The following is a 57,671-nucleotide window of genomic DNA, read 5'->3' as shown; positions in this document are numbered from 1 at the left end:
CCGAAGCATTGTTGATGATTGGTGTTTTTCCATCCGCTCCATATCCGGTGATCGGTACTGTACCGTTGGCCATGTGGTAGGAGTCTACCATTTCCTGAGTTGGATTTAATATAGAAAATCCTCTTAGGCTGAGTATAGTGGCACAGTTATCGAAATGGTTATACCAGTTTACATTCCGCCAGAATATCCATTCGTCATTAAATCTGTCTAATAAGATGTCTCGATAGTTTTTTACATAATCGGGTAGCTTTGTTTCATATAACTTATGCATTGGAGAGGCACTCTCTAATGCCGTAAGGCATTCCATTGCAGCAGTAGCCGCCTTGCTCCATTTGGCAGGATCGTTTGTGGCGGGGAAGAGATTGACGCCATCATTGTCTTTGAAATCTTTGAAAGATTCGTGACCATTGTAGATTGGAGATGCGGCATAAAGCAACATGCGCGATTTCAAGGCTAAAGCGGCACCCGCAGTGGCACGTCCAAGTCTTCCATCAGTATAACGAATTGCTAAGAATGCTTTTGCCCGATCGCAATCATCAACAACAAATTGTATACATTCTTCCAGAGGGCTACGCTTGATACTACTATAATCAAGGTTGGTGGCAAGCGCATGATCTATGATAGGTACCGGACCATAAGTCCTTATTAGCTGGAAATAAGCAAAGGCACGCAAGAAGTATGCTTCACCTTTCCATTGATTGCGGCGTTCTTCTGTAAACAAGTCAGTGGATGCAGAACTTCCTGCTTCTACCAACGGAGTATTATCTATGTTCTCCAGAAAGATGTTAGCCTTACGGATACCCATGAAACATTCGTTCCATACAGGAGAAATATTGTGTGAGTTGTCCGCATTCAAGGCTCCACTATTCAGTAAATGTGAAGCTGCGCCTCCATAGGCGATTTCCATTTCGTCAGATCCTGCTGTAAAAGGATTTCTTGCCCAAGTATCACCTGTTCCGCACATAAAATTTATTTCGGCAGGCAAATGCATATAAGTATTCGCTAAAAATTTCTCAGCTTTCTTATAGTCTTTAAATACTTCTTCTACTGTTAAGTCTCCTTCGGGTAATTTGTCGAGATAGTCATTACATGAGGCCAAAGCTACAATAAGAAGAACTGCTGTATATTTTAATATTTTTGTTCTCATAATACGATAAAATTAGAAGTTAACCTGTGCTCCGAAATTAATAGTGCGTTGTAAAGGATAGGCATCACCCACATTCTGTTCCGGATCAATTATTTTGAGTTTGTCAAACGTTAAGAGATTGGAACCATTCAAGAATAGCCTGATTCCTTCAATTTTCATTTTCTTCAGCCATAGTTTAGGCAATGAATATCCGATCTCTGCATTCTGAAGCTTTACGTAACTGGCACTACGCATATAAAGCGTGGAATTCCTGTTGTTGTGTTCATTCTTTCCGGCAATAACTGTCGGGTATTTGGCATTTGAGTTGTCAGCACCCGGAACCCAACGATTGTCATAATATTCTCTCAATACATTATAGTTTGGATATTCCAGCATAAAAGGATACATTCCTTCTTGTGTGAGGAAGGTGGTGCGATTAGCAACTCCTGAAAATTGCACAGATGCATCAATATTTTTATAGACCACAGCACCTCCAAAACCGAACATGATTTCGGGTATTTGCGGATGTCCTATAAATACCCTGTCTTTGTCGTTGATTACTCCGTCGCCGTTAGTATCCTGATATTTTATATCTCCGGGTAATATTGTAGTCTGATATTCAGACTTTGCCCAATTATCGATTTCTTCCTGATCATTAAATAATCCGAGTGCAACCAATGCAAATGCCTGTTCGAGAGATGTACCTTTTGTCCGTTGATAAAGTTCTGCCGGCTCTGCCTTATCGTCTTCTATAATTTTGTTGCGTGCAAAAGTAAAGTTGCCTCTTAGGGAATATGTCAGACCATAGGCTGTTGTATTTTTAAATTCGATAGAAGCATCAAATCCTTTATTGTCAACAATCCCCACATTACCATAAGGAGTACCATGCGGAACCAAACCTAAAAATGCAGGTATTTTTTGCCTTTTCAATAAGATATCTTCGCGACGTTCTTTGAATGCATCGAACTGGAGATTAAACTTATCCAATATGCCTATATCGAATCCTGCGTTATATTTTGTTGCTGTTTCCCATGTGAGAGCCAATCCGAATTTCTTTTCTTCTATCCCGCCTAGATAGTTTTGTCCCGATCCATAATAGTATCCAGTGGCCGAAGAATTTACGGCTGTAATATACAAGAAACGGTCTCCGATCACTTTGTCGTTACCGACCTGCCCGACAGATCCTCTTATTTTCAGATGGTTTACTACCGACTGATTCCAGAAGCTTTCGCCCGATACAACCCAACCTACAGATAGTGACGGGAAAAACCCATACCTGTTTCCTTTGGGAAATTGTTCGGAACCGTTGTATCCGAAATTCACTTCTGCTAAATAACGGCTTGCATAGTTGTATGAGAATCTTCCTGCCAATCCCTGATGACGGTAGGGTAGGTTGTCTAATGATGTGCCTGCTGTCAGGTTTTTATATTCTCTTCTGTTTACAAGTAGCATAGCACCCACATCGTGCATTCCGAAACTGCGTCCATAGTTGATGGCAGCTTCTCCATACATGGAATAATTAGAGTCCTGTATGTCGACCTTATATCCCATCGTACCTTGTTCACGCCATGTTTCATAGGTATAATCGCCATCAGCATCTATACCTGTAACTTGTTTCACTCCGAAGTCGACCCTGCGAGCCACTTCGTTCTTGTAATAATGGTCGAATGAGAATTTAGCTCCTATCGACAAACCTTTTGTTATCAGCTTGGATAAGTCCCAGCGTGCAGATAAGTTACCTTGATTGTTACCAATATACATTTGTGTATATCCTGTTTGTGTAGCCAATCCGTATGGATTCCCCAGCAGGTAAGCCGTTGCACCTCCTCCGGCTATTGATCCGTCCGGATTTGTAACGGGATATATTAATGGTGATGTCTGGCGTATGGCTTGCCATATATCACCCGAACTGGTACCCTGATAGCTCCTGTCCTGAATAGTTGTAGCTAATCCCAACTCAAGGGTCAATTCTTTGGTTATATTCACATCTATATTAGACCGCAGGTTGTAACGGCGAAATTTTCCTCCGCGGGTTTTCCAATCATACGACTTATCTTCCCTATATAGACCATCTTTACCGACATATCCGAGATTCACATAATAACGCACAACTTCATCTCCTCCCGAAACATTGAGATTGTGTGTTGTTTGCCAAGTGTCTGTTTTGAATACTTCGTCTATCCAGTTTACGTTAGGGTGTAAGTATGGGTCTGATCCATCCTTAAATTTTTGAATATCATCGGCAGTCCAGGGTAATGACGACAGCTTGGAATTGTATGATGCTTCGTTCATTAGTGTTGCAAATTCATAAGCTTCTATATATTTTGGAAACCTCTGTCCTGTGAGGACTGCATATTCGCCTCGATAAGTTACTTTGGGTTTTCCTTTCACTCCTTTTTTTGTAGTGATCAGTATGACTCCATTAGCACCTCTTACACCGTAAACGGCTGTTGCCGAAGCGTCTTTGAGTATAGTGAAGCTTTCTATTTCCTGTGAATTTACCAGATTGATATCACGTTCTACACCATCCACTAAAACGAGTGGAGCAGTAAAGCCCTGATCGGTATTGAGGGTAGCCATACCACGTATATAAAGAGCTGCTCCGTCGAATCCGGGTTCACCACTGGATTGACGCGTAATGATTCCGGGTATTTGTCCGCCCAGCGCATTTGATAAGGATGCTGCCGGAACCGACTGTAGTTGTTTGACCTCGGCATTGGTAACGGCTCCTGTCACCGATATTTTCTTTTGAGTACCATACCCCACTACCACCACATCGTCGAGTTGCAAGGTTGCTTCACGCATTACCAGATTGATTGCGGTATTTTCTCCGACAGGGATTTCCTGTGATTGGAATCCCAAATAAGTAAAGACTATAATATCAGTGGCTTTAGCTTTGATAGTAAATTTTCCATTAACATCGGTCATAGATCCCGTGGTAGTACCTTTAACGGCTACTGTCACGCCAGTAAGAGGGTCGCTATTTACATCTAGCACAACCCCTGAAATGTTTTTTTCTGAAGGAGTTTGTTTTGTTTCGGCTAGCAAAGGGCTTATTTGCAAAAATAGCATTACAAAAAAGAGACTTGCGGCATAAAAAAATCCTTTTTGACATTTTTTCTTTTTCATAAAATTGGATTTAAGTCATTCTTAAGGAATAAAAATTAAACGATTAACTAATAATTCATACTCTTTTTAAGCATAAAAGATTTATCACAATCAAGAGGGTTATATTCTTTCTTGATGAGAAGAATATGAATGAAGGATCTAAGGTGTAGACAAGAGGGATTATTGGAGAGATATTCCCTCTTATTTACTTTTTACATATATTTTTGATTTCAACAGTTTTGGTAAATCAGTTTACTTCTAAATCCTGCCATGCCGGTATTTTGGGGAATCTGGCATGCGGCTCGCTCTGATACCAATATACAACTGACGAAATATCAGATTTTTGAGGTAAATAGCGGCCTCCAACTCTCCATCCGAGATCTTGTATTGTTACTCGCAGGTCTTTATCGAAGCGTACAGGATCGGTGATGTGCCATCTGTACATTCCGAAACGTTCTTGCGAACGATAAGTCCCGTCGGGACGTATCACCTGATGTAATCCGGCATAAGGAGTGCAGAATTCGACATATTTTCCTCCTCTGTCGAAATTGTAAGAGCCACAGAAATAATCTTCTGCTCCTGTTCCGCAGATTGTAGGGAATTTGGAATCTCCGTCCATGAAGAACTTGATTTCTCCTTCGCCCCACCATCCGTTGTTATGAACACCGCAAGCCATATACGTACCCACATAGTGACCTTTGCCCTTTATCCCATCAACCAAGGTATAGTCCGACGATTCATTATAATGTGTACGGCGAAACTGAGCATGGAAATAAGCAGCATCGGCAGGAACTTCTGTCAATGTATAATCTACCTGATAATACAGAATCATAGCATCCTGAGGATTTACATTTTCCATCGTAATGCGGCATTTCTTACGGAACGGCATAGTCCAGTAGCAATTGAATGCACTGCCGGGATTGACACACACGGCAAGCGACGACAGTGGAGCATATTCTCCCCAAGCCATTCCGAAGAAGTCGCCTACAGGACATTCTACTGATGGCTCTTTCTCATCATCCCAATAGAATCGAAGGATAGAAAAACGCCAGTTTCCGGTTGGGGTCATCCATATATGCTGGATGGCTCCCGGTCCTTCGATCTCAGCCAAAGTAAAGGTTTCTCCCGGAGCGATATGTACATAGGGATTCACTTTCCATGTTTGTCCCAGATCGCGGGCTGCATGATGTGCATTGGCTATATTGCGTTTTTCGCCTTGCATATTTGGATCGGCCATTCCCCCTTTACCTTTTTCTCCGGTAAAGTTCTCGGGGCTGATAGAGCGTGTTTTAGCGTCGGATAACCGATATAGATTACCCATATTAGCATCGAGTCCGTTGTATTTAGCCTGACTAAATACCGTTAATGAAAAAAGAAATGTAATAAGAATAAGAATGTTTTTTTTCATGATAAGATGTTATTTAGTTTTATTTAGTGTAGGACGAATTCGGTTATCGTACTTTGTAGCCTTTAAGTCCAAAGAATGATATATATACGAAGCATATCAGAGGAATGATAAATCCTATAGCCATATTTTCTTCTCCTACGGCACCCATTATTATCGCCGAAAAAGCACCTCCTGCTACAGCCATCGTGAGAAATGACGCAGCTTTTTTGGTATGGGTGCCCATTCCTGCAAGCCCTAAAGCATAAATAGTAGGAAACATGATGGACATAAAGAAGAAGCAAACACACAAAGCCACCAGTGATATAAGACCTATATTCATTACCACAAGTACCATGCAGATCACGCAGGCAATAGCATATACCGCTAATAATTTATTTGCTTCGAACCTAGCCATCAGAAAACTGCCACTGAGGCGTCCAACCATAAACAATGCCATTCCTCCAAAAGCCAGATACCTCGATGCATCCACCTTTGATATAGAACTGTCCAGCTCCATCACATAATTGATGAATAGGGCAAATATTCCTGTTTGTGCTATCATGTACATGATTTGTGCTATGAAAGCCAAAACAAAATGCTTATGTTTCCAGAGCGATTTTTGAGGAAATATTTCGGCTGTTGGAGCAGCATCTTGAATTTTCTCAGAACCCTCTTTTGTATCGGGGAGCTTAACGAAGAAAAAAAGGATAGTGATAATCAACACACATGATCCTATAAGAATATAAGGTTTAGTCAAGGCTGTAGTGTCTCCCGCCTCTGCTCCCAGTATCAGATGTCCCCCGATAAGCGGACCTAATACCCAACCCAGACCATTGAGAGACTGGGATAGATTTAATCTTCGTGATGAACTTTCCTTTGGACCTAAGACTGTCGAGTAAGGGTTTGCAGCCGTTTCCAGAACACATAAACCACATGCTACAATAAATAAAGCAACAAGAAAAGGTGCCGGAGATGTGCCGTATGCTGCGGGAATAAAACTGAATGCCCCTATTGCATATACAATGAGTCCTAATATAATACCTTTCTGATATCCGTATTTTCGCATGAATATTCCTGCGGGAAAGGCTATCAGACCGTAGGCTATGTAAGTAGAAAATTGTACCAGACCCGATTCTGCTTTACTCATTGTGAATGCTTCCTGAAAGTGCTTATTGAGAACATCCAGTAAGCCATGAGCAAATCCCCACATCAGAAATAATGAACTGATGAGGATAAATGGAAATAAATAGCTTCCGCCTTCCGGACTTGAAAAAATACCACGTTTCTTTTCTTTGTTTTTCATGGGTTAAATATTAATGTTGCAATACCTGCTAATTCGATTAACTTCTTTGTGGGTAAGATTCTATCGGTTACTTGTGGAAACAAAATCATAAATTATTCAATTCGTTGATTCTAGCTTGTAATACTACAGACTCCACTTCATCAAAAGACGGATCTTCTATCTGTCTGAATAAGATTTCGAAAGCCCTGCGCCCCAAGCCTTCAATAGGCTGTTCTATGCATGTGATAGGCAATCTCGAAACTTTGTATTCATCAGGATTATCGATACTTCCATATTTCAGATCCAGATATTTCTCGTGCTTTTGCAAGGTGAGTAGTGACTGGATTCCCACTCTATTGGTAGAGAAAACCATTGAATCAGCTCCCTCTTTTATTAGTTTTTCTATGCCCTGTTCTACAGCCTGTTCAAAGTTTTCGAACGAAACAGAGCAAACAATTTCTTTATTCAGGGAGATCCCGCTATTCTCCAATGCTTTTTTATAGCCTTCATACCGCTTACTGATATTGGGCAAGCCGATGTTACATGCTATGAAACCAATATGCTTACAGCCTCGTTTTATTAATGAATCGGTAAGGGAATAAGCTGCTCCGAAATTGTCTATCTGAACCGAACTTATCGGCAGTCCCTCTATGCATCTGTCTATCAATACTGTCGGGATGTTTCTGTATATCAGCTGCATTATGGTATCTTCGGAGTCCTGAGGAGGGGCTAATATCATACCATCCACATTTTTTTCGATAAACAGATTGACCAGCTTTTGAAACTTTATACTCGATTCATCCGAGCTTCCAAACATCACCTGATAATCTTTCTTATCAGCTATGTTTTCTATATGTCGTGCCAGTTTGGCAAAAAAAGGATTCGAGATATCTGCAACAATCAGTCCTAATGTTTTCGTCTTACCTGTGCGTAGACTTCGTGCCGACATATTAGGGCGATAATTCATTTCTTTGGCGGCGTCTTTAACTTTTATTGCCACTTCTTTGCTTATCCGTCCCTTTTTATCCTTACTGTTAAGTACCAATGAAACTGTAGCAGTAGATACTCCTACATGCTCTGCAATATCTTTAATTGAGACATTCGCCTCTTTTGCCTTATTTTGAGTTCTATTTTTTTTTTGCATACACAATCTGAATAAATTCAATGTAAACACCTGTATGATAGATGTTAGTAGGGTTGAAATTTTTAATATCAATTTCTGTCATTTCCTAAGTGACAGAAAAGGAAAGTAAAGAGACATCACAAAAGTATACTTTATTTAATCCATTTAGCATATACATTTTTACCTTTTTTGTTCACTTTTTTACCTATTTGAGTGTTTTGTTCTTATTTTTCCTTGCTTCCTTAATTCTGTAGGGGTCAATCCATAGTGTTTTTTACAGAAGGTATAGAAATAAGATTGTGATGTAAATCCATATCTATCAGATATTTCACAAAAGTAATCCTGAGTAAAACATATGTCTTGCATAATCCTTTTAGCTTTAAATTTCGTTATCCACTGATAAGGAGCTTCATTGAAGCATTTTTGAAATTTTTTTATAAAGCCTGATGAGCTATAATTTGCAAGTTGAGCCAATTCAGAAATAGAATTTACCCTTAAACAGTTGTTTTTAACCAAGTCTGCGAACAATATATTCTCATCTAATAGAGGATGGAGAAACACACTTATCTCCTTCATCGAGTAATATTCTTTAATCAACATAAACAACTGATCCTCTATTAATTGATCTATACCATTCATGTCTATACCATCCTTAAGATATAGAAATATTAGCCTCCAGAACTCATGGAAGTGACCTCTCGCTTTCAGTATATTCCACTCCTCACCCTCCGAAATTTCTATAAGACTCTTTATTGAAGTCTGTGAAAAATGTCTGACAATATTTTCCAGTTTCAGAAATATCAAGACAGCCTTGTCTATTATCTCAAATTGTATAAACGTATCTTTTGTTATAAGGAGCGTCTCTCCTGTGGCTAGATTCCTTCGTCTATTTCTTTCGTAAGACACTGTTATGTTACCATTTAGTATATACACAAAGCTATCACTCGCTTCATATAATTTTCTACAAATGCCATTGTCTAATTCAATATACCTGAAGATACCGGAGTTGCTCATTTGCTAAATGTTTTTCTGTCACTTAGGAAATGACAGAAATTGATATTAGATTAAATTCAATTTTGAACTTATCGGGTCAGGCGTAAAAATATAAATGCTGTATCGATTAACCAAGAAATATTTGTTAAAAGTGAATTGGTTTATAATTCAAGAAAAAATATCCCTGCTTTAATTCAAATAGAAGAAATTACTTTCATATTTGCCTTATGGAGTGTTGCACTGTTGAATGAAGCTAAATATATCTGTGTTGTTTGCACAGAATTATGCCCAAACTTTCACTTATTACAGGTAAAGGAATATTTTTATTTTTGGCTATGGTAGCCCAACTATGGCGTGCAACGTAGCTAGTCAATATATTGTCCAATCCCAATAATATAGATATTTTGGCAAGTCTGTTATTATAAGTGCGCAAGGCGCTCTCATATTGAAGCCTGTCTTCTATCTTTTTACTTAATATAATGGGTAATAGATATTCCGAACCTTCTGTCTTGCTCTCATTCCGTTTTATAATGGAGATAATTTTGTCAGTAAGTCTGATTTTTAATAATTGTCCTGTTTTGTGGCGACGATACGCAATGTGCCCATCCTTGATGTTTTTCTTTTTCAGGTAGGCTATATCTACAAATGACATTCCTCTGGCATAGAAACTGAACATAAATAGTTGTTGAGCAAACTCCAACCCTGCGTCGTGCTTAAGATCCAGATTAGCAATCTTTTTTATAATATGTTCCTGCACTGCTCTTTTGGTAGTTCGTTCTATTCCGATAAAAGTATTATCGAACGGATTGGCTACAGGACGAGGAACAAGTAATTCTTTACAGGCTTTATTATATACAGCTCTCAGGTTTCTTATATAAAAAGATATTGTGTTTAAGGATTTACCCTCTTTCTTTAAGAACATTTCGAAACGCTTTACCATTGCATTATCAATTTTCGCAAGCAATATATCATCGCCTTTGTTGAACGCCACAAAGCAATTGAGCATACTACGATATGCCCTTGCTGTACGATATTGCCTATTAATTTGTAATTCCTGAGTTTGTATTTCAACATAATCGCTCAATAATAGCGATTCATTTTTCTTGTGAAAAAAGACATTCTTTAGTTTATCTAACATTTCAATTTAGGATAATTATCAATACTAGTTAACAAAGTGCTAAAATAACGATAAATATTAGCAAAAGATAGAAATGGCATCAGAAGCTTATAAGAATAGCGTCTTGTAGTTATATAAGGAAGGTGATACAAATTAAATGGCTTTATATGCTAGGGGAGTTAATCCGGTATGTTTCTTGAAAAATTTGGAAAAGAAAGAAGAATTAGAAAAATTTAGATCTTCCGATATTTGAACCACAGTGAGTTCTGTAGATTTCAGCATAACCTTTATTTTCATAATCACGATCTTATCTATCCATGTACTTGTCGATTGGCCGGTTGTTTTTTTCAATATTCTGCACAGATACCTCGATGTGATACATAGTTTATTGGCATAAAATAAGGCTGTTCTCTCCTTGATGTAGTGTTCAAATAACAGTCTGAAAAACTGTTCAGCTATAATTTCATTACGAGAAAAGGCTTTGGTATGTTCCTTTAATCTTTCATTTGAATATACTGAAACTGTTTCTTTAACTAAAGCCAAGAGTAAGTTTCTGGTTACTTCTTCCGTATATATATGCTTCTCCTTATTTATATTGTCTACAATAAACGAGTGTAATTGCAGTAGATAATCTACGTGATCAACCGACAGATCGATACATGGATGATAAATAATCTTATCTACAATATTAAAATTTTTGAGTAGAGGCTCACCAACAAAAAAGTCATTTGAAAAAATCAGAACGCCGATAAATAAGTCATCAGTTTTTTCAGTAGTTTCCATTATTTGGTTAGGAAGTACTGTAAATACTGTGTTTTCTTTGATTTTATATTCTCTGAAATTAATTTTTATTGTAGCATTACCTTTAAGGCATAGCCCCATAAGGATGCCTTCAATAGCGCAAGGGTAGTTGATTGATATCTTTGGCGGAACTTGTGTAGAGTTAACCGAAACAAAGTTAAGAACGGTAAAGTCTTCATTCTTTTTTGCGATTTCGGCAAAAGAAAATGTCGTAAGAGTGTTATTACTCATGGTATTAGCAATTCACTTTCTGCAATATTGCCAATTATTTTAAGAAAAGCAAACATTTACCATGAAAAATAAGCCGCCTCTTTGCTCTTTTCGTTAGATGATAACAAGTTTATTTTATAATATCTGTTCATATAATATATTAACTTATAACTGTATAGCTGCTATAACAATAGGAAATACAATTTTTCCTGTAACCCAATAGAACACATTTCTATACCTTAATATACATTAAATAAGCCAAAAAGTCCCTTTTGGAACATAACTGGGTAATATTGGAACTGCAAACCTCGCGATCTTCTATCGACATTTGTACTAGTATTAATTGGGATATTAAAGATGGTAAGGATTACAAGTTGCAGATTAAATCAGGCTAGAATAAAGTAAGTTTTTATTGTCATAAGTGTCCATATAATAAAAGAGGGAGATATGAAACACACAAGAGTATATCAAGAGTCACCAGATAAGCTTGAAATCTTGACGTGCAAGGTATCCAAGATGTTACATAAAAAAAGAAATCGGCTTTTGAGGGCTCTTTCCTAAAAGTTGTGGAGATATAATTTTTCCTAACTTTGTTTAATGGAAAGTGGCTATGAATTATTATTACCCGAAGGTTTGTTGGACTACTTTGAAGTAGTTGAAGTTGAGACATTCGAAAAAGTTATCATCCTTCATCTGGATGAAAATGTTTTGTCCTTGGAAGAAAACAAGGATAATCAATTTATTTCCAAAGGCTTTTATCCCCCTACCGATATTCACGATTTTCCTCTTCGCGGTAAGAGTTTAATTCTTCGAGTACGTCGTCGTCGCTGGCAGGATAAACACTCGGGGCATCCCTATATGCGAGAATGGTCTACAGTAGCCGGCGGCACCCATTTAACAGCGGAGTTCGCTGCTTTTTTAAAAGCATTATCTTGATAGCGAACCCGTCAACTGTTCTACCTTAGGTAAGTTCTTTAATATCAATGGTAAAAAGTTGGAAGAGTGGTATCGTTGCCATTTATCTGGTTTTCATGATTGGATAGAGCGAGAACATGCCGATAAATACTTGATTTTTCCTGATAATATTGGCACACATTTAAGTATTGATGAAACCTGTTTAAGCTATGATGAACTTTATACTATCGTCACCAACAAATCCGCCAAAGGACGTAAAGGAGCTATTGTGGCTATTATTAAAGGTACATCAGCAGAAACAGTCATTACTCATCTGCAAAAGATCTCCTTATCCAAACGACAGCAAGTCAAAGAAATCACCCTGGATATGGCTGCCAATATGGAACTTATAGCCAAGCGATGTTTCCCAAAAGCCAGCCTGGTTACAGATAGGTTCCATGTACAAAAGCTAGCTATCGAAGCCTTACAGGATATGCGTATCGCTTATCGTTGGCAAGCACTTGAGGGTGAAAATAAAGAAATGGAATTGGCTAAAGAAACGGGGAAATCTTATAAACCGGAAGTTCTTGAAAATGGTGATACCCATAAACAACTGCTTGTGCGTAGCCGATATCTGTTATTCAAGAATGAGAATAAGTGGACCCCCAATCAACATCTTAGAGCTGATACTTTGTTCAAATATTATCCTAATCTGGAAACTGCTTATAGGTTAACAATGCATCTGAAAGGCATTTACGAAAAAACAAAAGATAAAACTGCTGCTTTGACTCGATTAGCTAGATGGTATGAACAAGTAGAACAATCCGGATTTAAAACTTTTGCAACAGTAAAAAGAAGTATAGCCGCTCACTACAGAACAATACTGAATTACTTTGACAATCGTTCAACGAATGCTTCTGCGGAATCTTTCAATGCCAAGATTAAAGCATTTAGAGCTACGCTCAGAGGAGTAAAGCATATACCCTATTTTTTATTTAGATTAACGAATATTTATGCCTAGTCCACAACTTTTAGGGAAGAGCCCTTTTGAGTAGTTTTGAATTAACAGGTCCACAGTTCGATATTCTATCTGCAATTTATCAATTTTCAATTCAGAAGAGAGAAATCATTCAAATAGACCTTTCAAACACAACCGAAATAGATCCGATGACTACTTCGACAATATTACGCAATCTACAAAGAAAAGGCTTAATAACAAGAAGTCGCGGTGTTATTAACACTCGAACTGTAGAGATAGAATTTACTCCCAAAGGATTCGAGTTGTATAAAAAAGCTTCTGTCAAGATTAAATCAATGAATGAGTCTCTTTTTCAAAATATTGATAAAGAACATCTGGTATCCATCTTAGATATACTATTAGAGAGGCTGGTATAGAACAAATTAAATTATTAATTATATGAAGCTCACTAAAATTACAACAGGAATACTTATTCTAGTCCTATTTTCTTCATGCGGGAAGAGGCAAAACCCATTCGGAGAGGAAGCGGAAGTGCGGACATATTCAACTTTAGTTATGCAAAAGCAAGATGCAGAATTATTGTCTGTTTATCCGGCTACAATAAGAGGGCAGGAAGATATTGAGATCCGTCCCCGGATCGATGGTTTTATAGAAGCCATTTACGTTGATGAAGGTTCTGTAGTAAGAAAAGGGCAGTCTTTATTTAAAATTAACTCCCCGCAATCCGAACAGGCTTTAACTACAGCAAAAGCTCAGGTGAGTAGTGCAACTGCTCAGGTAAATACGGCTAAGATAAACGTAAACAGGGTAAGACCTTTAGCCGAAAAGGGGATTGTCGGAACGGTACAGTTAGAGACGGCAGAGAACTCTTATGAGACAGCTTTGGCGGCTTTGGAGCAGGCTAACGCGGCTTTAAAAAATGCACAGGCAACCATTAGCTGGACAAATGTAACAAGCCCTGTAAATGGTATTGTAGAATCTATTCCATTTCGTAATGGAAGTCTGGTAAATCCTGCAAATGTATTGACTACCGTTGCTAATACAGAAAATGTGTATGTCTATTTTTCGCTAAACGAAAAAGCATTGAGTGAGTTTTTGAATACATTGGAGGGAAAGACACAAGCCGAAAAAATCAAAAATGCGCCTAAAGTTATATTAACCTTAGCCAATGGCACTGAGTATGAAGAAAGAGGAAAACTCGAAACCATAACAGGAATTGTAAACATAACTACCGGATCAGCAACATTCAGAGCCGAGTTTCCGAACAAGGATGGGGTGTTAAGAAGTGGGACGAGTGGAAAAATAGGTATTCCCCGAACACTTCAGGATGTGTTTGTAATATCTCAAAAATGCACATTCACCCAACAAGACAAAACTTTGGTATATAAGGTGCTGGGAGACTCCGTTGTGCAAACCATTGTATCGGTTATATCTACACCGGATGGAAAAGATTATGCAGTAACTCAAGGTCTGAATGTAAATGACCGGATTATTGCAGACGGTGTTGCCACCTTAAGCAACAAACAGAAAATAAAGATACAATAATAGCTCATAATATTAAAAAGAAAATATAATGTTAAAAACATTTATAGAAAGGCCTGTATTGTCCACCGTTATTTCTATCATATTTGTAGTATTGGGAATAATAGGATTGGCAACATTGCCGGTAGAACAATATCCGGACATTGCCCCACCCACAGTTCAGGTAGTGACAATATATCCGGGCGCGAATGCAGAGGTTGTAATGAATAGTGTTATTATACCTCTCGAAGAACAGATAAACGGAGTAGAAGGGATGACTTACATGACATCTTCGGCATCGAATAATGGTATGGCAAATATCCGTATCTTTTTCAAGCAAGGTGTAAATCCCGATATTGCAGCTGTAAATGTACAAAACAAGGTAGCCAGAGCAACTCCTGTTTTGCCTCAAGAGGTGAATCAGAATGGGGTTATTGTAGCTAAACAGCAGAATAGTACGATTCTGGGGCTTACCATATCCACCAGCAATAAAGAATATGACGGGCAATTTCTGCAAAATTATGCCAACATCAATATACTGCCTCAAATCAAACGTGTGTATGGGGTGGGGGATGCCGGAGTATATGGTGCGCAAGACTACTCGATGCGTATCTGGCTAAAACCCGATGTTATGGCATCATATAAGCTATCTGTGCAGGAAGTTATCGGAGCGCTACAAGATCAGAATATAGAAGCTGCTCCCGGAGAACTGGGGCAAAACAGCGATCAGTCGTTTCAGTATACCTTGAAATATACAGGCAGGCTAAAGTCACCCGAACAGTTTGGTGATATTATTATCCGTTCCATCAAGGGACAGATATTAAGGGTAAAAGATGTTGCCGACGTCGAACTGGGATCAGAGAATTATACGGTTACTTCCATGGTAAATAAAACAGAAGAAGGTGTTTTTATATCCATTAGTCAAACCGCAGGATCTAATGCTCAGGAGGTTATTGAAAACGTAAAAGCGGTACTCAATGAAGCGGAAAAATCATTTCCGGAGGGAGTAAAGATCAATTATTTTATGGATTCGAGTGAATTCTTAAACGAGTCTATCAAAAAAGTAGTAACCACTTTGCTTGAGGCATTCGTATTGGTTTTCTTGGTTGTCTTTGTTTTCTTGCAGGATTTCCGTTCCACTGTCATTCCGGCTATTGCTGTGCCGGTGGCTATTATCGGCACATTTTTCTTCTTGCAGTTGTTCGGATTCTCCATCAACCTACTCACGTTATTTGCTTTAGTTTTAGCTATCGGTATAGTGGTAGACGATGCCATTGTGGTGGTTGAAGCCGTTCATGCTCAGATGGAAAATGGAGAGACAGATCCTAAGGTTGCAACACTAACCGCAATGAAAGAGATCGCTCCTGCTATTGTATCCATCACGTTGGCAATGGCCGCAGTGTTCATCCCGGTTAGTTTCATCGGTGGGTCGTCCGGTATTTTCTTCAAGCAATTTGGGCTCACCCTTTGTGTGGCTATTCTTATATCGGCGGTTAATGCCCTTACACTAAGCCCGGCTTTGTGTGCGATGTTTCTAAAAGTAAATAATCATGATGATGAGAGGGGAAAGAAAAGTCTTTTCCGCCGTTTCACTTATACATTTAATACCGCATTCAACTTCGGGACTCAAAAATATAAATCGGCATTGCATTTCTTAGGAAAGAGGGGACATCGCTGGATAACTGTTACCATTATCCTCGTGGCTTCAGCAATTTTATTCGGATTGATGAAAGTTATCCCAACAGGATTTGTGCCTCAGGAAGATAGCGGGGTAGTAATGGCTTTCGTAACCTTACCTCCGGGATCATCGCTCGAGAGAACCGATTCTTTAGTTAACGAACTTGTAGATATAGCTAACGAGATTGAAAGTATAGATAACATAACCAATATAACAGGGGTTAATTTTATTGGCGGCCTGGGTAGTTCTTATGGTACTGTTATATTAAAAATGGATCCGTGGAGCGAACGTAAAATATCTACCAATCAGGTGGTTAGTATCTTGGAGGAAAAAACAAAGAATATCAATAATGCAGAATTTTTCTTCATGGCAACTCCTACTCTTCAGGGATTTGGCTTAGGTGCCGGAGTTGAGATGCAGCTTCAGGACAGAATGGGTGGAGACATTCATGCCTTCTATGATGTAACAACTAATTTCATATCCAAATTAGAGGAGAGGGACGAAGTGATGATGGCCATGACCAATTTCAACCCCAACTTTCCTCAAAAAGAAATTGAAGCGGATGTTGCAAAAATAAAAGAAGCGGGACTTACTCTCAATCAGGTGATGGGGACATTGCAAGCCTATATCGGAAGTGCTTATATCTCAAATTTCAACCTGTACGGAAAACAATTTAAGGTGATGTTGCAGTCCAGCCCTGAATATAGGAGTAAGTTAGATGACCTCGATGGTTTGTTTGTCCAGACAGGGTCGGGAGAGATGGCTCCTATCACCGGGTTTATAAATATCAAAGACGTAACAGCACCTCAGATGCTCAATCGCTTCAATATGTTCCAATCGATGAATGTTATCATCGTTCCTAACATGATTGACGGATACAGTTCGGGCGATGTGATGAGGGTCATTGAAGAAATGAGTGAGGATAAAACTATATTCCCAAGCGGATATAGCTATGAATATTCGGGAATGACACGGCAGGAAGCCGAATCGGCTAGTCAGATAATACTCATATTCGGCATTTCGTTGATTTTCGTATACTTACTTTTAGCAGCTCTGTACGAAAGCTATATTCTGCCGTTTGCCGTATTGCTGTCATTGCCTGTCGGTTTGGCCGGAGTATTTATATTCCTCGTACTCTTTGGGGTATCTAACGGTATAGTAAACAATATATATGTACAGATATCGCTGGTTATGCTTATCGGTCTGTTAGCCAAAAATGCAATCTTGATTGTAGAATATGGTATACAACGGCGTCAGCAGGGAATGTCTATTGTGGAAGCTGCTATTAATGGGGCAGTAGCCCGTCTGCGTCCTATTCTGATGACATCTTTTGCATTCATCTTCGGGTTGCTTCCATTGGCTTTTGCCTCGGGAGCAGGAGCAATCGGAAACCAGTCTATCGGGATCAGTGCAATAGGCGGGATGCTTTTCGGAACATTGATAGGTATATTGGTGATACCGACATTATACATTGTATTCCAGAGCTTACAAGAACGATTTAGTGGAAAAATGCAGATGTCAGAAACAAATAAATCAGTAAAGCAATGAAAAGTAGATATGTAAAAATAGTATTACTGGGATTAATCATCCCGGTAATATTAACATCTTGCCAAGTGTTCAATAAATATAAAGCTCCGGAAGTAGATACCGAGAATTTATTTAGAGACAGAGCCGTTGAGGATTCTACTACAATTGCCAATATCCCTTGGCGGGAATATTTTAAAGATCCTATATTACAATCTCTTATAGATGAGGGTCTCGGTAATAATTTCGATTTGCAGATTGCAACTACAAGAATCCGTCAGGCAGAAGCTGCGCTGGGCATGGCAAAGGCGGCATATTTTCCCGATGTGGCATTGGTAGGACAGGTCGACCATAAGCGTCAGAGTGTAGATCAGACAGGCAAGAATAAAGATGTTCTTGGGTATCATCAGGAAGTTTATAGCTTGGGAGTTGCTGTGAGTTGGGAAGCAGACCTTTGGGGTAAGATGAATCGGCAGTCGAAGGCAAGGTATGCACAATTCCTCTCAAGTCAATCGTATCGGAATCTGGTACAAACTTCGCTGATTTCCAACATCGCCACTTCGTATTATTCGTTATTGGCTCTGGACGAACAGCTCAAGGTTACAAACGAAACTATCGCTTTGCTGGAAGAAAGTACCGCAACCATGGAAGCTCTGAAAGAAGCAGGGATGCTCAATGGTGCAGCGGTAGAACAAAGTAAAGCGATGCTATACAATACACAAATAAGTGTTCCTGATTTGGAAATTCAAATCCAGCAATTAGAGAATTCGCTTTGTTTGATGTTGGGAAGGAAGTCGGGTAGTATTCAAAGATCGAGTTTTGCAGAGCAAAGTACCTCAGATATGAGTTATGGTGTTCCTGTACAAATGCTGGCAAAACGTCCTGATGTGCAACAGGCCGAACTGGGATTTAGGAGTGCATTTGAACTGAAAAATGCTGCACAGGCAAGCTTTTATCCGTCTATTACATTAAGTTCGGGAATGATTGGGTATGGCGCGTCGTCTTTGTCTGGCTTTTTCAAGTCTGAGAATATCTTTGCCAATATCATAGGAGGTCTTACTCAACCATTATTTGCAAGAAAACAACTTATCTCAAATCTAAGAATAACGAAGGCGCAACAAGAAGAGGCATTGCTAAACTTCGAAAAAATAGTGCTTTCTGCAAGTAAAGAGGTCTCCGATATCCTTTTCGGCTACGAATCGTCTCTCAAGAAAAATGAAACACGTAAGATGCAGGTAAGATCTTTATTAACAGCTGTTGATTTTACACAGGAATTACTGAAATCCGGTGAAGCAAATTACATAGAAGTGCTTAATGCTGAACAAAACTTACTTCAAGCACAACTTGGACAGGTGGGAGACAAATTAGAACAATTACAATATTGTGTATCTCTTTACAGAGCACTAGGCGGAGGATCTGAGTAAGCCGCTTTTTCAAATTTGTACCTAAATGAGAAACTACAGGTTGTGAAACCTGTAGTTTTTTTGTCTCAACAATGTTATAGATCGGTTGATTATTTACTGATAGTATAGCCTTTCTTGTTTGCAAAAGCAAGGATAGATTCGTTGATAGCTTTGCCCAGATCGTCGCCTGTGGTATTGTCCTTTTTTGCTTGCTGGTCGATATATTCCTGACGTTTTTTTGCAAGGTCGGATATCTCTTTCTGTATCGTGGCGCGTTCGGCTTCTTTCTCTGTGATTGCCTTTTTAATTTCAGCTTTCGATTTGTTTTGTAATTCCTTAGGCAATTCCGATTGCTTGATTTCATTCAATGCATTCTGGTCTTCTTTTACTTTGTCTACCAAGTCCCACGAACTATTGTTATAGACCTGTTTGGATTTGCTAACAGCACGTTCGGCAAAGTTAGATTTAGATATACCCATTGCATTTCTATCCTGACGCATTTGATTCTCTGCATTTGCAGATCCTTGTAATCCATAGCTGATGTATGTTTTATTGAGGCGCTCGTTACATGCGCTGATACGGTCGTCGTAAGGAGTATCGTAGTAACGGACACGTGCATTGTGGTCTATGTTGAAGAATTTTCCCTGACCTTTTACAGCTCCGTCGCGCCACATGCCTCTAATGCCGCTTTCTGCATCTCCGCAGTGAATTGTATTTACGTAAATTCCTTTAGCCAAAGCCCTTTCTATAGCTGTTCTGTATGTCACACGTCCTTGAGTGAACGGTTCATTTCCGGCAATGTATATCAGTTTCATGTCAGATGAATTAGTTCCCCAATTGAGCATCTCCACAGCTTTGCTGATTACCGTACCGCAATATTCGTCTCCTCCGTAAGTGGTTAATGCAAACAGCCTTTCGGAGATATTATCAAGGTTGGTCGTTAATGGGGTAACCTGTCTGATATATCCATCCGACTTGCGCAGATTGTCGTTTCCGTATTCGAAGATGGCTATTTCGATTTTTGGCGAACGTCCGTTATACTTTAGTGTAGTCAGTGTGTTTACAATATTCCATAGGCGCGACTTGGCTTGTTCGATAAGCCCGTCCATACTGCTCGATGTATCCAGAAGGATAGCGACTTGGATTTTTGTCTCGCGGTTCATTTCATCATTGGTTGTGTTAGTGTTGCAAAGTGTAATTGCCGAAAAAGCTAACAACATTGTGGTTAATAGTATAAACTTTTTCATATCATTGTAATTTAGTTGGTTGTGATGTTCAAATGTATAATGTTCAGAAATAGTATTTTGGGCAGAATGGGTGAACTCAGACTTTGAGTTGGTAAAACATAGTCTATAAATGTTTTAAAAGTATTTACTTTACAATCAGAAGTTAAGCAATATAAAAAGGCTGATATGTTTCTAAAATACATCATCATACTACTTTTTGGGTTGTCTACAGTAATCTGTCAGGCACAGACTCCCGTAAGCAAAGAAGTCGAGCAGAAATCAAAAGGGAAGGCTTCGAAAGAACAGGTTTCGGGTAGTTCTGTTCTTATGGAAGTGTCGAAAGCTATAGAAGAAGGCAGATCCGACGAGGAAGTAGCTCAAAGCTATGAAAAGCTAGCAAAGGAATTGGCCGATAAGAAGGAATATGCCAAGGCCGAAGATTACTTGACCCGCGCTAAGAAACTTTATGAAAAAGCAAAGAATAAAGAAAAAATTGCCGCTGTAGATAGAGAGCTGGCAAAAGTACAGGAAGCCCAGAACAAAACAAGTGCGGCTATTTCGAGCTTGAATTTCGCGCGGAGGAACACATCCAGCAAAAAACAACAAAAAATAGATGATCATAATATAAGCAGGCTATCTAATCAGGGCAGCCCTCAGACGCAGGCATACTATATACAGCAAAATCTCGATTTGGTCACAGAGCCGGAAGAAAGAGCGCTTGGTTATCAGCAGTTGGCCGAAGTTAATATGAAAATGGATAATGCCCCCGAGGCTATAAAGAATCTGGAAAGAGCCTTGGTAACGGTCAAAGATCAGCCTGAGGAGGCTTTTAAGATAAAGAAGGGTATAGCCAGTGCCCTCGTTGCGGACAATCAGACTGAGAAGGCGATAGAGGTAAATAAACAACTGGTAGCCGAGGCACGTAATGTGAATACACGTGCAGAGGTACAACAACTGCAAACACTTTCTAATGCCTTGCTCGAAGCCAATAAGAAAGAAGAGGGTATAAAAACATTGAAGGAAGCTTATGAGTTAGCGATAGATAACGGACAAACTATAGATGCTAAAAATAGTCTCGAACTTCTGGTGCAACAGTATAAGAAAGATAAGCAGCCACAAAAAGCATTGGAGGTCTATGCCGACTTTATGAATAAGCTCGAACCGCTGGTAAGAGCAGACAGTACACTGATTGATGAAAAATTCTTTCAAGTGCAGGAAGATAAAATCCTGCAATTGGAAAAAGAGCGTGAACTCAAAGATGCACTTATTGTAAAACAGAATAAATTCAACTATGTCCTTTCGGGCGTCGTGGTGCTTATCTTCATATTCTTACTTTTTATAGCAAAAGCGCTATATTCGATAAAGAAAAAGAACAAGCGCATTGCATTACAGTCGTTGCGAAGGGAAATGAACCCGCATTTTATTTTCAATAGCCTGAATAGTGTGAATCAGTTTATTGCACAAAACAACGAGTTGGAAGCCAACAAATATCTTTCATCCTATTCCAAGCTGATGCGTAATATTATGGAGAACTCCAATAAAGATTTTATTTCCCTCACAACGGAAATAGAGCAAATGAAAGAATATCTCGATCTTGAATATATGCGTTTCCACGATAAATTTGAGTACAAAATAGAGGTGGATGAGGGGATAGACAGTGATGCTCTCTTCATACCAAATATGCTGATACAGCCACAACTCGAAAATGCTATTTGGCACGGTTTGCGTTACAAGGAAGGGATAGGCTTGCTGACCTTGAAGGTCGTACAAGGGAATAACTGCCTTTATGCCATTGTTGAGGATAATGGTATAGGTCTCACAAGGAGCAAAGAACTGAAAACGAAGCATCAGCGGGAACATAATTCGCGTGGATTGACTAATACATATGAGCGTATCAACCTGCTAAACAGCCTCTACAGTACAAATATATCGATAGACATAACCGAAAAAGAAGGGGAGGAGACAGGTGTAATTGTCTCCCTGCGTTTTCCTATAATGAATAAGAATAAGCAATGAATACCTTACAAAAAATAAGAAGTGTAATTGTTGAGGACGAGCCCGCCGCACGTGAAGCCCTGAAAAACTATTTAGGCAAATATTGCCCTCAGGTAGAAATAGTAGGGGAGGCGCATAACGGAAAAGATGCCATTCCTTTGCTGCATGAGTTGGAGCCCCAACTTGTATTTCTGGATGTGGAAATGCCATTCGGAAATGCTTTTGATGTATTGGAGGCTTGTAAGAATTTGTACTTTGAGACAATCTTTGTTACAGCATTTTCCGAATATTCGTTGCGTGCGCTCAATCAGAGTGCCGCGTACTATCTGCTCAAACCGGTGAGTATTGAGGAGCTCATTATTGCCGTAAATAAAGTGCAGCAGCATATTATAAACAAGGAAATATTTAACCGGAACAAAATCCTTGTTGAAAATTTCCGCGAGCCCAAACCCGAAAAACAACAAGTGATCCTGCCCACTCTCGAAGGCTTCGAAGTAGTGAAAATGGAAGATATAATCCGCTTGCAGGGTAATGGTAATTTTACGGATATCTACCTCAACAACAAGACTAAGAAGATGGTATGCCGTTTTCTCAAGCACTTTCATGAGATATTGCCCTACCCATTTATACGTGTGCATAAGTCACACATTATAAACTTCAACTATGTGAAATCTTATCATAAAAATTCAGGTGGATACGTAACTCTTTCGGACGAAACAGAAATAGAAATCTCAACCACTTACAAGGAAGAATTTCTTAGAATATTCAAAGCCTGATGGAGACTAGGGTTTGGGAATTATCTTACAGGTTATTGATTCTGATGTTTTTGTATACTTTTTTTGCTAAATATTACGTTATATTACAACGTAAAACTTAATTTATTGTTCCCATGAAAAAGTATTTATTTTCTATTCTGATTGGTATTTCGTTCCTCATAGCCTGTACTCCTGCTTCTCAACAAAAAGCTGTACTGGAAGCAACAATAGAAAATTCGCCAACCGATACCGTTACTATATACTACCGTACATTAGAAAACAATCAATGGATAAGTTTTTCGGATACATGCCGGATTGTAGACGGGCACTTTTCATTCGATCTGCATATAAATGATCTGACCAAAGCCTATATTAAGTTTGATAACTCTAATGTAATAGAAGTATATGTAGAACCTAAGCAAATGAAGATGGACTTTTTCGGTGTAAGTGTTTTTAATTACAATTTGGAAGGTACAGATTCGGAGAAAATATATAAACCACTGAGAAAACAATTGGCAAACTTCGAAGATAGCATTCAGATACAATTTACCGATATTATAGATCCTCTTATGAAAAAATTCAACCAAAATCAAAATGAGGAGACTTACCGGACTTTAAAAGAAAAATATTGACAGACTGAGACCTATTAGTGTACATTTTAGAAATAAGATAAGGAGGCTTAAGATAGATTATATTCAAGATAATCCTAACTCTTTGATAGCTGCGGGACAATTGTTAGATATAATAAGATGGGCTGAGCTTGAATCTTATCCGTTGGACAGTACTAAGATGCTATATACCCACCTTTCCGATGAAGTGAAAAGTTCGCAATTAGGACTACTCGCAAAAAAAATAATACAAGATGTTGATGACGAAAAGGCTCTGGCACAAAAAACAGAAGTTGGGCAAAAAGCGTCGGACTTTTCTACTTATAGCCTTGTTAGTGGCGATACTATAAGGTTGTCAGACTATAAAGGGAAATCTTATGTTCTGCTCGATTTCTGGTCTAGCACATGTGGAAATTGTATCAAAGGTTTTCCATCTCTAAAGGAACTGTATAAAAAGTATAGAGATAAAGGATTCATGATTATCGGTATATCTTCCGATTCGGACAAAAAAAGGTATATGTCTGCTATAGAAAAATATAACCTGAAAGAATGGCCTCAGGTATTGGATGTTCAGGATTTGGAAAAGGCACGGCAAGAAATAGCAAATCAGGAAGATATAAAAAAGAAGTATTATATTGAGGGTGAATCGAAAGATACTAGTTTCTTGGGAGGTGTAAAAAGATTTGGTAAGAATGTTATTACCGGAGGGAAGTCTTCTAAATTGGAGAAGAAGATGGATCGGTTACGATGTCTTTCTGCTTCTTGTTCTGATCTAAAGGAAAATCTAAAAATTTTAGCAGATTTTAACAAGAGATTAAGTGACTATCTGGAAACTGCCAGAATAACATCTTATAGAAACTTATTCCTTGCTAAAGAATTGATTTTTATAGGGAAGAAAAAAGTAGAGGGCAAAAAGCAAGTGGTTCTAGTAGACAAAAGTCACGAAATAGCTGAAGTGATGGATCTTAAAGTAGATAAGGTTGAAGATGTTAATTATCAGTCAGATTTGTTCTTTTCAAATATGGGATTAAGTTTAAGCAATTCTTTGGATAAACTTAATAAATCTATTGAAATTAAGGGCGGAGTCTCTAAAGGGGACTTAACCGATGTAGCGATAGATTTTGCCATAGATGCTCTTTTTCATTCGATAGAACAGATTATTGATGTAAATAAAGAAATGAAAGAGGCATTAATCAAAGCAGAATATGGTATTAATAGTGCTATAAAATATATAGATCAGAGTATTCATGCTATTCTGATATATAAAGCAAGTTTATTAAGGCAGTCAGAGATATTAGTAGCTCTGGTTGTTTGTAACAAAGCCTTTATTGCAGCTTATGAACCACTAAGAGAAAAAATATTTGGGGAACCTAGTCTAAGTAGATATATATTCAAAAATAAAGCAGAGGAAGATTTCATACAATCAATACAATTTAAGGAAGATATTAAACATTTAATGATATTGTGTTCGGAATATAATAAAATCAATCAATCAAAAGTAATAGAATAATATGAGTGACGATTCAAAAAAAAACACTTTAAAAAAGGCGAGCCTTGTAGTTGCTACAAGGTTAGAGAATCATTTAAAAGACAACCCTGATGCTCTAAATAAAATACAAGAAGCTTGGAGAGAACATAATCGAATGTCATTTCAGCTAAAAGCATTAGAAAAGCAGAATGATAAAGAGATTCGATTAATGACAATGAAATATGAACAAACAAGGGAAATACTACAAATGGTATTTGGGGAGCGTCAAACTGCTCTGAATGCACATTATGCTGCTCTTGACGATGCACTAAAGAGTGATGATAGGGAAATAATTTTAGCATCTCTTCGAGGAATAAGTTCCATTGTCTCACAAAATCCATTAGAAAGTTTCTCCGAGTTTTGCAAAGTTTGGGATAATAAAGATGAAACTTTATATCTCGATTTTTAAAAAAACAACACATTCTTCCTTCACTGACAGCTCTTGGCAACAAGGGCTGTTATTTTTGCCATATCATTCATTATAAATAAAAATCAAAAAGCAGAATGTTATGGAAAAAATTAAAGTATCCGAAATTAGAAAAGAATTGGTTTGGAAATTCGAAAAAAATCGGATATCTGTACTCGCAGACAAAGACAACCTTATTATCACAGTATCCCAAAAGACTTTCCTCGCAACTATACCTATTTGCAACATTGTAGAGAAAATAATAGGCGATACAGAACTGTCTGTTACCGAAGCTGGCTCTGCATTTATCCTGACATACAACAACGAGCAAAAGAGTCTGAGTATAAAGGACGACAAAGTCTATCTACTCAACACTACAGATGATTCTGGTATTCAAATAGAGATAGTATAATGGATAAGAAAAATATAGCAAGTTGGATATCCATAGTGATATGCCTTCTATCTTATTCAATCCCATCTATTTTTGCACTCTCAGGTTTAGCCGGATTACGAGAATCGATAGGTCTTATCGGGGCTATATTGGTTGTCGTTATTATCGGATTTACCTTGTTCTATCTTACATATTTAGTTTTAAAATATATTGTTTATTTTATCATAAAATAGAGTCTTATGAAAGGAATTATTACATTTATCATATTTTGCTTAGTATTGACTGGCGGTTCGGCAATTCTTTTTTTTATACCTATGCTTCTATTAATTCTATTAGAAGGGAGTGGTGCAACAACAGCTACAACGCCTCTTGAACTTGAATGGTATTGGATTGTGGGTATTATAATTTATTTTATACTAAGTTTAAAACTGATTTACAAAGCGAGCAAATTATTAACTAATAAGATTTTTGAATTTTTCAAAATAGATTGACTGTATGAACTTTAAATATAAATTCTGCATTTGGTTAATAGATACCTTATTGCTAAACAAACAAGGACTAACCATTGACGAAATTCAACATAAATGGAGAATTTCTTCTTACAATCCTGATGGAGGTTTGTTAACCGAGCGAAGCTTCCACCGTTACAGAAACGAAACAGAATCACTCTTTAACATTGATATTGTATGCGAGAAAAGCAATGGAGGTATCTATAAAATATCTTCAACGGAAGAATTGGATAGAAATACAGCTATTCAATGGATGCTAAGTGGTTTACGCATTTCTAACTTGGGAGAATTATGCCAAAAACATCAGAATCTAATTTTAGAAAATGCTCCTTTGGGATTAGAGCGAATTCAGATCATAATGGATAGCATAGAGCAGAATAAATCTTTAAGTTTGACCTATAAGTCTCACTACAAAGCCTCAAAGAATTATACCTTTCAACCTGTCTTTATCCGTCTGTTTAAGCAACGTTGGTATGTAATTGGTGCAGATATAGAACAGAATAGGTGTACGACATTCGCTCTTGAAAGAATTCTTGACGCGTCTATTATAGAAGATCAACATAAATTACCGAAAGAATTGAAACGAACTCTTAATCCTAATACATATTTTGCTCATTGTTACGGTATAATCCGTCAGTATGATCCTATCTCAATCCGATTTAGGGCTTTCTTTCCTCAGAATTTATACCTAACAGATGTACCAATGCATGAGTCTCAGGAATTGATCAATGAAACAGAAGATTATACTGATTTCGAAATATTTGTCAGACCCACTTATGACCTTAAACAAGAGTTCTTATGGAATAGAGATAAACTAGCTGTATTATCACCTGAGTCGTTCCGTTTAGATATGATTAAGGTTCTAGAAGCAACACTAAACGGATATAAAACAGGAGAGAGCTTTGCGATAGACGAATAAAAGAGGAAAGGTTGTTAGTTTTCAAATATTCCTTTGTGAAAAAACAGAATAGAAAATATAATTTTTACCTTTGTAATCGTTATCTGGCACTATGCAAAGTAACGAAAATTTCAGTCAAAAGAACCGTTGCCAAATCGTTACCTCTCTTAAATCCACTCTTTGTAATCGATTGATAAAGAGTTAGTAAGTCTAATAATGCTGCTATCTGAAGGAAATTGCTACGCTGTGTGGCATCAATAAGAAGCTGACAACGCATTGTGGCAGACATACATTTTCGACCATTATGCTGACCAAAGGCGTTTCGATAGAAAGTGTTTCCAAAATGCTCGGTCATACAAATATCACTACTACTCAAATCTATGCTAAGATATTGAATGAGAAAATCTATGTCGAAGTAAACAAAGTTCGGAGCGAGTTTGATGCTTTTCAAGAATATTACAAACAAGCCAAATAAGTTTTCTTTCACCTGACCACGAAGATATAAGCAAGAGAATAACTAAATCAAGGTCGAGCCCTTCGGGTTTGTACAAATAATCTTCCTCTACGAGCGTATTATTTGACAAAACCTTGCTTTTATTATTCTCTTTCTAGATGGATTGTTTATCAGTTGAAAAGAAAAAAAATTGTATTATAAGTCCTATTTTTCAGATTATATCAAACCTAATTTGCGAGCATAATTTAAAGCCTCAGGAGTATTATCCGCATCCATTTTTTGTAGTATATTTTGTCTGTGTCCATTCACTGTGTGAACGCTGATGAATAACTTATTAGATATTTCTTTGCTTAGAAGTCCTTCATCCATCAACTTCAGTATCTCTTTTTCTCTTTTGGAAAGATTAATTTCTGAATCTAAAGATGGAATATTTACAATCTCCCCTGTACTTGTATTAATCAATCTAAATTTTACACTTTCGCTTGGGGATTGATCCGGAGAAATATCAATTATTCCTAAAACATACTTAGGAGAGCCTTCTTCATCAATTTCTATTATCTGATGCTGACTAATAACACGCACAATATATCCTCCTTTTTTAATGGCACGAAATTCATATATGTGCTTAAAATTTTGCAGGTCTATTCTTGGCTGCCGTAGAAGATAATTTTTAAGTCTCTCCTGAAAAATTTTGAATGATATATAATCAGTAGGATGTATTTGTTTGTTCAAAAAATCGGGATCTAAGTTTGGATAATTTATTTCCTGAGATTCATATCCGAAAAATGTGGTGAAATTTGGTGATAAATATATAAATTCAGAGTTTTGAGTCCCTTCCGGATGTTTGATTAGAAAAATACAGCTATTATTGACCCGAGATAATAGGTCTAAATACAATTTATGTTTTTCCAAATCAGAAAAAAGCTTATTGTTACAACTATTCATATTTTTCATTTTTATAAAAACAGTGATAAATCACTATTGAAGATGTATCATGGCTTGGTTACCTTTGCACCCCATTACAATGATAAGGATATGTTTTTAACTGAAAAAGAATTTGCTTCTGAAAATAGCGTTCGGAAGAAAGAAATTTAAAGTGATACAAAACCTTTATTAAAGGTATCTGAACATATTAACTTCTATTTTAAAGGATTACGATACTAACTGATTCGAAAATATATTTTACCTTTATGAAATCAAGAAAAAGAGCAATGGATATAATTTCTAAAATTATAACAAATGGGTATATTTTGATGATACCTATCCTTTTGTGGAATATCATTTTTACATCAAAGCTACCATCATGCTATAGTCCTGATACCTTTAACAATAACATCCCATCCTCAATTCTTATTTGTGAGAATATATTTAGAATAATTGTATTTATATTCCCGCTTTTTCTCTCATTTAATTTTGCTACGGAAATAGGGAAAAAAGGCTTAATTATTTATTGTATTGGGTGTCTTTTATATTTTTCCTCATGGCTGATACTTATTTATTTACCTAATTCTATGTGGAGCAAAAGTATTTTCGGATTTGCAGCTCCAGCTTATACACCAATTATATGGTTGATAGGGATAGCATTTCTTCTTGATAACTACTATTTCAACCTTAAATACAATGCTTGGCATTTAATAATACCATCTATTGGCTTTAGCTTTTTTCATATACTTCACACCATAACTGTATATTTGAGATGTACTGTATAGTTAAATTCTAATTGAATATTTGACTTCTTCTTTTCATCCCTTATAATATAAAATCAATTACCCTTCCAAGACTAATTGTGTAATCCTGTTCAGGCTCTGCAAATCGTAAATAGTGAAATTTCACCATTGCTGTATATCTTATGGCAAGATACCTTTACATCCCAAAGAGATAGGAAATTATCTCTGAATTTAGCAATCATAATAGCATAAGGACAGTACCAAAATAAAATCCTGTTTATTATCCAACTATTAAATCTATGCCTATGAATGATTTGACTGAAACAGAGCTTTTTGTTTTAATAAACAAAGATTCGCAAAAGATTACAAACGAAGAAATGCAATGTGCTTATGGAAAATTTATCGAACACATAGACATCGTTAATCAAGTTGAAGGTGAGCTGATAAGTGCCATCAAAAAACTGAACCTACTTCGTATCGAGTTTATATCCCTACAATTACATTCTCAGTACGAGCAGGAAAAAAAATGCCCTTAAATTTATATATTTACAAAAAGCAATCCTCTTTCTCGAATCAGAAATCGAGCTTCTAAAACTAATGTGGCAAACTCGTCCATTTGTTAAAGAGAATAATCAATCTATAGAATCCAAAGTATATTTTATCCCTAAACCTAAAGAAGGTTTAGGGATTGATAGTATGGGCGAGGTTGCTGTTTCGTTTGAATTGTCCCACCAGTTTACAGATGAAGAAGGTAATCCTGCACCATTCATACATATTGCCCAAGCTTTAGAAATTGCTTTTAATTTTAGTTTCGGAGATGCTTATAGATCTAAAGGAAGGGTATTTAAGCGAAAAGCTTACAATCTAACCAAAGCACTAGATTATTTAAAGAATCTTATTGTTAAGAGAGATAAAAAGAACAAGATGAAAAAAGATGCATTTGTTAATTGTTGATATTTAACGCCTTACAATTTCATTTAGGGGGAGTGCATGGGTATTCCCCTATTTTTTTGTCTCTAATTGTCAGTTCTTTGCTTTACCAATCGATTGGAATTAACAGAGGTTTAATTTCAAATATAGTGAAAACCGAGTGCAATATAAGCTTGCTTAAATATTGCCGAGGTGCATCCTATATTATTTAAAAACAAAAAATTATGTACTTAGACAATAATGATTTTGTTCTATGGATGGAAAAGCTATCCAAGAAACTCAGTGATATAGGCCAAGATCTGAAAACAGTAATAACCACAGGGGAAGCATTTGCCAATGATGACAAGCTACTCGATAATCAAGACTTGGCTTTTCTGTTAAAGGTCAGTTATAGGACTTTGCAACGTTATCGGAACAGTGGCAAGCTTCGTTACTTCCTAGTCAGGCACAAGACCTTTTATCGCATGGCTGATGTGAAAGATTTTATCCAATCCTATGCCTCAAAGAAAGAGATCGTGATGTTCAACAAGGGCATAGAGGAGGGGAAGATCCTAAAATGATTATGCATTTACTATCTAGCAGAATAGTGCAAAAGGGTGAGGGTTGTGTTTAGTCCATCGCCCTCCCTTAAGACTCCGTATTTACCTCAAACACCCTCGCTCTTCCGCTTCGGATTGTTTGGGTAAATTAAGCAAGAGGGAACTGGACTCTTGTCCTGTTCTCCTCTTGCCCTGCGGGGCAAAGCCTTCGGCTTTAGTGCTTTATCTGAAAGCACTGTAATTACACTCACAATTAGTGTAATCTTTTAAACTCTTAGAATCAATCGTTTAAATGTATGATTTTCTATTAAATAGTAATTACTATGCAAAATCAGAATAGAAATATAGTTTATACAACCATATCCATAGATAAAGAAGCAAGTCGTTTAGTAGATAAAATCTGCAAACGTTATTCACTGAAAAAGAGTGAAGCGATAAAATTGGCTTTTCTGTATATGGATAAGGCAAATATCAATCCGAGCGAAGCACCTGAATCTACAAAAGCAGAACTTCGGAAGATTAACAAACGGCAGGATGATCTGATCCGTTTTATCCGACACTATGAAGAAGAACAGCTTAATCCAATGATACGAACAACTCACTCTATCGCTAGTCGATTTGATAATATAGTCAAGTCAATGGAAGATGTTATTATCTCTCGATTACAAGCAAATCAAGAGGCACAGAATAATTTACTAAAGATACTAAGTGAGAAATTTACAGGACACGCAGATGCAATTAATAATCAGGCGAAACAAATATCAGCCATACACAAAACACAACAGAAGGATAGCCAAAAACTATTACAACTAATCTCCCTCTATTCTGACCTAGCGAATTGTGGAGTAATGGAATCCAAGAAGAAAGAAAATCTAAGAGCAGAAATAACCAACCTGATAAACAGCCAATAAAATGAATATAGATTTTCCTCCACCATCAAACGGAGTATATAATAATGCAGGCAGTAGCAGTAGGCTCGCTCGGTATTTAGAGCACGAAGACAATGAACGGATGGAGAAAGGTATTTATACGGAGGGTTTCTTCAATCTGACAGAAGAAAATTTATACAAATCACAGGTTGTAAAAAATATAGATAACAATAAAGCTCAACTGTTAAAAACGGATGCCAAATTTTATGCTATTCATATCAGTCCATCGGCTAAGGAATTGACAGTAATGGGAACAACCGAGCAAGAACAAACCGAAGCCATGAGAAGATATGTTCGGGAAGTTTTTATTCCTGAGTATGCCAAGAATTTTAATAAAGGATTATCGGCTAAGGATATTAAGTTTTATGGGAAGATACACTTTGACAGGGATAGATCAGAGAACAGCGAGGGTAATATGCATTGTCATTTGATTGTCAGTCGAAAAGATCAATGCAACAAAATCAAACTTTCTCCACTAACCAACCATCGTAATACCAAGAAAGGGGCTATCAAAGGAGGCTTTGATAGAACCAACCTTTTTCAACAGACAGAGCAAGGTTTTGATAAACTATTCGACTATATCCGACCATTACATGAAAGCTTTGAGTATTACAATACGATGAAGAATGGGAATATCTCCGAGCAACTCAGGATGGAAGAACGAATGAGTGAATTAACTAATTCATTACAACATGACGACATGAACTCAGTAAATCAATCATTCAAACAATCAGTCACACAGAAAAAAAAAGAGGAGAAGATACAGAATAGAGGAATGAGAAGATAATTTTTGCTCGCTTTAACGATAAATTCGGATTGCAATTCTTAAAAGTGGCGATATTTTGGAATAGACATCTTGGGGCAGTACAGTTATAGGAATAGAAAATCGATAACAATAAGAAAAAATTATATTCTTATAAGTGGGATAGAACGTGTAGCACGAGAAATTTCTCTAGTTTCGGGCAAGACAGAATTTTGACTATGGGTAAGTAATTCCTTGCCTGTTTTTGCCGTTTGGACTGTATATTTTAAATCAAATGTATACAAATCGAAATCCCGATAAATATCTTTTATTTCATCCACATTATCATAAGATAATATCCATTTCAAGATAGTGGTAGCTCTTAATCTATTTGCTAGTATTTGATGGTCATCATGAATGTAGGAGTTCATATAAAGCTCTGAGCCATGCACATAGTATGGAGGGTCAAGATAAATCAATAAACTTTCTTTATCCTCATTATTTAAATTTTGACATTGTTCTAGAAAGTCAATGGCGTCCAAATTACTGATTGTAATACTATCCCTTAAATTCGTAATTACTTCTAACTTTGGCCTTAAAGACTCCTTATTAAAACGAGCATCTATTTTATATTTAGCCTGCTGCTGCTTTTCTACAGAGTTTCCACCTATAGCCCCTGCTTTTAGTATTCCTGATCTATTGCATCTATTTAGATAAAATGTAGCAAATCCCAGTTCTACAGAGAATTGAGCATCATTATTAAAGAATATGTTTCTTTGTCTTTCCCATTCTTCTATACTAATAGGTGTATTGTCAAATAAATACAGAAACTCTTCGCTATGATTTACTATACTTTCCCAGAAAGAGTATACAGGAATGTTTGCATCATTTATTAAGATTCTATCAACACTTCTGTTTATTAAAAGATTCAGAGCTGCTCCCGCTCCTCCTGCAAACGGTTCAGCATAACAAACATTCTCCATGTTGTTTGCTGTAATGAAATTTTTTAAAAAAGTAGTCATTACTGATTTACCACCAGGGTATCTTAAAGGAGTAGCTATAGACATCTATTACTATTTTATTGATTCATTACTTCTAATAGAGGATAAATTCCACTAAAAGTAGTACAAATATCTGTAGGTAAAACCGAAAAATTAGGATTATGAACCAACTGATTCATTGAAGTTACAGATAAGATACTTTCAGCTTTTGATATTTCAATTATTGAGGCATGAAGTTTCTTCTCCATTTCTTTATCTTTTCTATTATTTGTTAAATGATCTACAACTTCATTAAGCAACTTTGCTAACGGTTTATGTTTAATTCCATTGTTCCCTGTAGGAATTGTAGTTTCAATACTGTTATCGTTTGCATATGCAACAGCTGAGATTTCAAACATACTTCGTAATAAAAAGCAAAAAGCTAGAGGGTTTTTATTAATTGCAAGTATTTTCATTTCATCCCTAAGGGTTACTACTTTTTGCCTATTTTCTCCGCAAGGTTGAAAATTCTTTAATAATCTAGCAACATGCTTAGGACTATTCATTGGGTAGGCCACTGGTTTCTTCTTAGGGATCGGCTTAGGAGGATTTGTCTCAGATGGATTACCTTTCTCTGGCTGATTATTTTCTCCAGAGCCTTCATTCGGATTTAAGTCACTCCCCTTTCCATTATTAGAAGCATTGTCATCTTTGCCATTCCCATTATTAGGGATATCTACTTGAAGTTCAGGGAAACCGTACTTTATAGCAAAATCATTTTGCTTATCTCTCAGTATATTAAAGGTTAAATCTCCATCTCCTATTGCCTTCATCATATTATCCAAGCTATTCTTCCATTTTGTAGATGGATAATCATCAACAAGTTCTTTTACTGAATTATAGTTTAATCTAGAGAATATAACCCGAATTGCTTCATCTAATATAGTTATTGAAAAATCTCCACTCCATACCTCTTTCTCTATTGGAGTCAAATTTTTACCTTCTAATAAATATTTTTCTAGGAGGGTTAGCCCAAATTCAGGAGCATTATTCTTATCCCTATTATGTCTTGCTTTTGCAACAGATGTCCAAGGATCACGGCTTGCAACCTCTCCCTTCCCATGTGTTTGATTTATTATTTTATCAACAGCATCACTTTGGTCTAACTCATATATCACACATGGAATATCTTTGTTGTTATCAAGCCATAACGCATCCATTTTTTTTATTTTTTCTAGGATATTGTCTGGTATAGGGAATTTATTTGGATCATAAATCCCATGAATAAGCTTCAATGCAGCAATCCTTCGGTTGCCTTCTTTTACGATATACTCGTTATCTTTCTGTAGAATTATCAAAAGTTCTCGAACAACATAGCCATCATCGATAATACTTTCTAATATGCCAAAAAACTTATTCGGTTTAATAGCAATCATTGTATTAATAGAATCAATTTCAGTCTTTTGTGGCAAAGTTCTGTAATTGAATAAATCTAATTTTAAATCTTTGAGATCTATATTTCTTAACTCTGACATAATAACATTTTTAAATCTAATTTAACTTTAAGCAAATATATAAAAAGATATTTATCCCTGCATCTAGTTATCTTATTATTAGATAAACTAAAATAATTTAGCTTACTATTCGAATTTATCCTTATCGATTAGAGCTGTTGCTAGCTCTGCTTCAAATAAGTTTAACACCTGATTGACCTTATCCATTCGCAAGGTTTGTTTGCCTTGTTTCAGTTCCCGAACAAATCGGAGTCCTACCCCAGCTTTTTGGGAGAGGTCTATTTAAGTTAAACGGTATTGCTTTCGCATTTGCTTAACGTAATCTGGCAATGACTATTTTTTATAATTATACCCTTTAGGTGCTAATTTTAAAAAAAGAACATAAAATACACCCTTAAGGGTATAAAATAATAAATAAACCCATAGTAAAAATTACTACTATTGGCTTAATATCTCCACAAAATCCAACTTTATCAACTCCCATTCTTTTCCTTTCAGGCAGATGGGATCAATATCTTCATCGGCAGAAGCGAAGTCTGTAAAATTAGTGATAATCTGATCCCGCTCATGAGTATATTCATGTCGTTGTTTATGTAGTTCTAGCATTTGAGGAATAGAATAAGTATTTAAAAGTTCGTGTAAGTCCCAAAAATCTTTTTTGCGACCACCACGAGAAATAACATCTACTTTCATTGCAACAACATCGTCAAGACTAGCAATTCGAATATTATCTATCACATCACAAGGATTAATAATCTCATCATGGTAATATAAATCAATTTTTATATTTTCATCTGCTGATTCTCCGACATAGTATGAACGACCAAAACCGACAATATTTGATGTGTCTGTACAATAATAATATTTATAGTTGTCTTGAAAGAATTTCTCATAAACAGAGAAGTCCAAACTACCATAAGGAGCATTGGTAAACAAATCAATGTCAACCGAAATTCTATGACCTAAACGTAAACTAAGGGAAGTTCCACCAACCAAATAGAAAGGTTCAAATATAGGGTTATCCATAATTTCTTTGAGAATCTTTCTCAACAAAGGGGTAACCGTTTCATAATGCAGTTTGATAGCCATTGTTCAATGCTTTATTTAGTTGATAGATTATAATATCGAGTAATTTCTTCTATTTCGTCTTTGCTTCCTCTTTCAAAAACACGTTTGATAACAGCATTCTTATATTTCGCCCAATTAATTTTATTGAAATCAGCATCCCAAAACAAAGATTTGCGAATGTGGGGAGCTTCTGTATAAATACTGGCTAATTCTTTTTCTTTATACTGCTTAATATCATAGTGAGTTTGAAGAATAGCAAAAAAGCCTTCCTCATATCCTAATATCTGATCTATTTTTAAGGCTTGTTCAGTAGTCAAATTACGTCTACCTGCAATTATAGCATTAATAGTTTGGAATGGAATACCTGTCTCCTCAGCCAACGCACGTTGAGTAAGGTTCTTCTTTTTCAATTCCCTCTCAATGAATTTACCAGGATGAATGCCTTTTATTATGTCGGTAAGATTATTCATAAACAACTCTTTTTACAAAGATAAACAATTTTGTTTACATTAAGTTTGTTATATCAAAATAATTCTTACCTTTACTTCATCGCTTAGAGAGGAAAAGTCCTCTAAAAATCACTTTCAAAACGAAGTGAGAACCGAGTGAAAAAGGAAAAACACAATATAGTTAATGCACTGACAGCATACAGGTTAGATGGGTGAAAATGAGTCCGTCAACGCCCACCAAAACAAAAAAGACTTACGAGAAATTGTAAGTCTTTTTTGTTTTTATTCGTCTCTATTCCTCGATGGTTTTTAAAGTCAGACTTAAACCAAGACTTAAACCGAAAAAACATTATGAATACTGCTGTTAATGGAGTTTGTTACAAGTCTAAGACATTAAAAAATGGTGAATATCCTATTATGTTACGTATTTGCAAGCAAGGAAAGGAATATTCTTAAAAAGGGAAAAAGCCTAATTTCTAACATCAATCCCTTTTCTGGCAAAACCAACCATGTATAAATGCCATCTGATAAAACTGTACAGGTCTTTCAAAGCCTGCTGATTGTATAATTTTTGCAACTTCTTCTTGAGCCAATAATGAAACTCCTTCCTTATGACTTTGGCGAATTTTTTCAATGCTTTGCGGAACACCTCCCTCCGACATCATTTTTGACCAGACATCCAATATATGCTCATATTCATAAGAACCTATTTCATTCGACAGGTCGGCATTTATGAGAATTCCTTTACTTTTAAGATGTCTTTGAATATTTCTAAAAAAGTCAATACGAGAATCTTTTTCATCTATAAATTGTGAAACAAGAATAGAGGTTGCTGCATCATAAGTATCGGGTAATGATAGATTCTCTAAATAATCGGCATAAAATTCACATCGATCTTCCATTCCTAACTCAGATAAACGTGTACGGCAAACATCAAGCATAGCAGAAGAGGGATCAACAGCAATAAAGTTCCAAGTTGAAAACCTTTTAGCCAGATAGATTATTTCAGCTCCCGTACCTGCTCCGACACAAAGTATTTTCGCTTTTTCAGGCAACTCAGAAAATATCGCCCCCATCAACAGATGTAGAGAGTTACTAATGGCGCTAAGCTTCTCCCATGTTTTATCGTAAGAATCAGCTGTAGTATCGAAAATCTCTTTTACTTTATCTTTCTTCATTATCTCTTTATACTTTATTTTTCATGATAAGTGCAGGTTCAATATCAAAAGGCTACACTACAATTTTCTTAGCTGATCAACCCCAATGCTGAAGCATATTTAACAGCTTCCATAGAATTATTTACATCTAACTTTTCCAATATCCTTTGTCGATGCGTATTAACGGTGTGGACACTAATAAATAACTGTTCTGAAATTTCCTTGCTCAGTAAGCCTTCTTTTATTAACTGTAAAACAGCGATCTCTCTAGTGGTAAGATCCGATGCTTTTGGAGACAATAGGTTTTCAATAGGGAAAAACGTATTTTCTTTTACATTTAAGATATGTCCTCTCACCGTTTTAAATGCGCTCTGGTCTGGTGATAAATCCAAAACACTTAACGATAACCATGCATTTCCCGATTTATCTTTTTCCAATAAGGTGTATTGTTCCACCACTCTCACATACTGACCGATAGCGTTGCAAATACGAAACTCTGAGATCATTTTATAATCCTGTAAGTTTTCTTTATTCGCATGTAAAAATTTGAGCGCTGCAATACCGTTTCTAATTAAAGAACGTAAATCGTCAGGATGCACACGTTCATCTATACCTTCTTTACAATCGCCAAATATTCCTCCAAAATTGAACGATGTATATACGTGCTTCCTCTTATACATATCAAAAACCGTTATCCCGCTATTGGAGACTTTAGCCAAATGAGAGAGCATTTGCTTATGATATTCGAGTAGAGAGTAGTCAAGATCAGCTTCATTAAAACTCTGCAATGATAAAAGCCGTGCATGTTCCTTCTGTAAATCTTCCATACGGGCAATATAATGATAAATCAGTATTGATCTCCTAGGGGACAGTTTCTTACTTTGTACAAAACAAAAGTAGGTAAAATCATGAACAAAACGTTATTATTTCTTTTATTAAACGTCCTGTCGTTAGGTATATTATATGCACAATCATCTCAGAATATACGAGGTGTGGTATATGACAAAGAATCGAATAACCCTATTGAATACGCAACGGTAGCTGTACTAAATAGCAAAATCCCCTTAGGTGTAAGTACAGATAGCTTAGGACAATTTAAAATACAAAATGTTCCGATAGGACGCTATGATATTCAAGTGACATTAATCGGCTATAATCCTATTATAATAAAAGAGCAACTATTGTCTTCGTCTAAAGAATTGTATCTGGAAATTGCAATGGTCGAAAACTCGAAACAACTTGATGAGATTGTTGTCACTCCTCAGATAAATAAATCACAACCCTTAAATAATATGGCATTAGGCAGTGCCCGTATGTTGAGTGTAGAAGAAGCAAGCCGGTACGCAGGAGGTTTCGATGATCCGCCTAGATTAGCAACATCTTTTGCAGGTGTAACAAGCAGTGTAGGGAATAATGGTATTGTTGTCAGAGGAAATGCACCTAAATTTCTACAATGGAGAATGGAAGATGTTGAAATCCCCAATCCGAACCACTTTGCAGAAGTAACGACATTCGGAGGTGGAGGGCTATCGGCATTAAGCAGTTTTGTACTAGGCAATTCTGATTTTATGACAGGTGCATTCCCTGCCGAATACTCAAATGCTTTATCAGGGGTATTGGATATGAATTTACGTACAGGAAACAACCAGAAACGAGAAAATACAGTACAACTCGGTTTAGTGGGAATAGATGTTGCTTCCGAAGGCCCATTCAAGAAAGGGAGCAATTCTTCTTATATATTCAATTACCGGTATTCAACACTAGGACTGCTTTCTTCTATGCTACCCGAAGATGCAGAGAACACAAAATATCAGGACTTATCTTTCAAGCTTAACTTCCCAACCAAAAGTACCGGTGTATTTTCCATCTGGGGAGTAGGCTTGATTGATCGCTCGGGGCAAAAGGCAGAAACTGACCCTAGTAAATGGGAATATATGCAGGATAAAGAAGATCAGGATGTAAAACAATATATGGGAGCTTTTGGTCTGAATCACAAACTAAGAGTGTGGAACAATGCAACCCTTAAAACAACTTTGGCTACTACAGTGAGTGGACTTGATATGCATACTGAAAGAATGGATGCGAATGTAAAACCTATTCCACAAAACTTAATCAAATCTACCAATTGGAACTTTGTATTCGCTTCATCGCTAAATAAGAAATACAGTAGGATACATACCAATAAAACAGGAATAAGGGCTACAGGGCTTAAATATAATCTACTCTTAAAAGAAGCGACACATCAACAACCAATGAATACGATAACCGATGAATCAGGTTTCAGCTCTCTATTGTCTGCATATACGAACTCATCGTTCCAATTTTCAGATAAATGGACGCTTAATCTTGGTATAAATACGCAATTATTCACACTCAATAATAACTATACGATAGAGCCCAGAGCAGCATTATCATGGAAATTTAGACCAAATCAATCTTTAGCTCTTTCATATGGGCTACATAGCAGGCTCGAAATGTTGAATTATTACTTTACCAGATCGAAAGAGGGTGAACTTATTAACAAAAACATGGATTTTACAAAAGCTCATCATATAGTCCTGTCTTATGATCTTAATATTGGAAATGATTATCATCTAAAAATCGAACCTTATTTTCAACAACTATACAGTGTTCCTATTATAAGTGATAGTACATTTTCGTTTATAAACCTTCAAAATGATTGGTTCATAACCAATAAGCTTTCGAATAAGGGAAAAGGAGTCAATTATGGTATTGATATAACCTTTGAACGGTATATGTCAGATGGTTATTACTATATGTTCACCGGATCTCTCTTTGATTCTCGTTACAAAGCAGGAGATAACAAATGGAGAAATACAAGGTATAACCGAAACTTTGTATTCAATGCATTAGCAGGAAAAGAGTGGATGGTAGGACGCAGTAAACAAAATATATTCAATGCTAATATTCGATTATCTTATCAAGGCGGAGACAGATACTCGCCTGTTAATCTGGATGCATCTCAGAAAGAGGAAGATGCTATTTATGATGAGAGCAAAGCCTTTTCGAAACAATTACCCCCGGCATTTCTGTTGCACTTTAATGTAAGCTACAAAATCAACAAGAAGAGTTTATCTCATGAATTTGCTATTAAAGTACTAAATGCAACTAGTTACAAAGACTATCAAGGTCATCGCTACAACTTTAATACACATTTGGTAGATCCCGAAAGAGAGGCTGTTATTATCCCAAACATTAGTTATAAGATTGAATTTTAGGCTATCCCTTTCATTGAGCATAGTTTGTTTTATTGAGCGATGTAGAATTGTTAAATAAAACAAACTATGTAGATTATACCAGAAACTCTGACATATCTTCCTCACACATCAGCCTTAATCGGTGCATAGTTCGTGTAAGAGCAACACAAAACGTGCTGCGATCTATTTCTGTTTGGTAATTCGATTTGTTTACAAAAGGGGCAATTACTTCGTCAAAGCCTAATCCTTTGACTATATGTGCCGAAGTGATAAATCCTGATTAATTAGTCCTCTAAAATTCACTTTGAAAATCAAGTGAAAGAAGGAAAATAAAACCGTAAGTCTTTTTTGTTTTTACATATACCTATTTCGATGAGAAACATTGTCTAAAATTATACAAAAGCTTAACTTTACAACAAATTCACAACAACAGTTCTATAAATGTGCTTCACTCTGCATTCACATTATGAATTATCTACCGGAAAAAATCAGAAAAGCCTGTTGTGTATTTACACTCTTAAAAATATATCAGGAGTCGGTTTTATCAGTATCAATTATCGTATCGTTGATGTATAATTTAAATTCTAACCTTGTTTAGCCATATGAGAAACAGATTGAGTTTTCCCTCTCTATTTCTATTCTTTGTATTAACCTTTTTTCAAACTCTTTCTGCTCAAATGCAAAAGGTGGATAGCCTTGAGAATGTATTGAGACAGTACTCTTCAAATAATCGGGAGAAGGTAGACATAATGAATGAAATAGGTTACATTATATATTCGAAAGATACCCAAAAAGCAATGAAATATGCCTCCGAATCAGCCCTGATATCAGATCGTTTGAATTACACTAAGGGGAAGGCCGTCAGCCTGTGGGTAACCGGATTAGCTTATATTAAAAGCGACAAACAATCCTCTCTCAATTATTTTCGACAAAGCCTTGTGATGGCAGAAGTCATCAAAGAACAAACGGTAATATGCAATTGTCTGATTGCAATAGGAAACGTATACAAGGAACTTGGTGACATCCCCAAAAGTGATGAATCATACGAACGTGCTCTTAAAATAGCGAATGAAATAAATGATAAGAGCCTTTTACTGAAATGCCTCGTTAATGCAGCACGAAGCCATAGTACAAAAGGAGAATATATAAAAGCTATCGAAATACTCGAAAGAGCCATTCTCTTGGCCGAAGAACTAAAGGATTATCCCGTTCTGTCAAAAGCTTTAAACAATTTAGCGTGGATCTATGGCACTCAAAGTAACTATGCGGTAGCACTCGAATGTCATTTGAAGGCTCTGAAGATTAACGAGCAGCTCCGTGATAAATCAGCAATGGTAGCCAATTTTGTTAATATTGCCGGAATCCAATCCGACCAAAGAGAATATAAAGACGCCCTCAATTATCTTCAAAAAGCATTAAAGATTTCCGAAGAAATAAAAGATAATTTTAAGATATCCTCATGTTTGGCTAACATAGGTCATATATATATGAACATGAATGATCCTCGCGCGTTGGAATACTACGAAAAATCTTTAAAAATTGGAGGTAATAGTAAGCTAAGCTTGACTATTAACATTTTAGTCAACATGGGTACTATATATACCCGAGAGAAAGAATTTACTAAAGCACTTGATCATCTCAATGAAGCATTTCATCTTGCCGAAAAAATAGATTTAAAGCGAGCAAAAGCTGAGATATGGGTAAAAATGGGATTGATCTATATTCAAGAAAAACGTTATGCCGAAGCATTAGACTATTCCCAAAAAGGGCTGAAGATAGCCAATGATTTGAAATTACTGAATCTTCAAAAAGAGATTTATGGACAGCTATCGGAGATTTATGCCGCAACAAATAATTATCAGGCAGCATATCAGAATCATATGCTATATAAATTATACAACGACAGTATATTCAACGAAAATAATATAAAGAAACTTGCAGACTTAGAGAGTGCTTATAAATACGATAAGGCAAAACAAGTCTACGAAATAGAAGCGCAGAATAAAGGATTAAAAATAAAAAGCCAACGGGCTGTCATTCTCTTCTTGATTGTAGCCTTCGTTCTTTTATTGTTACTCGTTATAATGACTACCCGTTCGTATAGGCTGAAAAAGCAGCTTCTTCGGTTAGAGTTGGAAGAGATCAATGCCGAACTAGAGAAAAATCAAAAGGAAATGACCTCAGCAACCCTTAAACTTGTACAAACTGCCGAGCGTGACGTGCGCAGCATAAAGATGCTAGAGAATATTGAGAAGAACACGACCCCTGAAGTAAGAGACGATATAAAATCTTTGATTTTCGATTATAGGTCACAGACATATAATTCTAACTGGGAAGAGTTTGAGATTTTATTTCAAAAGGTGCATCCTTCATTTTATAAAAATCTTAATGACCATTTTCCAATGCTGACTCAGAACGAACGTAAGCTATGCGTATTTCTGAAATTGAATATGACGAACAAACAAATAGCACAAATAACATTCCAATCGGAGGAAGCACTCAAAAAAGCACGGCAGCGTTTACGAAAGAAACTCGAGATTGAACGAGATACGAACCTAGTATCATTTATTCAAAATATATAGATTAACTGGACGAAGAATAGAATAAAAAAACGAAAGAGCGGGGTTATCCAAACATTGGGTAACCCTGTTCTTTTATTAAAAATGTATTATTAGATAGAGCATCCTTATTCATCCGCCTCTCTTTTCCCCTTTCCATATACATATATTAATCAGACACATACAGCGATTGTACAATAATATTTTTAATTGTCCCCTTTTTGTCCCACTCCCTTTTTTAGATCCACTACATGATTATACTCTAATTTAGTGCTAGCAATTCTTTGTCCGGGGAGCATCCCTATTCTTTATATATACGAAGATAAGTGAATAGTATATCATGATAAAAAAACAAACTCAAAGAAACGATCAACCGGATGATCTAGCCTCATTAATGCCGACAGTAATTTGTGAAAGCTTTACTCTTCGAGGTAATATCAAGCAAACCCGAGCGATTCGTATCGAAGGTACTATAATAGGAAACATTGAGCAAGCTGAAACGGTGGTGATAGGAATGACAGGGACAATAAGAGGAAATGTGAATACAAAAAAACTCATTGTCTTTGGACATATCGAAGGAGACATATCAGCTTCCGAAGCTGTAGTAATAAAGTGTTCGGGACAAATAACAGGGAGACTCAATACAGAAAATCTGAGTATGGACGAGGGGGGTATATATGAAGGCGAAATAATAATGAAGCCATCCTCACTATAAGAAATATATAAAACATATAATGCTATTATTCTAATTTTTAATTGTTAAACACTTTTTTGAAAAAAACCTATGTATGAAATTCAATCCTTTCCGAGTTTAATTGAGATCAACAACACAGTTTTGTCCCAAACCTCTAAAGATTTGCTTCATGGTCTGAAGATTCAGCACAATGACAAATGGTATATCTGTGGTGATCTAGCCTTGAACGAAGGACAGTTACCTCATAAACTGATAAACTCCTCTCCTGATGATATCGATTATCAGCTTCTTGCCAAAGCGTCAATCCTGCTGGCACAGGACAAGATAGAACAACCGCTAACAATTACAACAGGCTTCCCCTACTCAACCTATTATATTTATAGAGATAGAGCCGTTGAATTCTTCAAAAAAACGCACTTACTCGACTATGATGCATCAACCCACAATGCAGGAAATAAAAAGAAAATTGTGCTGGATGTGCAAAAAGTTGAAGTCATTCCCGAAATTGTAGGATGCACAATTGCAATACGCAAAGGAGAGCCCAATGTTTCGGGTAGTTTTTTTGTATTTAGTTGCGGCTTTGGCACTTTCGAATCTATCTTAAGCACCGATTCGGGAATCGTAGAACAGGCAATGGTAAGTACACACGGAATCCGCTATGCTGTAAATCTAATGATTAACGAACTGAGGAGTAAATATTATCTCGAGTTGAGAAATGTAAATCAGCTGGACGATGCTTTTCAGCGAGGATATATCTTCTTAAATCGTCAGAATGTTGATTTAAGAGAGATCCGTAAAAATGTTATCCAGACCTACTATCAGGAAGTGATATCGCCCAATCTACGGAGCATTATCAATGACTCCAACCTTGTGAAAACAAATCGGATATACTTATGTGGGGGCGCAATGTATTATCAGGAGTTAGTAGACTGTTTTATTGCAGAATTTGGACATTTCACAGAGATAACGGTATTGGATAATCCGGAAACACTGGCAAGCAAAGGATATGCTCTCAACTCTTTACGTGTAAGCGGCAGGCCAAAATCGGCCCTTGGTATTGATATAGGCAATGCAACAACTGTAGTGACAAATTTCGCAGGAGAATAGTATTAATAGAGAATAAAAGAATGTTTTTCATCAAACGAAAAAAAGCCAAACCTATAGAAAAAGAAACAGCAGAAGAAATAGCTGTATCAAATCAGGACAAAGTTGTTTTAGGTGGATTTTGCTTTACAGGAATGCAAAAAGGGAACTTTTTTGTAAAAGATAGGGCCATAGTAGATCCTACTGCGACTATTGATGGAAACATAACTGCTACCGATTGTACAATCGGGGGGTTAGTTAAAGGGAATGTGTTTTGCACGAACACCATACAAATTAGTAGTTCGGCTGTTATAGAAGGCTCAATTATGGCAAAAAAGGCTATTATGGAAACAGGATGCAGAATTAATGGGTCGGTATCATTCACTCCAAAAGTAGAAGTTTCAATGTTAGCTATAAAGCTTATAGAAGCTGAAAAAATTATAGGAGACAAAAAGATTTCTAAAACCCGAGAGCTTCTTACTGAAGAGACGAATATACCCCCAAAAAGCTCTCCTATACCTGGAGCAAAGACAGTATACAAAGAACAGAAAAAAATAAATACACAAAAGCCTGAATCAACAATAGCTCAATCCGTAGATAACGGTAATAATTGGTGGTAAGTGAATTTTTAGTAAACATTAGACGAAAAACTTTGTTCCGGAGTGATTTTATATCAAATCATCACTTCCGGAACAGTTTTTTTATTTATAATTGAATATTTATATATCTTTGTCGGATGACTAAGATTTTACATAAATCGGATTTGGTATTGTAAACAATCTGTACTTTCAAAACAGATTGTCCTTTCGTTTACTCTCAAATAAACCTTTTTGAGAGGAATATTCATATTATTATAATTTAATTTTAATCTGCGTACAATAGTGCTATAGCATTGTCATGCTTGCATATGTGCGCTAATACAAATAACGAAATGAATAACGAAAATAAAACAATTCACGATTTCGATTTTAATTTAATCTGCGAATTTTTCTCTAGCATGGAACGTCAGGGACCCGGTAGTACCGATGCAACACTAACAGCCCTTCGCTTTATTGATAACCTAACCGACAAATCCCTTATTGCCGACATTGGCTGTGGTACAGGAGGGCAGACCATGACACTTGCCAAGCATGTTGAAGGAAAGATTACTGCACTGGATTTATTTCCCGACTTTATCAATATTCTGAATCGCAATGCAAAGCAGCTAGGCATGCAAGACAGAGTGAAAGGGATTGTAGGCTCAATGGATAATCTTCCTTTTCAGAATGAGGAGTTAGACCTGATTTGGTCAGAAGGAGCCATTTATAATATTGGCTTTGAACGAGGGTTGAACGAATGGCGTAAATATTTGAAAACAGGTGGATATTTGGCTATCTCTGAGAGTTCATGGTTTACAGACGAACGTCCGGCCGAAATAAATGATTTCTGGATGAATTCATATCCTGAAATAGATACGATTCCTAATCAGGTAGCCAAAATACACCGGGCAGGATATCTCCCTGTGGCTACATTTATTTTACCCGAAACGTGTTGGACAAAGTATTATTTTGCTCCTAAAGCTAATGCTGAAGAAGTTTTCCTGAATAAATATGCAGGAAATAAAGCTGCTGAAGACCTGGTTGCATCTCAACGCTACGAAGCAGAATTATACAGCAAGTATAAAGAATTCTATGGCTATACATTTTTCATTGCAAAAAAGATAAAGCTATGATTGATCTAAATACTCATGGCTGGAGCGATAAATTAAGCCAACTAAAACAAGAATCAGTCCATAAAGCGTTGCCTCACGGACGGGTATCTATAGTCCATCGGACATGCTATGAGGTTATCTCTGAGAATGGGATGTTCCAATGTGAACTGACAGGAAATATGATGTTTGGTAGATCAACTTTCGATTTGCCTTGTGTGGGCGATTGGGTAATTTTTCAACCGTTCGATGACCAGAAAGGGATTATAGTTGATATGCTACCACGAGAACGAACCTTGTTTCGAAAGAAAAGTGGAACAGCATCTGACAAACAAGCCATTGCGGCGTACGTTGACAAAGCTTTTATTGTACAAAGTTTGGATGATAATTTCAATGTCCGTCGGGCTGAACGTTTTATGGCTCAGATAGTGGAGGGAAACATCAGCCCGGTATTGGTACTCAACAAAGCTGATTTAGAGTTTGAGAAAGAGAATATAAGCAACGCTATCAAACACATTGCCGATCGGATGCCTGTATTGTTTACAAGTATCCACCAACCTCAAACAATTATTCAGCTACGTGAGTTCATAGCAGCAGGTGAAACAGTTGTTTTTGTCGGCTCTTCGGGTGTTGGTAAAAGTTCTCTGGTGAATGCACTTTGCGAAGAATCAATATTGCTAACATCCGATATAAGTTCGTCAACAGGAAAAGGAAGGCACACTTCAACACGTCGGGAAATGGTATTGATGAAAGGATCAGGGGTACTAATTGATACTCCGGGTGTTCGAGAATTTGGATTGGCTATTGAAAATCCGGACTCACTTTCGGGAATGCTTGAAATTTCTGACTATGAAGGGCTGTGTCGTTTTAAAGACTGTGAGCATACAAACGAACCCGGCTGTGCAGTTTTAGAAGCAGTAAATAATGGGACATTAGACCGTAAAGTTTATGAGAGCTATCTGAAACTAAGGAGAGAAGCTTGGCATTTTTCTACTTCGGAACATGAAAGACGTAAAAGGGATAAATCTTTTTCGAAACTAGTAGACGAAGTTAAGAAGCATAAAGAAAAGTTCTAATATTCAATTTAAAAAATGCAGGCATTTTACAATGCCTGCATTTTTTTATGACTATTGAACCATTGCAAGAGTCTATATCGTATAAATCAAACAATGGAATTGTTACACTATACTCATATTACATTATAACCTCCCATTCCTCAACGTCTCCATCTATCGTTTTAAACAAAGGATGTGGATTTAAGTTAGCCAATGTTGGTAATTTATCGAATAACTCAGGGTTTCGTTTTTGAAGTTTTCTTCTCAGATGTTCAAATTCATATTCTAACTGTCCTTTTGTTACAGAGATTGGTCGTATATTTTCAATGAGACGGATCTTTTCCTTACTGTAATTATAGTTTCGTCTTACAGCCTCTTTATATATTTCAGTAAGGAAGGCATCAATATAAAGATTGGGATCGGGGCTATTCTTAAAACGAATCAACTGAGGATGATTCGTATAACCTTTTGTATTCCCTAAAAGCACATTCTTAGCTAATAAGCCCTCACGCCAGGAGGCATTAAGCCCTGCCGAATCAAGATACATAGGATGTAAAGACCATAATCGCATATATTATTTTTCTAATAGTTTTTCGATCGTGCCTGAGATTTTTGATGGATTGGTTATTGGAGCATAACGATCAACGATATTCCCTTCCCTATCAATCAGGAATTTAGTAAAATTCCATTTTATAGAATCGCCTAAAAATCCTTTACTATTTTCCTTCAGATATTTATACAGAGGATCGGCATTCTCTCCATTTACGTCAATCTTTCCAAAAGTGGTAAATGTCGTTTTATACTTCATCTCACAAAACGAGGTAATCTCTTCATTTGTTCCCGGAGCCTGTTTCCCGAACTGATTGCAGGGAAAGTCCAATATTTCGAACCCCTGATCTTTATACTTAAGGTATAAGTCCTGCAAATCTTTATACTGTGGGGTGAAACCACATGCTGTTGCAGTATTAACTATTAGCAGCACCTTCCCTTTATAGTTGGATAAAGGAACATCATTCCCTTTACTATCCTTTACGGTAAAATTGTATATACTCATATTTATTGCTTTTACCATATACAACAATCTCGACCGATTTTAGATTAAATTATAACAAGTTTTATTATATAATTACTTTAATAATCTTTCTCTTTCTTCCCACATATACAACAAAGCCGATTTCAAAGCTTGCTTAGAAGACTTCGGACTAAAACCGAGCTCTCTTCGGGATTTAGATATATCAAAATCCTGTACCAACCCATAAAACATATTCACTTCTTTGGTAGTCATAGCAGGAGCTTTCCCAGATATTTTAGCACCAAATCCTAACAGAGCACCGAATAAATAAAGGACAAACCGAGGAACAGGTATCGGCTTTTTAAGCCTCAGTTGCGGAAACAATTCATCAGCCAATTTGATTGACTCAGTAATAGTCATACATTTTTCATTCGCCAAGATATATCGTTCTTCCGACTTACCCTTCGTTGCAGCCAAAACACAACCTTCTGCCACGTCATTTACATCTATCCAGTTGAGGGTTATCTTGGTTTCGATAGGCAATTTATTGTTCAATATCGCCTTTAATATTTCATTCGAATTACTCAAGCGGTCTGCTATCACGCCCCCTATCATGGCTGAAGGTAATACAGCAACCAATTCTATATCATGCTTCTTTGCTAATTCGAAAGCGAGTTTCTCCGCATCATTTTTTGAGTTATAATACATATCCCTACGGTCGGGATTGTAACCTGATTCTTCATTGATTGGTATTCCTTTTGTGTAATCTAATGCGGCAATGGAACTGACATACACAATTCGCTTTACTCCGGCTCGGGCTGCTGCTTCTATCATGACTTTGCAGCCATTCATATTCACATCGTAAATTTCTTTTTGCGGATCTTTTGCCCACAGCTTAAAGACGGCTCCTACCGCATAAAAAGTATCAACGCCACGCAAAGCCTGAAGCATTGAGTTCTTATCGGTTATATCTGCCTGTACCACTTCGCAATCAAGCCCCTCGAATGGTTTTGTATTCTTGATATTGCGGACAGATGCTCTTACTTGATATCCTTTGGCAATTAAAAGTCTTACTAAGTTATTTCCTAAATGTCCGTTTGCTCCGGTAACTAAAACGATATTCTTCTGTGTCATTGTTTTATATTTAATAATTATGACACAAAATTCGGAATCGTAAAATCAATTACACTTGACTTTTGTTAGTTAATCAGATTTCGTCTTATACGGCTAAGACTTTCCGGTTTTATACCAAGGAAGGAGGCGATATATTGCAATGGAACATTCTGAATAATGTTCGGATAAGATTTCATTAGTTTAAGATAACGTTGTTCGGCTGATAAGGTTGCCAAATCTTTAGACCGCTCTTCATTATAGACTACCGACTCCTGCAAAACCTGCATCCCATAATCTTTCCAAAACGTACTTATACTTATCAATTTATCATAATCCGGTTTAGTTATACGAAGTAGTTCGCATTCGGTAACAGTCTCTACATTTACCGAAGCTTTTGTTTGGTTTATAAAATCTGAAAAGGCAGTGAAGAAACCGTGAGGACAATTGAGATGCGTAGTAACTTCATCTCCATTATCGTTATAATAAAACAGGCGCATAAATCCCGATATGATATAATATAAATGCTGAGGAATTTTTCCTTCTTCTTCCAAAATTCTGTTCTTTGGCATCAATACTAGCTGAAAAAGTGTTTTACACAGTTCTATGTCTTGTGATTGTATTTTATACCTAATTGAAATATCATTGATCAGTTGTTCATGCATAGCCCAGAATCATTTCAATAATAAAATAATAATTGCAATCAGAGCAGGTACTGCCTGCTTGAAAAAGATCGATTTTTGAGCAGTGACAGCGCCATAAATGCCTGCAATAGCAACACAACTAAGAAAGAACAATGCTATATTATGACTCCAATCAGAATCTCCAATCAACAGTGACCAGATAAGCCCGGCGACAAGAAAACCATTGTATAGACCTTGATTAGCAGCCAATCCTTTTGTTTTCTCGAACAATTCATCGGGAATACTTTTGAAAGTTGAACGACCTTTTGTTGTCCATGCAAACATCTCGATCCAAAGAATATAGATATGTTCAAGAGCTACAAGACCTATTAATATTTTAGATAATATTTCCATCTTTTCTTCTTTAAGAGTATTACCTTACGAAGTAAAGATTTATTTTTCAAGATAGTTATTACAATCTTTACTTTTTATTATCTAATGCTATTTTTTCGATTCTTTATATATATTACAAAGTAAATAATAATTGATTTGATCTAAAAACAAAACACTCGTAGCGCATAAATCACTACGAGTGTTTTTTAGTTACAACTAAAACTACCAAAAAATCCTTTATAAAGCCTGAGCCCTAGTCCACTCAGATGTGCCGTTCTCATTGATAGCCTCTATCGCAAAATAATAAGGCTTTGTTTTATCCATACCCGGATAATAGTATTCATTTACATTATATACCATTACACAGTTATAGAGTTTATCTGGCTCTTGCCCGATGTATATATTATAAGCATAAGCTCCGTCTACAGGTTTCCACTTCAGCCACCCGTTACGTTTGTCTGTCATATCTGAACGTAAAACAATGAAGTCTTCCACTGCTTTGGGCTTATCACCTTTTCCCAATCCAAAAGCTCTGAATCCTGATATTGCAAATTTACCGGTCGGCATATGTATATTTTCAAGTTTCAGATAACGAGCCTCAACAGGCTTTGTCAACTCCACATAATCGTGAGGCACATCTTTCTGATTTTTACTTTTATCAATCAGCACGCTCCACTTCTTCCCATCCAAAGAATAATAAACCATATACTGGTGATATGTTCCTATTTGCTTGCCCATAAGCTCTACATCCTGATCGGCATAATTAATCTGTATAGCATGTACAGTAGAAATTTGCCCCAGATCGGAGATCAGCCATTCTCCTTTGTTCGCTGTCTGAGCACTCCAATATGTTTTGACGTTTTCGTCGACTATGTTATTTGCATAAAAAGCCCCAAGGGTAGATGACACTCGCACCGGCTTATTATAGTTCAACAGCATCCAACCTGTAAATCGGCTCTGCAAATGATCTGCTTCACTATTTGGCAAATAGTGAGGATAGTCTCCAAATGCAGTATTACAATACATGACATCATCTTTATCGAATCCGGCAGGCCAGATACCGATGCGACGCTCAAAATTATTTTTTACATTAATCACCATTGTGGAGGTATGCCAGTAATTCTTCCAATTGTCCTGAAATGTAGCTCCATGTCCCGCACCTCTTATAAAACCTCCGGCCTTCATACTTAGCGGGAGAGATACATGCTCAAAGTAGCCTAGAGGACTGTCACTGACTGCTACACCATCTCCATAGTGACTAAATTCTGTCCCCGGACCACCCCATTGCAGGTAATATTTTCCATTATGCTTTGTCATCCATGCACCTTCCATAAACGGCTTTAGGAAAGTATTATCCATATGTTCTCCAAACCGATGCCAACCGATGCGCTCATCATCAAGCAGCAAGAGTTCTTTGCGTGTTCCTATGGGTTGAAAATTACTGCGTTTGAGTTCTATGCCATACAATGGATATACGTTGCTACTCCCGTTATACATATAAAGACGCTCGTCGTCGTCAACAAAGAAAGCCGGATCCCAGCCCCCGATATCGAATCGCTCTACGGCTTTACTCCACTCATTTCCTTTGGGATTGGTACTCACCCAAATAGGAAAAAGGCGAGAATAAGTAGAACCGAACACACAGAGCGAGTCGCCTTGTACCCATGCTGCTGGGGCACAAAGATCGTCCCACTTGTTTGGCGTATTGTCAATAGCCTCTTGTGTAAGAAAATGACGTGACACAAAATGCCAGTCAGACATATCGCTACTCCACCAATACCCTGTTTGATTGGTAGAAAACAGATAGTAATCTCCTTTATAATTCACAATTGCAGGATCTGCCGTGGCACGATGCTTTCCCCAAGTCAGAAAGTTGGGAATAGGGCCATATCCATAATCAATATTGATAGGATTACAATATGTTTTTTGCTGCGCCGACAGCCAGAAAGTCGATGTAATAAATAACAATAATATACTTAATCTTTTCATATCTTAAAATAACACATTACTTCAAATGAGGGGATTCATATCCCAGTTTCTTCAGTCCGTTTTGAACATCCGGATGACTCATAAACAGATTCCACAATAATCCTGTTCGGTAATTTTCGAGCATTACCACAGTTGTACCCTGATCTATTGCCAAATACTTCTGGGGATACCAGTTGTCAGTTTCACTAAAGGCGTCATAAAAACCGTAAGGCCCCATCAATTTATCTCGCATGCCATAGAGCTTCCTCATCACTTTCATCGACTCTTCGGGAGTGTAAACAATAGAAGATAGTGCGGCAGTAGGCGTTATCACGCCAAGATCTCCTCTTTCGGTTGGCTCATGAGCCGCATATCCTTTTACCGAATAGCTGGCAGTCAGCCCCCAACAGTCATCACCATAACCTTTATATCCTTTCGGATTTCGGATGCAATACGCCCTGTTTATCAGCGTATAATTTTTCATTTCTTCAAAATAATCTGCATACTTATCCTTTAGTCCTCTTGGGTCTAAGCCTAAGAAAGAATAATGTGCCCAGAACAAAGGCCCTACCTCTGTACCTTGATAACGCATATTCAACTTGTAACCTTCTACCTCATGCGGGCCGATAATCTTTCCATTCTCTCCCCATCCTTGCTCATACACACTTGCAGGAACACCATGAGTAGGAGATGAAGCGGCAAGAATAAATGTTATAAGACATTCATTATAACCATGTATAGAGAAATTCATTTCCCAAGAATGCTCAGGACTCCAATGCCAGTACAATTGGTTTGTACCATTGCGATGCCAATTCCAGTCTACAGCCTTCCAAAGCTTATCGATACGTGCGGCTAGAGATTTTTCTTCATCTGTTCCGTTTATATAGTATTGATGTACAGCAAGAAGACCTTGAAAAAGGAATGATGTTTCCACCAAATCTCCACCATTGTCTTTATCACTGAACCCTACTACTTTACCTGTTTCTCCATTCCACCAGTGAGGAAATACACCTTGAAATGAGTCAGCTTTTTCGAGAAAACCAATTATCTTATTAAATCTTTCTAAGCCTTGTGCTCTGGTGATATATCCTCGCTCTATGCCGGAGATAATAGCCATTATCCCAAAACCACTACCACCTGATGTCACCGTATTTTTGTCATATTTGCCATAGTCTCCATCGACATGGAAACGTTCACGAGCCATACCGCTCATAGGCTCTGCCCCATCCCAGAAATATTGGAATGTCTTCCGCTGTACCGTATCTATTAATGCTTCATCAGATATTGCAGAAGCTTCCTCTGCGACACTTTTATCTTTATTATTAGCACAGTTTAATAGACAGAGAGCAAGTCCGGAGACAAAAATAGCCTGTATTATTTTCATAAGATTCATTATTTCAACGTAAATCTTGCATTTTTCACATCACGGCTATTGCCCCCAATCATTACATCAAAGTCTCCGGGTTCGAAAACAAAGTTAAGATCATAGTTATAGAACTTCAACATTTCGGGTGTTATCTTAAAATCGACTGTCTTAGATTCTCCCGCTTTGATGAAAACTTTCTCAAAACCTTTTAGTTCTTTTACCGGACGGGTTACACTTCCCACAACATCGCGAATATAGAGTTGCACTACTTCCGCTCCGTCTACTTTAGTCTTATTCGTTACTGTCACACTCGCCGTTAATTCTCCATTTGCATCTATCTGTGTCGAACTAAGTTTCACATCACTATAGTCGAATTTACTGTAGCTAAGTCCAAACCCGAACGGATACAAAGGATCATTTGATACGTCGAGATAATTGCTGCGGAATTTTTCGAACCATTTACCGTCGGCTAATGGGCGACCTGTATTTTTATGATTGTAATATAATGGTATTTGTCCTACATTCTGAGGAAATGTGGTAGTAAGCTTTCCACTCGGATTTACATCTCCAAACAGAACATCTCCAATTGCATAAGCTGCTTCGGTTCCGCCAAACCACACATTGAGTATTGCAGGAACATTTTCTTTTTCCCATGTAAGAGTCAACGGACGACCTGTAAACAATACTAAAATGACAGGTTTTCCTGTTTTCAATAATTCCTTTAACAAGCGTTGTTGAATATCAGGAATACCAATTTCGGAACGACTGCTCGACTCGCCGCTATATTCTGACGATTCGCCCAATGCAGCTATAATTACATCCGCGTTCTTTGCAATTTGTAATGCTTCATTTCTTAATTCTTCTTCTGTACGTCCATCACGCTGCAAGTCCCTTCCAAAAAGAGTTGCTCTCTGCTCCAGTACGGGGTCGGTAGTTAAATTACTACCCTTTGCATATACTACATTCGCTTTGTTGCCAACCACCGCTTTTAGTCCGTCAACTACTGTTGTCGCTTTATTGAAATCTGCCGCTACACTCCATGTCCCGGGCATATTTTCACGGGTATTTCCTAATGGCCCAACAACAGCAATCGTGCCCTTTTTACTCAAAGGCAACACATTGTCATTTTTGAGCAAAACAAAGCTTTCTGCTGCTATCTTACGGGCAAGAGCACGATGTTCGGGTGTATATATTTCTTTCTTTACCCTGCTCACATCGCAATATTTATAAGGGTCGGTAAATAATCCTAACTTATATTTTGCTTCAAGGATAAGACGACATGCCCTATTTATATCTGCTTCGGTTATCTTCCCATCATCTAACGACTTCTTCAAAGTTGTAAGAAAACCTTCACCAACCATATCCATGTCGATACCTGCACGAAGTGCACGAGCCGATACGGTTTGCAAATCGCCGATACCATGATCTACCATTTCGTTGATCCCTGTAAAGTCTGTTACCACAAACCCATTGAATCCCCATTGTTTGCGCAACACGTCTGTCATCAGCCATTTGTTGCCTGTAGCCGGAACTCCGTCTACTTCGTTGAATGATGCCATTACGCTACCTACTCCCGCATCTACTGCTGCCTGATATGGATAGAAATATTCATTATACATGCGTTGGCGACTCATGTCTACCGTATTATAATCACGTCCGGCTTCTCCCGCTCCATACAGAGCATAATGCTTTACACACGACATAATCTGATTGTTAGTCGTAAACGTTTTGTCTCCTACTCCCTGATAACCTCTTACCATAGCTTTGGCTATTTGTCCTCCCAAATAAGGGTCTTCGCCATTGCCTTCGGATACACGTCCCCAGCGAGGATCTCTCGATATATCCACCATCGGGCTAAATGTCCAGCAGATACCATCGGCACTGGCCTCGATCGCTGCTATACGTGCTGATTTTTCAACAGCATCCATGTCCCAAGAACAAGACAACCCCAATGGAATTGGAAACACCGTTTCGTATCCGTGAATAACATCCATCCCAAAAATAAGAGGAATCCCTAAACGGCTTTCTTCGACGGCAACTCGTTGCACATCTTTTATTTTTTCAACACCTTTTATATTGAAAAGGCCTCCAACAAGTCCTTTTTTAATCTTGCCTGCAATATCGCTATTCTTTGCCTGTCCTGTTACAATATCTCCCGAACCGGGCAAGTTGAGCTGACCTATTTTCTCCTCAATAGTCATTTTGCTCATCAGATCATCTACAAAACGATCCATTTTTGTGTTTTGGTTCTGCTGTGCATTAGCGATCAGGGTACACCCAAGCAAAACAGTTGTAATAAGTTTCTTCATATTGCTATTTTAATGTAAATTCTGTTTTTAATTTCGTATCCGAACTTCCGCCCACAAAAAGATGGAAGTCTCCCGGCTCGTAGACATACTCAAGCTGTGAGTTATAGAATCTCAAATCATTCACAGATAAGGTAAAGTCTATTACTTTCGACTCGCCGGCTTTCAAGAATACTTTTTTGAATCCTTTCAATTCTTTCACAGGGCGCGTAACGCTTCCTACCAGATCACGCGTGTAAAGCTGTACAACTTCCTCTCCGTCATATTCGCCCGAGTTGGTAAGTTTTACACTTACTTTAAGCGGACTGTCTCTTGTTATCTCTTTTGACGCTAACGTTAAGTCTGAATAGGTAAATGTTGTATAGCTCAGTCCATATCCAAATGGATAAAGAGGCTCGTTAGAAACATCCCAATAACGAGATCCATACGCAAACTGAGCGACATTGGGATCATAAGGACGACCCGTATTCTTGTGATTATAGAATAAAGGTATTTGTCCTACATTCTGAGGGAATGTCATTGTTAGCTTTCCTGACGGATTATATTTCCCTGTGAGCACATCAGCAATAGCTGCGCCTCCCATTGTACCGGGAAACCAAGCCTCTAAGATTGCATCCAGATTATCCTTTTCCCAGTTTATAGTCAACGGTCGTCCATTCATCAATACAAGAACCACAGGCTTTCCGGTCTTTTTTATCGCTTTGAGT

Annotated in this window: 53 protein-coding genes and 1 pseudogene (2 of these 54 cut by a window edge); 28 read left to right on the top strand and 26 right to left on the bottom strand. The window is 37.2% G+C overall.

What is annotated here, in order from left to right; translation table 11 throughout:
• The 8 genes from QOX35_RS09260 to QOX35_RS09225 form a co-directional block, all read right to left on the bottom strand.
• On the bottom strand, positions 1–1,147 hold the 5' portion of the coding sequence (locus QOX35_RS09260) for a RagB/SusD family nutrient uptake outer membrane protein (protein WP_252639272.1). It extends 716 nt beyond the left edge of the window; 1,147 of the gene's 1,863 nt are visible here — the first part of the coding sequence; the start codon lies at positions 1,145–1,147; its stop codon lies beyond the left edge, outside the window.
• A 12-nt stretch (positions 1,148–1,159) separates the two neighbouring features.
• Complete coding sequence (locus QOX35_RS09255) at positions 1,160–4,255, bottom strand: SusC/RagA family TonB-linked outer membrane protein (protein ID WP_252639270.1); 3,096 nt, start codon at positions 4,253–4,255, stop codon at positions 1,160–1,162.
• Between the two features lie 226 nt (positions 4,256–4,481).
• Positions 4,482–5,642 (bottom strand): glycoside hydrolase family 172 protein, encoded by a 1,161-nt coding sequence (locus QOX35_RS09250; protein WP_252639269.1) that lies wholly within the window; start codon positions 5,640–5,642, stop codon positions 4,482–4,484.
• A gap of 43 nt (positions 5,643–5,685) precedes the next feature.
• The gene (locus tag QOX35_RS09245) at positions 5,686–6,924 is read right to left on the bottom strand and encodes a sugar MFS transporter (RefSeq protein WP_252639268.1); all 1,239 of its coding nucleotides are present in this window, start codon (positions 6,922–6,924) and stop codon (positions 5,686–5,688) included.
• 85 nt (positions 6,925–7,009) lie between these two features.
• A complete protein-coding gene (locus QOX35_RS09240) occupies positions 7,010–8,047 on the bottom strand; it encodes a LacI family DNA-binding transcriptional regulator (protein WP_283686680.1) in 1,038 nt (345 codons plus the stop codon).
• Between the two features lie 180 nt (positions 8,048–8,227).
• Positions 8,228–9,040, bottom strand: a complete 813-nt coding sequence (locus tag QOX35_RS09235) for a helix-turn-helix domain-containing protein (RefSeq protein WP_252639264.1) — start codon at positions 9,038–9,040, stop codon at positions 8,228–8,230.
• A 232-nt stretch (positions 9,041–9,272) separates the two neighbouring features.
• Positions 9,273–10,157, bottom strand: coding sequence for a site-specific integrase (locus QOX35_RS09230; protein ID WP_252639263.1), 885 nt, complete (start codon positions 10,155–10,157; stop codon positions 9,273–9,275).
• Positions 10,158–10,289: 132 nt separating this feature from the next.
• Positions 10,290–11,168, bottom strand: coding sequence for a helix-turn-helix domain-containing protein (locus QOX35_RS09225; protein WP_252639262.1), 879 nt, complete (start codon positions 11,166–11,168; stop codon positions 10,290–10,292).
• Positions 11,169–11,744: 576 nt separating this feature from the next.
• Between QOX35_RS09225 and QOX35_RS09220 the strand changes: the two genes are divergently transcribed.
• From QOX35_RS09220 to QOX35_RS09200, 6 genes are read left to right on the top strand one after another with little or no spacing between them, the layout of a single operon-like run.
• A complete protein-coding gene (locus QOX35_RS09220; protein WP_252639725.1) occupies positions 11,745–12,083 on the top strand; it encodes an ISAon1 family transposase N-terminal region protein in 339 nt (112 codons plus the stop codon).
• A gap of 43 nt (positions 12,084–12,126) precedes the next feature.
• Positions 12,127–13,062 carry an ISAon1 family transposase gene (locus tag QOX35_RS09215; RefSeq protein ID WP_502846764.1) on the top strand — a complete coding sequence of 312 codons (936 nt, stop codon included), beginning with the start codon at positions 12,127–12,129 and terminating at the stop codon, positions 13,060–13,062.
• A gap of 26 nt (positions 13,063–13,088) precedes the next feature.
• The gene (locus tag QOX35_RS16480; protein WP_366246704.1) at positions 13,089–13,436 is read left to right on the top strand and encodes a MarR family winged helix-turn-helix transcriptional regulator; all 348 of its coding nucleotides are present in this window, start codon (positions 13,089–13,091) and stop codon (positions 13,434–13,436) included.
• A 22-nt stretch (positions 13,437–13,458) separates the two neighbouring features.
• Positions 13,459–14,565, top strand: coding sequence for an efflux RND transporter periplasmic adaptor subunit (locus tag QOX35_RS09210; protein ID WP_283686678.1), 1,107 nt, complete (start codon positions 13,459–13,461; stop codon positions 14,563–14,565).
• Between the two features lie 28 nt (positions 14,566–14,593).
• Positions 14,594–17,767, top strand: coding sequence for an efflux RND transporter permease subunit (locus QOX35_RS09205; RefSeq protein ID WP_283686677.1), 3,174 nt, complete (start codon positions 14,594–14,596; stop codon positions 17,765–17,767).
• Positions 17,764–19,167 carry an efflux transporter outer membrane subunit gene (locus QOX35_RS09200; protein ID WP_283686676.1) on the top strand — a complete coding sequence of 468 codons (1,404 nt, stop codon included), beginning with the start codon at positions 17,764–17,766 and terminating at the stop codon, positions 19,165–19,167. The genes QOX35_RS09205 and QOX35_RS09200 overlap by 4 nt, the downstream gene beginning before the upstream one ends.
• Positions 19,168–19,256: 89 nt before the next feature.
• On the opposite strand, the gene QOX35_RS09195 is transcribed toward QOX35_RS09200, so the two are convergent.
• Positions 19,257–20,393 (bottom strand): VWA domain-containing protein, encoded by a 1,137-nt coding sequence (locus tag QOX35_RS09195; RefSeq protein WP_283686675.1) that lies wholly within the window; start codon positions 20,391–20,393, stop codon positions 19,257–19,259.
• 165 nt (positions 20,394–20,558) lie between these two features.
• Between QOX35_RS09195 and QOX35_RS09190 the strand changes: the two genes are divergently transcribed.
• The 10 genes and pseudogenes from QOX35_RS09190 to QOX35_RS09145 form a co-directional block, all read left to right on the top strand.
• On the top strand, positions 20,559–22,388 hold the full coding sequence (locus tag QOX35_RS09190) for a tetratricopeptide repeat-containing sensor histidine kinase (RefSeq protein ID WP_283686674.1): 1,830 nt from the start codon (positions 20,559–20,561) through the stop codon (positions 22,386–22,388).
• Positions 22,385–23,143, top strand: coding sequence for a LytR/AlgR family response regulator transcription factor (locus QOX35_RS09185; RefSeq protein ID WP_283686673.1), 759 nt, complete (start codon positions 22,385–22,387; stop codon positions 23,141–23,143). Before QOX35_RS09190 ends, QOX35_RS09185 begins: the two co-directional genes overlap by 4 nt.
• A gap of 113 nt (positions 23,144–23,256) precedes the next feature.
• The gene (locus tag QOX35_RS09180) at positions 23,257–23,754 is read left to right on the top strand and encodes a DUF4369 domain-containing protein (protein ID WP_283686672.1); all 498 of its coding nucleotides are present in this window, start codon (positions 23,257–23,259) and stop codon (positions 23,752–23,754) included.
• Positions 23,755–23,836: 82 nt separating this feature from the next.
• On the top strand, positions 23,837–25,240 hold the full coding sequence (locus QOX35_RS09175) for a peroxiredoxin family protein (protein ID WP_283686671.1): 1,404 nt from the start codon (positions 23,837–23,839) through the stop codon (positions 25,238–25,240).
• Between the two features lies 1 nt (position 25,241).
• Positions 25,242–25,667 carry a hypothetical protein gene (locus tag QOX35_RS09170; RefSeq protein ID WP_252639158.1) on the top strand — a complete coding sequence of 142 codons (426 nt, stop codon included), beginning with the start codon at positions 25,242–25,244 and terminating at the stop codon, positions 25,665–25,667.
• Between the two features lie 100 nt (positions 25,668–25,767).
• Positions 25,768–26,076 (top strand): hypothetical protein, encoded by a 309-nt coding sequence (locus QOX35_RS09165; RefSeq protein WP_283686670.1) that lies wholly within the window; start codon positions 25,768–25,770, stop codon positions 26,074–26,076.
• The gene (locus QOX35_RS09160) at positions 26,076–26,288 is read left to right on the top strand and encodes a hypothetical protein (RefSeq protein ID WP_283686669.1); all 213 of its coding nucleotides are present in this window, start codon (positions 26,076–26,078) and stop codon (positions 26,286–26,288) included. Before QOX35_RS09165 ends, QOX35_RS09160 begins: the two co-directional genes overlap by 1 nt.
• Positions 26,289–26,294: 6 nt before the next feature.
• On the top strand, positions 26,295–26,546 hold the full coding sequence (locus QOX35_RS09155) for a hypothetical protein (protein ID WP_283686668.1): 252 nt from the start codon (positions 26,295–26,297) through the stop codon (positions 26,544–26,546).
• Between the two features lie 4 nt (positions 26,547–26,550).
• Positions 26,551–27,483: a WYL domain-containing protein gene (locus tag QOX35_RS09150; RefSeq protein WP_283686667.1), complete on the top strand. Its 933-nt coding sequence runs from the start codon at positions 26,551–26,553 to the stop codon at positions 27,481–27,483.
• Positions 27,484–27,685: 202 nt separating this feature from the next.
• A pseudogene (locus tag QOX35_RS09145) lies at positions 27,686–27,937 on the top strand (tyrosine-type recombinase/integrase); the annotation flags it as partial.
• 195 nt (positions 27,938–28,132) lie between these two features.
• On the opposite strand, the gene QOX35_RS09140 reads toward QOX35_RS09145, so the two are convergent.
• Positions 28,133–28,870, bottom strand: coding sequence for a LuxR C-terminal-related transcriptional regulator (locus QOX35_RS09140; protein ID WP_283686666.1), 738 nt, complete (start codon positions 28,868–28,870; stop codon positions 28,133–28,135).
• 1,018 nt (positions 28,871–29,888) lie between these two features.
• On the opposite strand from QOX35_RS09140, the gene QOX35_RS09135 reads away from it, so the two are divergent.
• The 5 genes from QOX35_RS09135 (at position 29,889) to QOX35_RS09115 (ending at position 32,768) form a co-directional block, all read left to right on the top strand.
• Positions 29,889–30,119 carry a hypothetical protein gene (locus QOX35_RS09135; protein ID WP_283686665.1) on the top strand — a complete coding sequence of 77 codons (231 nt, stop codon included), beginning with the start codon at positions 29,889–29,891 and terminating at the stop codon, positions 30,117–30,119.
• Positions 30,120–30,180: 61 nt separating this feature from the next.
• Positions 30,181–30,537, top strand: coding sequence for a hypothetical protein (locus QOX35_RS09130; protein ID WP_283686664.1), 357 nt, complete (start codon positions 30,181–30,183; stop codon positions 30,535–30,537).
• 200 nt (positions 30,538–30,737) lie between these two features.
• Entirely contained in the window at positions 30,738–31,073 is a 336-nt protein-coding gene (locus tag QOX35_RS09125; protein ID WP_283686663.1) for a helix-turn-helix domain-containing protein, read from the top strand.
• 302 nt (positions 31,074–31,375) lie between these two features.
• On the top strand, positions 31,376–31,963 hold the full coding sequence (locus QOX35_RS09120; RefSeq protein ID WP_283686662.1) for a BfmA/BtgA family mobilization protein: 588 nt from the start codon (positions 31,376–31,378) through the stop codon (positions 31,961–31,963).
• 1 nt (position 31,964) lies between these two features.
• Positions 31,965–32,768 (top strand): DUF5712 family protein, encoded by an 804-nt coding sequence (locus QOX35_RS09115; RefSeq protein ID WP_283686661.1) that lies wholly within the window; start codon positions 31,965–31,967, stop codon positions 32,766–32,768.
• Positions 32,769–32,887: 119 nt separating this feature from the next.
• Here QOX35_RS09115 and QOX35_RS09110 read toward each other — a convergent pair whose 3' ends face one another.
• The 7 genes from QOX35_RS09110 to QOX35_RS09080 form a co-directional block, all read right to left on the bottom strand.
• A complete protein-coding gene (locus tag QOX35_RS09110) occupies positions 32,888–33,790 on the bottom strand; it encodes a DNA adenine methylase (RefSeq protein WP_283686660.1) in 903 nt (300 codons plus the stop codon).
• A gap of 11 nt (positions 33,791–33,801) precedes the next feature.
• Positions 33,802–35,238 carry a ParB/RepB/Spo0J family partition protein gene (locus tag QOX35_RS09105; RefSeq protein WP_283686659.1) on the bottom strand — a complete coding sequence of 479 codons (1,437 nt, stop codon included), beginning with the start codon at positions 35,236–35,238 and terminating at the stop codon, positions 33,802–33,804.
• A gap of 105 nt (positions 35,239–35,343) precedes the next feature.
• Positions 35,344–35,499 (bottom strand): helix-turn-helix domain-containing protein, encoded by a 156-nt coding sequence (locus QOX35_RS16475; RefSeq protein WP_502846763.1) that lies wholly within the window; start codon positions 35,497–35,499, stop codon positions 35,344–35,346.
• Between the two features lie 156 nt (positions 35,500–35,655).
• Entirely contained in the window at positions 35,656–36,306 is a 651-nt protein-coding gene (locus QOX35_RS09100; protein ID WP_283686658.1) for a nucleotidyl transferase AbiEii/AbiGii toxin family protein, read from the bottom strand.
• An 11-nt stretch (positions 36,307–36,317) separates the two neighbouring features.
• Complete coding sequence (locus QOX35_RS09095) at positions 36,318–36,755, bottom strand: HigA family addiction module antitoxin (RefSeq protein WP_283686657.1); 438 nt, start codon at positions 36,753–36,755, stop codon at positions 36,318–36,320.
• A gap of 461 nt (positions 36,756–37,216) precedes the next feature.
• The gene (locus QOX35_RS09085; protein WP_283686656.1) at positions 37,217–37,912 is read right to left on the bottom strand and encodes a class I SAM-dependent methyltransferase; all 696 of its coding nucleotides are present in this window, start codon (positions 37,910–37,912) and stop codon (positions 37,217–37,219) included.
• A gap of 68 nt (positions 37,913–37,980) precedes the next feature.
• Positions 37,981–38,718: a response regulator transcription factor gene (locus QOX35_RS09080; protein ID WP_283686655.1), complete on the bottom strand. Its 738-nt coding sequence runs from the start codon at positions 38,716–38,718 to the stop codon at positions 37,981–37,983.
• Between the two features lie 81 nt (positions 38,719–38,799).
• On the opposite strand from QOX35_RS09080, the gene QOX35_RS09075 reads away from it, so the two are divergent.
• The 7 genes from QOX35_RS09075 (at position 38,800) to rsgA (ending at position 48,207) form a co-directional block, all read left to right on the top strand.
• Entirely contained in the window at positions 38,800–41,130 is a 2,331-nt protein-coding gene (locus QOX35_RS09075; protein WP_283686654.1) for a TonB-dependent receptor, read from the top strand.
• A 581-nt stretch (positions 41,131–41,711) separates the two neighbouring features.
• Entirely contained in the window at positions 41,712–43,691 is a 1,980-nt protein-coding gene (locus QOX35_RS09070; protein ID WP_283686653.1) for a tetratricopeptide repeat protein, read from the top strand.
• 316 nt (positions 43,692–44,007) lie between these two features.
• Positions 44,008–44,382, top strand: coding sequence for a bactofilin family protein (locus tag QOX35_RS09065; protein WP_135104552.1), 375 nt, complete (start codon positions 44,008–44,010; stop codon positions 44,380–44,382).
• A 69-nt stretch (positions 44,383–44,451) separates the two neighbouring features.
• Complete coding sequence (locus QOX35_RS09060; protein ID WP_283686652.1) at positions 44,452–45,468, top strand: ParM/StbA family protein; 1,017 nt, start codon at positions 44,452–44,454, stop codon at positions 45,466–45,468.
• A 20-nt stretch (positions 45,469–45,488) separates the two neighbouring features.
• Positions 45,489–46,064 (top strand): polymer-forming cytoskeletal protein, encoded by a 576-nt coding sequence (locus QOX35_RS09055; RefSeq protein ID WP_135104550.1) that lies wholly within the window; start codon positions 45,489–45,491, stop codon positions 46,062–46,064.
• Between the two features lie 311 nt (positions 46,065–46,375).
• Positions 46,376–47,155: a class I SAM-dependent methyltransferase gene (locus QOX35_RS09050; protein ID WP_283686651.1), complete on the top strand. Its 780-nt coding sequence runs from the start codon at positions 46,376–46,378 to the stop codon at positions 47,153–47,155.
• Complete coding sequence (gene rsgA, locus QOX35_RS09045; protein WP_283686650.1) at positions 47,152–48,207, top strand: ribosome small subunit-dependent GTPase A; 1,056 nt, start codon at positions 47,152–47,154, stop codon at positions 48,205–48,207. Before QOX35_RS09050 ends, rsgA begins: the two co-directional genes overlap by 4 nt.
• A 118-nt stretch (positions 48,208–48,325) precedes the next feature.
• Here the strand turns inward: rsgA and QOX35_RS09040 are convergent, their stop codons facing one another.
• The 9 genes from QOX35_RS09040 to bglX (QOX35_RS09000) form a co-directional block, all read right to left on the bottom strand.
• Positions 48,326–48,757, bottom strand: coding sequence for a pyrimidine dimer DNA glycosylase/endonuclease V (locus QOX35_RS09040; RefSeq protein ID WP_283686649.1), 432 nt, complete (start codon positions 48,755–48,757; stop codon positions 48,326–48,328).
• 3 nt (positions 48,758–48,760) lie between these two features.
• A complete protein-coding gene (locus QOX35_RS09035) occupies positions 48,761–49,240 on the bottom strand; it encodes a glutathione peroxidase (RefSeq protein WP_283686648.1) in 480 nt (159 codons plus the stop codon).
• Positions 49,241–49,312: 72 nt separating this feature from the next.
• Complete coding sequence (locus QOX35_RS09030; protein WP_283686647.1) at positions 49,313–50,332, bottom strand: NAD-dependent epimerase/dehydratase family protein; 1,020 nt, start codon at positions 50,330–50,332, stop codon at positions 49,313–49,315.
• A gap of 65 nt (positions 50,333–50,397) precedes the next feature.
• Positions 50,398–50,880: a Crp/Fnr family transcriptional regulator gene (locus tag QOX35_RS09025; RefSeq protein ID WP_283686646.1), complete on the bottom strand. Its 483-nt coding sequence runs from the start codon at positions 50,878–50,880 to the stop codon at positions 50,398–50,400.
• 102 nt (positions 50,881–50,982) lie between these two features.
• Entirely contained in the window at positions 50,983–51,345 is a 363-nt protein-coding gene (locus QOX35_RS09020) for a DUF1304 domain-containing protein (protein WP_283686645.1), read from the bottom strand.
• A gap of 216 nt (positions 51,346–51,561) precedes the next feature.
• Positions 51,562–53,313, bottom strand: a complete 1,752-nt coding sequence (locus QOX35_RS09015; protein WP_283686644.1) for a family 43 glycosylhydrolase — start codon at positions 53,311–53,313, stop codon at positions 51,562–51,564.
• A gap of 16 nt (positions 53,314–53,329) precedes the next feature.
• Positions 53,330–54,676 carry a glucoamylase family protein gene (locus QOX35_RS09010; protein WP_502846762.1) on the bottom strand — a complete coding sequence of 449 codons (1,347 nt, stop codon included), beginning with the start codon at positions 54,674–54,676 and terminating at the stop codon, positions 53,330–53,332.
• Between the two features lie 8 nt (positions 54,677–54,684).
• A complete protein-coding gene (gene bglX, locus QOX35_RS09005; protein WP_283686642.1) occupies positions 54,685–56,967 on the bottom strand; it encodes a beta-glucosidase BglX in 2,283 nt (760 codons plus the stop codon).
• A gap of 4 nt (positions 56,968–56,971) precedes the next feature.
• On the bottom strand, positions 56,972–57,671 hold the 3' end of the coding sequence (gene bglX / locus QOX35_RS09000; RefSeq protein WP_283686641.1) for a beta-glucosidase BglX. The gene runs 1,538 nt beyond the window's last position; 700 of the gene's 2,238 nt are visible here — the last part of the coding sequence; its start codon lies off the right edge, out of view — the gene reads right to left on this strand; it ends in the stop codon at positions 56,972–56,974.

The sequence above is a fragment of the Dysgonomonas sp. Marseille-Q5470 genome, assembly GCF_951230145.1.
Lineage (GTDB): Bacteria > Bacteroidota > Bacteroidia > Bacteroidales > Dysgonomonadaceae > Dysgonomonas.
Note: the sequence above shows the minus strand (reverse complement) of the source record. Positions and strands in the feature narration are given on the sequence as shown.

What these genes read in the sequence shown, in the direction of transcription:
- QOX35_RS09255 (WP_252639270.1), bottom strand. Translation starts at nt 4,255, where the DNA reads ATGAAAAAGAAAAAATGTCAAAAAGGATTTTTTTATGCCGCAAGTCTC.
- QOX35_RS09250 (WP_252639269.1), bottom strand. Translation starts at nt 5,642, where the DNA reads ATGAAAAAAAACATTCTTATTCTTATTACATTTCTTTTTTCATTAACG.
- QOX35_RS09245 (WP_252639268.1), bottom strand. Translation starts at nt 6,924, where the DNA reads ATGAAAAACAAAGAAAAGAAACGTGGTATTTTTTCAAGTCCGGAAGGC.
- QOX35_RS09240 (WP_283686680.1), bottom strand. Translation starts at nt 8,047, where the DNA reads ATGCAAAAAAAAAATAGAACTCAAAATAAGGCAAAAGAGGCGAATGTC.
- QOX35_RS09235 (WP_252639264.1), bottom strand. Translation starts at nt 9,040, where the DNA reads ATGAGCAACTCCGGTATCTTCAGGTATATTGAATTAGACAATGGCATT.
- QOX35_RS09230 (WP_252639263.1), bottom strand. Translation starts at nt 10,157, where the DNA reads ATGTTAGATAAACTAAAGAATGTCTTTTTTCACAAGAAAAATGAATCG.
- QOX35_RS09225 (WP_252639262.1), bottom strand. Translation starts at nt 11,168, where the DNA reads ATGAGTAATAACACTCTTACGACATTTTCTTTTGCCGAAATCGCAAAA.
- QOX35_RS09220 (WP_252639725.1), top strand. Translation starts at nt 11,745, where the DNA reads ATGGAAAGTGGCTATGAATTATTATTACCCGAAGGTTTGTTGGACTAC.
- QOX35_RS09210 (WP_283686678.1), top strand. Translation starts at nt 13,459, where the DNA reads ATGAAGCTCACTAAAATTACAACAGGAATACTTATTCTAGTCCTATTT.
- QOX35_RS09205 (WP_283686677.1), top strand. Translation starts at nt 14,594, where the DNA reads ATGTTAAAAACATTTATAGAAAGGCCTGTATTGTCCACCGTTATTTCT.
- QOX35_RS09200 (WP_283686676.1), top strand. Translation starts at nt 17,764, where the DNA reads ATGAAAAGTAGATATGTAAAAATAGTATTACTGGGATTAATCATCCCG.
- QOX35_RS09195 (WP_283686675.1), bottom strand. Translation starts at nt 20,393, where the DNA reads ATGAAAAAGTTTATACTATTAACCACAATGTTGTTAGCTTTTTCGGCA.
- QOX35_RS09190 (WP_283686674.1), top strand. Translation starts at nt 20,559, where the DNA reads ATGTTTCTAAAATACATCATCATACTACTTTTTGGGTTGTCTACAGTA.
- QOX35_RS09185 (WP_283686673.1), top strand. Translation starts at nt 22,385, where the DNA reads ATGAATACCTTACAAAAAATAAGAAGTGTAATTGTTGAGGACGAGCCC.
- QOX35_RS09180 (WP_283686672.1), top strand. Translation starts at nt 23,257, where the DNA reads ATGAAAAAGTATTTATTTTCTATTCTGATTGGTATTTCGTTCCTCATA.
- QOX35_RS09170 (WP_252639158.1), top strand. Translation starts at nt 25,242, where the DNA reads ATGAGTGACGATTCAAAAAAAAACACTTTAAAAAAGGCGAGCCTTGTA.
- QOX35_RS09165 (WP_283686670.1), top strand. Translation starts at nt 25,768, where the DNA reads ATGGAAAAAATTAAAGTATCCGAAATTAGAAAAGAATTGGTTTGGAAA.
- QOX35_RS09160 (WP_283686669.1), top strand. Translation starts at nt 26,076, where the DNA reads ATGGATAAGAAAAATATAGCAAGTTGGATATCCATAGTGATATGCCTT.
- QOX35_RS09155 (WP_283686668.1), top strand. Translation starts at nt 26,295, where the DNA reads ATGAAAGGAATTATTACATTTATCATATTTTGCTTAGTATTGACTGGC.
- QOX35_RS09150 (WP_283686667.1), top strand. Translation starts at nt 26,551, where the DNA reads ATGAACTTTAAATATAAATTCTGCATTTGGTTAATAGATACCTTATTG.
- QOX35_RS09140 (WP_283686666.1), bottom strand. Translation starts at nt 28,870, where the DNA reads ATGAAAAATATGAATAGTTGTAACAATAAGCTTTTTTCTGATTTGGAA.
- QOX35_RS09135 (WP_283686665.1), top strand. Translation starts at nt 29,889, where the DNA reads ATGAATGATTTGACTGAAACAGAGCTTTTTGTTTTAATAAACAAAGAT.
- QOX35_RS09130 (WP_283686664.1), top strand. Translation starts at nt 30,181, where the DNA reads ATGTGGCAAACTCGTCCATTTGTTAAAGAGAATAATCAATCTATAGAA.
- QOX35_RS09125 (WP_283686663.1), top strand. Translation starts at nt 30,738, where the DNA reads ATGTACTTAGACAATAATGATTTTGTTCTATGGATGGAAAAGCTATCC.
- QOX35_RS09120 (WP_283686662.1), top strand. Translation starts at nt 31,376, where the DNA reads ATGCAAAATCAGAATAGAAATATAGTTTATACAACCATATCCATAGAT.
- QOX35_RS09115 (WP_283686661.1), top strand. Translation starts at nt 31,965, where the DNA reads ATGAATATAGATTTTCCTCCACCATCAAACGGAGTATATAATAATGCA.
- QOX35_RS09110 (WP_283686660.1), bottom strand. Translation starts at nt 33,790, where the DNA reads ATGTCTATAGCTACTCCTTTAAGATACCCTGGTGGTAAATCAGTAATG.
- QOX35_RS09105 (WP_283686659.1), bottom strand. Translation starts at nt 35,238, where the DNA reads ATGTCAGAGTTAAGAAATATAGATCTCAAAGATTTAAAATTAGATTTA.
- QOX35_RS09100 (WP_283686658.1), bottom strand. Translation starts at nt 36,306, where the DNA reads ATGGCTATCAAACTGCATTATGAAACGGTTACCCCTTTGTTGAGAAAG.
- QOX35_RS09095 (WP_283686657.1), bottom strand. Translation starts at nt 36,755, where the DNA reads ATGAATAATCTTACCGACATAATAAAAGGCATTCATCCTGGTAAATTC.
- QOX35_RS09085 (WP_283686656.1), bottom strand. Translation starts at nt 37,912, where the DNA reads ATGAAGAAAGATAAAGTAAAAGAGATTTTCGATACTACAGCTGATTCT.
- QOX35_RS09080 (WP_283686655.1), bottom strand. Translation starts at nt 38,718, where the DNA reads ATGGAAGATTTACAGAAGGAACATGCACGGCTTTTATCATTGCAGAGT.
- QOX35_RS09075 (WP_283686654.1), top strand. Translation starts at nt 38,800, where the DNA reads ATGAACAAAACGTTATTATTTCTTTTATTAAACGTCCTGTCGTTAGGT.
- QOX35_RS09070 (WP_283686653.1), top strand. Translation starts at nt 41,712, where the DNA reads ATGAGAAACAGATTGAGTTTTCCCTCTCTATTTCTATTCTTTGTATTA.
- QOX35_RS09065 (WP_135104552.1), top strand. Translation starts at nt 44,008, where the DNA reads ATGATAAAAAAACAAACTCAAAGAAACGATCAACCGGATGATCTAGCC.
- QOX35_RS09060 (WP_283686652.1), top strand. Translation starts at nt 44,452, where the DNA reads ATGTATGAAATTCAATCCTTTCCGAGTTTAATTGAGATCAACAACACA.
- QOX35_RS09055 (WP_135104550.1), top strand. Translation starts at nt 45,489, where the DNA reads ATGTTTTTCATCAAACGAAAAAAAGCCAAACCTATAGAAAAAGAAACA.
- QOX35_RS09050 (WP_283686651.1), top strand. Translation starts at nt 46,376, where the DNA reads ATGAATAACGAAAATAAAACAATTCACGATTTCGATTTTAATTTAATC.
- rsgA (WP_283686650.1), top strand. Translation starts at nt 47,152, where the DNA reads ATGATTGATCTAAATACTCATGGCTGGAGCGATAAATTAAGCCAACTA.
- QOX35_RS09040 (WP_283686649.1), bottom strand. Translation starts at nt 48,757, where the DNA reads ATGCGATTATGGTCTTTACATCCTATGTATCTTGATTCGGCAGGGCTT.
- QOX35_RS09035 (WP_283686648.1), bottom strand. Translation starts at nt 49,240, where the DNA reads ATGAGTATATACAATTTTACCGTAAAGGATAGTAAAGGGAATGATGTT.
- QOX35_RS09030 (WP_283686647.1), bottom strand. Translation starts at nt 50,332, where the DNA reads ATGACACAGAAGAATATCGTTTTAGTTACCGGAGCAAACGGACATTTA.
- QOX35_RS09025 (WP_283686646.1), bottom strand. Translation starts at nt 50,880, where the DNA reads ATGCCAAAGAACAGAATTTTGGAAGAAGAAGGAAAAATTCCTCAGCAT.
- QOX35_RS09020 (WP_283686645.1), bottom strand. Translation starts at nt 51,345, where the DNA reads ATGGAAATATTATCTAAAATATTAATAGGTCTTGTAGCTCTTGAACAT.
- QOX35_RS09015 (WP_283686644.1), bottom strand. Translation starts at nt 53,313, where the DNA reads ATGAAAAGATTAAGTATATTATTGTTATTTATTACATCGACTTTCTGG.
- QOX35_RS09010 (WP_502846762.1), bottom strand. Translation starts at nt 54,676, where the DNA reads ATGAAAATAATACAGGCTATTTTTGTCTCCGGACTTGCTCTCTGTCTA.
- bglX (WP_283686642.1), bottom strand. Translation starts at nt 56,967, where the DNA reads ATGAAGAAACTTATTACAACTGTTTTGCTTGGGTGTACCCTGATCGCT.